This window comes from Streptomyces sp. NPDC086519, from assembly GCF_040686075.1.
GTDB lineage: Bacteria > Actinomycetota > Actinomycetes > Streptomycetales > Streptomycetaceae > Streptomyces > Streptomyces shenzhenensis.
Genome location: NZ_JBFBJL010000063.1, coordinates 1 through 53591, shown reverse-complemented (window position 1 = coordinate 53591; position 53591 = coordinate 1). Strand labels below are relative to the sequence as shown.

The window sequence follows — 53591 nt, the reverse complement described above, 5'->3', positions numbered from 1 at the left end:
CCATCTTCGCCGCGGCCGTCAGCTGCGCCTGTCACGGCCACCGCCCCCGGCTCAGACGGAGAGCGCGAACCCGCCCGTCACCCGCAGGGTCTCCCCGGTGACGAAGGACGCCTTCGACGAGACCAGGTACAGCAGCGCCTCGACGACGTCCTGCTCCCGCCCTTCCCTGCGCAGGATCTGCTCCCCGAGGACCCGCTCCGCCTCGGCGGGGGAGAGCTGGTCGCGTACCGCGTCGGTGAGGATCAGGCCCGGCGCGATCGCGTTGACCCGGATGCCGTCGGCCGCGAACTCCCGCGCGAAGGACACCGTCAGACCGCGTACGGCGAGCTTGGACACACCGTAGACGCTCCGGTTCGCATAGGCCGCCGACGACGAGATGTTGACGACGCAGGCGCCCGCGCGGCCCTTCATGGCCTCCCGGGCGGCCATGGTGCAGATGATGGTGCCCATGACGTTGACGTCCAGCACCCGGCGTACGGCCGCCAGACCCAGTTCGGTGAACGGCCTGTTGTAGGCGGCATGCAGACCGGCGTTGTTGACCAGGAGGTCGAGTCCGCCGTGGCGTTCGACGATCTCGCCCAGCACCGCCCCGACCCGGTCCTCGTCGGCCACGTCACAGGCGACTGCCGTGGCGCCCCGGCCCTTCGCGGTCAGTTCCGCCGCCGCCTCGGCCGCCGCGTCGCCGTCGATGTCGGCGAGGACGACATGCGCGCCGAGCGCCGACAGGGCCTCGCCGAAGGCCTTGCCGAAACCCCGGCCGCCGCCGGTGACGAGGGCGACCTTGCCCTGGTGCTCTGTGTTGTCCGGCATCAGAACCTCGCTTCGGTCGCTACGTCTGCGTTGTCTGCGTTGTCTGCTTGATCTGCTTGGTCCGCTTCGGTCACTTCGGCCCGAACCGCTGGCCCGCGTCGAGACGCAGGCACTGGCCGTTCAGCATCGGGTTGTCGACGACCGCCAGCGCGAGCTTCGCGTACTCCTCGGGCCGGCCCAGCCGCCGGGGGAACGCGGCGTCCCGCACCAGCGCGGCCCGCGTCTCGGCGGGGATCTTCTCGGTGGCGCCCGTCTCGAACAGACTGGGCGCGATGGCCACGACGCGGATGCCGAGGGAGCCGAGATCGCGGGCCATGGTCAGGCTCATGCCGGCGATCGCCGCCTTGGCGGCCGAGTAGGCGACCTGGCCGATCTGCCCCTCGAAGGCGGCGATGGACGAGGTGGTGACGATGACCCCCCGTTCGCCGTCGGGTTCCTCGGGCTGGTTGCGGCTCATGTGCGCGGCGGCTAGCCGGCTGATGTTGAAGGTGGCGACCGCGTTCAGGTCGAGGATCCGGCGGAAGGCGTCCAGGTCGTGCGGACCGTCCTTGCCGAGCGTGCGCCGCACACTGCCGCCGCCCGCCGTCGTGACCGAGACGTGCAGCCCGCCCAGGGTCCGCACGGCCGTCTCCAGGGCGCTCTCGGTCGCCGCGAAGTCGGTCACGTCGACGGGGTGGAAGCTGCCGCCGAGCGCGGCGGCGACCTCCCCGCCCGCCGACACCGGGCGGTCGAGCACGGCGACGTCGGCGCCGCGGGCCGCGAGGAGTTCGGCGGTGGCCCGGCCCATGCCGGAGGCGCCGCCGAACACCACCGCCTTCTTTCCCTTGATCTCCATGAGAACCTTTCGGATCGTGCGCTCACGCAGGGGCGGGGGCAGGCCGCAGCAGGGTGCACAGCCGGTCCCGGTGCACGGCGGCGTCGCCGTACAGCACGCTGTCCGCTCTGGCCCGGCGCAGGTAGAGGTGGAGGTCGTGCTCCCAGGTGAAGCCGATGCCGCCGTGCAGCTGGAGGGCCCGGGCCGCGACCTCGCCCGCGCCGGACGCGACGTACGAGGCGGCGGCGCAGGCCGCCCGGGCGGCGTCCTCGGCACCCGCGTCGGCGGTCATCGCCGCGTAGTACGTGGCGGCCCGGGCGCCGTGCACCAGCAGCGCCATGTCGGCGCACGCGTGCTTGACCGCCTGGAAGCTGCCGATGGGCCGCCCGAACTGGACGCGGGACGTGGTGTGATCGACCGTGAGTTCCAGCATCCGTTCCATCACGCCGAGCGCGTCGGCGCACCGCAGCACCGACGCGTCGTCGAGCAGCCGCTGGATGTCGGCCGGGCCGGCGGCGAGGCGGCGGTCTCGCGACACCCGCACGCCCTCGAACCGGATCTCGTAGAACGCGCGGGTCAGGTCCAGGACCTGTTGCCGGCGGACGGTGACGCCGGGGGCCGTACGGTCCACGAGGAAGGACGCCGGGGCACCGTCCTGGCAGGCGGTGACGAGCAGCCGGCGGGCGCCGCCCGCGTCCTGCACCGCCGTCTTCACCCCGTCGAGGACGAACCCGTCCGCCTCGCTGCGGGCGGTGGCGTGCACACCGTCGAGCGACCACGGGGCCCGCGGCTCGGCGAAGGCCCAGGTGGCCCACTCCTCACCGGTGGCCAACGCGGGCAGGACCTCGGCCCGCAACGCGGGAGAGCCCGCGGCGGCCACCGCCCGGCCGACGACCGCGGTGGGCGTGACCGGCCCCCGCCCGAGCGCACGCCCCGACTCCTCGGCGACGAGCGCCAGTTCCACCAGCCCCTGCCCGGCCCCGCCGAACTCCTCGGGCAGCCCCAGCCCCGGCCAGCCGAGGCCGGCCGTCAGCCGCCACATCGCCGGATCGACGTCCTCGGCCCCCTCGGCCCAGGCCCGCACCCGCTCGATCGGGGCCCGCTCCGAGAGCAGGTCGCGCGAGGCCTGGCGGAGCATGTCCTGCTCTTCGCTGAGCTCGAAGTTCACCAGGACAAGGTATCCTCTTTTCTGGAGAGGGTCGAGATGCTTGGCCGATCTGGCAGGCGATACGCCGACAGTGCGCACATTTAAGTGCCCTGAATTTCAGGATCGGCGCTGTTCTCCCCTCTGTCTGCCGCACCGCCGCCGAAACCGCCCGCCGGGCACCTCGGCCCGCCGGTCCGGCCCGTCCGCCGTGCCGCCGGTCCGGCCTGACGCCTCCGCGGGTCAGCGCGCGGCCCAGCTGACGGTCTTCGTCTGCAGGTACTCGTCGAGGCCGAACTCGCCCCACTCCCTGCCGAGTCCGCTCTGCTTGTACCCTCCGAACGCGGCCCGCGGGTTCACCCCGGCGCTGCCGCCGTTGATCGTGACGCCACCGGTGCGGAGGCGGGACGCGATGCCGTACGCGGCCGCGGTGTCGGCGCTCCAGACGGCGCCGGCGAGGCCGTACGGGCTGTCGTTCGCGATCCGCACCGCCTCCTCGTCGCTGCCGAACGGGATGACGACCCCGACCGGGCCGAAGAACTCGGTGCGGGCGACGGTCATGTGGTTGCCCACCCCGGTGAAGAGGGTGGGCTCGATGAAGTAACCCCGGTCGAGACCTGCCGGACGCCGGCCGCCGCAGACCAGCCGCGCGCCCTCCTCCTCGCCGGCCCGGATCAGCTTCTCCACCTTGTCCCGCTGTGCCGCGCTGATCAGCGGGCCCATGGTGGTGGCCGGATCGGCCGGGTCACCGACCCTGACCTCGGCGAGGGCCGCGGTCAGCCGGGCGACCAGTTCGTCGTGGACGGACTCGTGCACCAGCGTGCGGGTCAGCAGGGAACAGCCCTGTCCGGCATGGGTGACGATGCCGGACAGCGCGGACCGCACGGCGCCGGCGAGGTCGGCGTCGGCGCGGACGATCGTGGCCGACTTGCCGCCGAGTTCGAGGACGACCTTCTTCAGTGAGGCCGCGGCCTGGGCGTAGACCTGGCGGCCGACCGTGTCGGACCCGGTGAAGCTGACCAGGTCCACCATGGGATGGGTGGTGAGCGCCCGGCCGGCCTCCGTGTCACCGGTCACGATGTTGAGCACCCCCGGCGGCAGCCCGGCCGCGTCGGCGAAGTCGCCGATCAGCAGCGACTCCAGGGGAGTGGCGGGAGCCGGTTTCAGTACGGCGGTGCAGCCCGCGGCGAGAGCCGGGATCACCTTCATCATGCTCAGGAAGAACGGGAAGTTGTAGGCGGAGATCAGCGCGCACACCCCGAACGCCTCACGGCGCAGCACCCCCTGCGAGATGCCGGTGCCCGGAGCGACGGTGGGGTCCATCGGGCGCTCCCAGGCGAAGGCAGGGACCACGCGCTCGGCCATGTCGCGCAGATGCGCCACCGGGACACGGGTCTGCAGGGTCTCGGCCAGGGCCCGGACCGAGCCCGCCTCCGCCATGTTCAGGGAGGCGAGTTCGGGCAGTCGGCGCTCCATCTCCTCGGCCATGCGCAGCAGGACCGCGGCCCGCTCCCCGGGCCGCATCCCCGGCCAGGGGCCCTGGTCGAAGGCGCGCCGGGCCGCCGCGACGGCCTGGTGCACGTCCTTCGGCGAGGAGTCCGGTACCTCGGCGATGAGCTCCTCCGTCGCGGGGTTGCGGACGGATATCGGGGTGTCCGAACGGCCGTCGGTGCGGCGGCCGTCGATGTAGAGCCGCGAAGAGAACGAGTACGCCGTCGTCATGTCCGTCTCCTGCTCGCCGGTGGCCTGGTCGCCGACACGCCATTGAGTGTACTTAATTGATCTCCCAAGGGAAGGGTTGGCGATGTACCGAACCCGTATCGGCTGCCTGCCGATTCTCCGGAAACGGCGCCTGCCTGGTCATTCCGTATGCTGAATCGTTGACTAGACCGAGCGGTACAGGTAACTTCGGCGGCACCTGAGGCGTGAATTTCTGCCACGAACGACGAGGTTCGAAAGAGGTACCGCCCGTGTTCAAGGAATTTGTCGTGTCCGGCGACTCCCACATCATCGAGCCGGTCGATCTCTTCAAGACCCGGCTGCCCAGGCACCTGCGCGAACGGGCCCTGTGGGAAGAGGAGTTCACCCTCGACGAACCGATCGTCGCCGGCGGCCACACCGAGTTCAAGAAACTGCACACCATCGGATTCGACGGCTGGACCATCTCCAAGTACCGCCAGACCGGCGGGGAGACACCGGACGGCGACCCGGACCACATCCTCCGGGACATGGACTTCGACGGCGTCGACGCGTCGGTGATGTTCCCGAACCTCTCGCTGTTCGTCCTCTTCACGGACGACCACGAGCTCTCCATGGCACACGCCCGGGTGTGGAACGACTACCTGGCCGAGCGGTACCTGTCCTACAAGGACCGGCTGCGCCCGACGGCGGCGATCCCGCTCACCGACGTGCCCGAGGCCGTCGCGGAGATCGAGCGGGTCGCCCGGCTGGGGATCGGCGCGCTCCTCCTCCCGGAGATCCCGCCCCTGCCGTACTACTCGCGCGAGTACGACCCCGTCTGGGCGGCCGCGCAGGCGCACGGGCTGCCCGTCTTCATCCACGTGGCCACCGGCGGGGTCAGGGTCAAGGAGCAGGTGTCCGAGACCGCGCTGACCGTCCGGGGCCTGATGACGGCCATGAACATGGGCAAGGGCAACCTGACCGACGACATGGTGACCGGCCGCACCATGGGCAGCGCGGTCGGCTCGGCCGTGGCCGGCCCGCAGGGCATCATCGCCAGCCTGGTCGGCGGCGGGGTGTGCGAGCGCTTCCCGGACCTGCACTTCAACCTGATCGAGTACACGGCCGGCTGGCTGGTCTCCTTCATGGGCTACATGGACAAGGCATGGAAGACCGGCACCGGCCAGGACCCCGACTGGTGGCTCGGCTTCTGGGACGACAGCCGGGGCCCGAAGGAACAGCCCGCCATGGGACGGCTGTTCGCCGTCAACGACCGGTGGCCGTACCCGCTCAAGCCCACCGAGTACGTCCAGCGGCAGATCCACGTGCAGTTCGCGGACGACCCGACGGCCGTCAAGGCCCGCCACATCACCGGGCTGTCGACGGTGATGTGGGGCAACGACTACCCGCACGCCGAAGGGACCTTCCGCAGCAGCGAGGAGTGCGTCGCCGAGAACTTCGAGGGAGTGGGCGACGAGGACCGTGCCGCCATTCTCGGCGGCACCCTCGCCAAGGTGGTCGGCTTCGACACGAGCCGGAAGCTGGCCCCGGTGGCCGAGGAGGTCTGACGGCCCCGGCGGCACGGGGGCACGACCCGGCCGCCCTGCGTCCCGAGGCACGCGCCGTCCCGAAGCGCACACCGCCTCGGGGCGGCCGCGTCGCCGCGACAGGTTCAGGCCGCGTCGCCGCTCTCGGCACAGGGCCCGTCCGGCACGGCACCGACCAGTGCCAGGCTCGCCCGCGCGTAGGCGGCCCGGCGGCCGCGGCCCACCATGAAACTCGGCGGCGCGAAGTAGCCGACGTCCCGGGGGAGCGAGCCGGTCCGGCGGGCGAGGGCCTCCTTCGCGTCGGTGGTCGTGCCGCAGACGGCGATCTCGGTGAGCATCTCGTCGGTGACCGCCCGCTCCATGCCCTCGGTGTCACCCGTCCGGAAGGCGGCGCGCAGTCGTGCGACGGGCTCCTCCCAGCCGTGGTGGGCCACGAACGGGTCGTACGTCCTGACGGTGAGGTAGAAGGCGATCATGCGCCGGGCGTCGGCGAGCGCGCGCTCGGGTGCGAAGTCGTCGACCGCCGTGATGATCCAGCCGTGTTCGAGCGGGCGCGGCCCCTCCGGTCCGTGCCCGCCCCGGCCCCGCTCGACGGCGGGCCGCACCACCTCGTTCCACCACGAACCGGTGAACAGCCCGTGCCCGACGACACCGTCGGCGACCCGGCCGGCGGTGGCGGCCATCCGGCTGTTGAACGCGGCGAGCAGGACCGGGATGTCCAGCCGGCCGAGCACGGGGGCGCGGACGTCGGCGTCGAGCGCGTGGAACTCGCCGGCGTACCGGACCCTCTCGCCGTTCTCCGCGTGCAGCCAGGCCCGCACGGCACCGACGGTCTCGGCGATACGGTCCACCGGGCGGTCGGCCGGCACGCCCAGCCAGTCCCGGTTGATCCGGAACGCCCCGCTGCCCAGCCCCAGGAAGAGGCGGCCCGGCGCCCGGGCGTGCAGCTGGCGCAGGGCCGTGGCGTGCGCATAGGGGGTGCGGGCGAACGCGTAGGCGATGGCGGGGCCCGCCAGGGCGTGCTCGGTGTGCGCCACGATGTCGGCCACGGTGAGATACGCGTCGTGGTCGGCGAACTCGCCGGCACAGAAGGCGACGGCACCCGCCTGCTCGGCCTCCCGCCCGACGTCCCGGCCGGGCCAGGGCATACCGAACCGCATCAGAGCCTCCCGTTGAGGGTCGTATGCTGAACCCGCTAAAAAGTACACTCTTCTAAGGTGGTGCCGGAAGGGTCAGCGCAGGGTCCACTTCCCCCGCGGTACCGCGTCGCGGTCGATCCCGGCCTTCCCGACGGGGTTGCCGAGCTGGGTGTACGACAGGCCGGTGCGCAGCGCCTGGGTGCGGGTCGAGTCCAGGGACTCCCAGATCGCGCGGACCGTGCCCTGGATCGCGGCCGGCGGTTTGGCGGCGATGATCCGGGCGATCTCGTCCGCCCGCCCCCACAGTTCCTCGCGCGGGAGCACCTCGCTGACCAGGCCGATCTGCAGGGCGCGCGCCGCCGACACGCGCTCGTCCAGACCGAGCAGGGCGATCCGCAGCGCCTCGCCGAGGGGGACGCGCCGGGCCAGGCCGATGGGCTCCAGGGCCGCCGTGAGCCCGTAGCTGACATGCGGGTCGAAGAAGGTGGCGTCCTGTGAACAGATCAGGATGTCGGCCTCGTTGAGCCAGTAGAAGGCGCCCCCGGCGGCCATCCCGTGCACGGCGCAGACCAGGGGTTTCCACACCTGGTTCAGCTTCGGCGAGAGGTACTCGCCGGGGTCGGTCTGCGACCAGAGGTTGGGGTGGCGGTCGATGCCCTCCTTCACGTCCATGCCGGTGCAGAACGCCCGGTCACCGGCGCCGCGCAGCACCACCACGCGCACGTCGTCGTCGGCCTTGACGGTGCGCCAGAGGGCGGCGAACTCCTCCAGCATCCGCTGGTTGAAGCCGTTCATCACCTCGGGTCGGTTGAGGGTGATCGTGGCGACGTGGTCGGTCACCTCGAACAAGACGGTCTCGGGTTCCATCCGGCAGCTCCGTTCTCGACGTGATCGAGGAAAGTAGTATACTTTTCTCTGGTTACTCGGCGCCGCCCGATCGGCGCCCCGAGAGCCGCGGAGGACACAGCGATGAGGCCACGCGTGGGGCAGATGCTCGCCAGTACGGTCGACACGACGGCGGTGATCGTCGTGCGGTGCCCGGACCAGGAGCTGGAGATCACCTGCGGCGGCGCCGCCATGACCGAGGGGAACGGGCCGGGCTCCGCCCCCGCCGGCACCGCCGACCCCGGTCTGATGAGCGGTTCACTGCTCGGCAAGCGGTACGCGGACGACGACCTCGGCGTGGAACTCCTGTGCACCAGGCCGGGCCCCGGCACCCTGGCCGTCAACGGCGTTCCGCTGCCGGTCAAGACCGCCAAGCCGCTGCCGGCCTCGGACTGACGGACGGGGTGGCCCGTGAACATATCGATGCTGCTGGACATGGCCGCCGAAGGCTTCGGCGACCGGATCGTGATCGGTCGCGCGGACGACGGGCTCACCGCCGCACGGCTGAGTGAACTGGCCCACGGCGGGGCGCGTCTGAGCCTCGCGGCCGAGGCCGACGCGCTCGTGTACCTCGCGGTGAACGGCCCGGCCCTGCCGGTCGCCCTGTTCGCCGCGGCCCGCGCCGGTATCCCCCTGGTGCCGGTCAACTACCGCCTGGGCGAGGCGCAGCTCGACGCCCTGCTCGCCCACCACCCCCGCGCGCTGGCCATCGCCGACCCGGCCCACGGCGCGGCACTGCGGCGCGCCGGGCTGCCCGTGTGCAGCCCCGCCGAGTGGCTCGCCCAGGCCGCCGAGCGCGCCGGTCTCACCGCCGCCGGCCACGGGGACCAGGAGCCGGCCGACGCCCCGGCGGTCCTCATCTACACCAGCGGGACGACCGCGGCGCCCAAGGGCGTGGTCCTGCGCCACCACAACCTGGTGTCGTACGTGCTCGGCACGGTGGAGTTCGCCGGAGCCGGCCCCGAGGAGGCGGCTCTGGTGAGTGTCCCGCCGTACCACATCGCCGCCGTGTCGAACGTGCTGACGAACCTGTACGCGGGGCGCCGGGCCCTGACCCTGGAGCAGTTCACCCCGGACGGCTGGCTCGGCCTGGTACGGGAGCAGCGGATCACCCACGCCATGGTGGTGCCGACGATGCTCGCCCGCGTCATGGACACGGACGGGCTCGACCGGTCGGTGCCCTCGCTGCGCTCCCTCGCCTACGGCGGCGCCCGGATGCCGGTCCGGGTCGTCGAGACCGCGCTGCGCGCGTGGCCGCATGTGGACTTCGTGAACGCCTACGGCCTCACCGAGACCTCCTCCACCATCACGGTCCTCGGCCCGCAGGAGCACCGCACGGCTCTGGCGAGCGACGATCCCGCGGTGCGGGCCCGGCTCGGCTCCGCGGGGCTGCCGGTGCCGGGCGTGGAACTGGAGGTCCGCGACGCCTCGGGCGGCCCGGTGGCCGCCGGCGAGACCGGGCAGATCTGGGTGCGCGGTGAGCAGGTGTCGGGGGAGTACGCGGGACAGGGCTCCGCGGTCGACGAGCGGGGCTTCTTCCACACCCGGGACCGGGGCCGCCTCGACGCCGACGGCTACCTCCACATCGAGGGCAGGGCCGACGACACGATCATCCGCGGTGCCGAGAACATCGCGCCCGCCGAGATCGAGGACGTCCTGCTGAGCCACCCGGACGTGCTCGACGCGGTCGTCGTCGGCGTCCCCGACGAGGAGTGGGGCCAGCGGATCGAGGCGGTGGTGGTGCTGCGCGACGGCGCGGTGGCCGACCCGGACGCCCTGCGGGCGCGGGTGCGCGGCACGCTGCGCGGCCCGAAGACACCGGACCGCATCACCCGCTGGCGCGAACTGCCCCGCACCCCGACCGGAAAGCTGATCCGCCGCGACATCGTCGAGGCGCTGACCAACGAGGGCCGGACGGAGGCGAGGGCATGAGCGTCGTCGCCGACAGCGCCGGTCCGACGGCGGAGCTGACGCGGCGCACGGCCGTCGCGGTACGCGGCTGGAACCCCGGTGCCACGGTGCGGTCGGTCGCACCGCTCGCCGGCGGCACGTCGAGCCTCACCTACCTGGCGACGCTGGCCGGGGTTCCCGCCGTACACGAGCGCGTCGTCCTCAAGGTGGCCCCGCCCGGCCTGGCACCGGTGCGCAACCGGGACGTGCTGCGCCAGGCGCGGCTCATGCGGGTGCTGGCCGGTGTGCCCGGCGTACGGGTGCCCGAGGTGCTGTTCTGGGACGAGGGCGCGCCGACGGCCGTCCAGCCTTTCGTCGCCATGGAGTTCGTGCCCGGCGACTGCGCGGAGCCGGTGCTCCTGCCCCGCGGAACCGTCCCCGCCGGGCAGGTGCGGGCCCGTGCGCTCGACGCCGCCCGGATGCTGGCCCACCTGCACCGCGCGGACCCCAAGCGCACACCGCTGGCCGTCGAGCCGGTCGTCACGCCCGGCGCCGAGATCGACCGCTGGGCCAGGGCCTTCACGACCGTGCCCGAGGACCTGCGGGCCGGCTGCGAAGCGGTTGAGGAACGGCTGCGCGCCACCGTGCCCGCCGCGACGATGCCGGTGTTCACGCACGGCGACTACCGGCTCGGCAACACACTGTGCGACGCCGGCGCGGTCAACGCGGTCATCGACTGGGAGATCTGGTCGCTCGGCGACCCGCGGGTCGACATCACCTGGCTGACCTTCTTCACCGACGAGGCCCGCCACCCGGCGTCCCTGTCGGACGAACCGACGGGAATGCCGGGGAAGGCCGAGCTGATCGAGGCGTACGAGGAGACCCGGGGGCAACGCCTGCACGACATGGCGTGGTTCGAGGCGCTGACCAAGTACAAGGAGGCCGCGGCGACCGCGCTGCTGATCAAGCGGGGTCGCAAGGCGGGGCGGTTGACGGACATGCACCGGCGGATGCGGCCGGCGCTGCCGGTGCTCCTGTCGGAGGCGGCCGAGCTGCTTCGGTAGTTCGTCTGCCGGGGGCGTGCGGGGGCTGGTCGCGCCCACGCGGCGTAGCCGCACATCGATACAGCCCCGCGCCCCTGAAGGGGCGCGGGCAACCACGACGCGCCCGCACTGGTCAGTACAACCCGCCGTCCACCCGTATCAGCGACCCCGTCGTGTAACTGGACGCGTCGCTGGCCAGATACAGCGCCGTGCTGATGATCTCCTCCGGCCGCCCCGGCCTGCCCACCGCGCTCCGCGCGCTCTGCCGTTTCTCCTTTGGCCACGCCTTGGAGACGTCCGTCAGAAACGGCCCCGCCGAGATGGTGTTGACCCGCACCGTCGGGCCGTACTCCAGGGCGAACACGGTCGTCAGCGTGTTCAGCGCGGCCTTGGCTCCGGCGTAGGGACCGAACCGCGGCTGCGGGAACAGGGCACCCGAGGAGGACACGTTGATGATCGAGCCGCCCTCGCCTGCCGCCATCCTCCGCCCGACCAGCGAGGCAAGCCGGAACGGGCCCTTGAAGTTGACGCCGATCACCTTGTCGAACAATTCCTCGCTGGTCTCCGCCGAGGAGGGCGCGAGCGGGGACATCCCCGCGTTGTTGACGAGGACGTCGACGTGGCCGAACTCCGCGTAGGCGGCGTCCGTCAGACGCGAGAGGTCGTCCCAGTGGCCCACGTGCGCGGCGACCGGCAGCGCGCGCCGGCCCAGGCCGCGGACCTCCGCCGCGGCTGTCTCGCACGCGTCGGGCTTGCGGCCGGCGATCACCACGTCGGCGCCCGCGGTGGCGAAGGCCCGCACCATCTCCCGCCCCAGGCCCCGGCTGCCGCCGGTGACGAGAGCGACCTTGCCGGACAGGTCGAACAGGTCGGCCGGGGCGATGGACTTGGCGTCGCGCTCGCCGTTCACGCGTTCACCCGGCCGCTGAGGCTGTCGTCGCCGATGATGTGGGCGTACCGCTTGCGGGCCGCCTCCAGTTTCGGCGGGATGTGCTCGCTCGGGAACAGGCCCTCGGCGGGTGTGTAGTTCCTGAGCAGCTGCTTGGCGATCGTGGTGCGGTGCACCTCGGTCGGGCCGTCGGCGAGGGCGAGGTTCGGCGCGGCCATCCACCACTTGGCGAGCGGGAGTTCGCCCGTGGTGCCGAGCGAGCCGTGCAGATGCACCGCCCGCTGGACGATGTCGTGCAGTACCTTCGCCGTCTGCACCTTGCACATGGCGATCTGGGTGCGGGCGGCGCCGTGCGGCCGGGTGTCGATGAGCCAGGCGGTGTGCAGCACCAGCAGCCGGAACTGCTGCAACTCCACCCACGAGTCGGCGATGAACTGCTGCACCGCCTGCTTCTCGGCGAGCACGGTGCCCTGCGTACGACGGGACAGCGCGCGTTCGCACATCATGTCGAAGGCGCGCGCACACTTGCCCACCGTGCGCATCGCGTGGTGCACCCGGCCCCCGCCGAGCCTCGCCTGGGCGACCTCGAAGCCCTCGCCGGGACCGCCGAGCATGGCGTCGAGCGGGACGCGGACCCGGTGGTAGCGGATGTGGGCGTGGATGCCCTCGTCGAGGCTCTCGCGCTCGTCCATCGTGCCGATGTTGCGCATGATCTCGATGCCGGGTGTCTCGGCCGGCACGATGAACATCGACATGCGCCGGTGCGGCGGCGCGTCCGGGTCGGTGACGGCCATGACGATCAGGAAGGCCGCGTACCGGGCGTTGGAGGAGAACCACTTCTCGCCGTCGATCACCCACTCGTCGCCGTCGCGCCAGGCGCGGCAGGTGAACTCCTTGGGGTCGGCGCCCGCCTGCGGTTCGGTCATCGAGAACGTGGAGACGATCTCGCCGTCGAGCAGCGGCCGCAGATAGCGGTCCTTCTGCTCGTCGGTGCCGAACATCGCGAGGATCTCGGCGTTCCCGGTGTCCGGGGCGGCGGTGCCGAAGACCGTCGGGGCCCAGTAGGAGCGGCCGAGGATCTCGTTGAGCAGGGCGAGCCTGACCTGGCCGTAGCCCGGGCCGCCCAGTTCGGGGCCGAGGTGGCAGGCCCACAGGCCCTGCTCCCGGACCTGTTCCTGCAGCGGGCGCAGGATCGCGCGGGCCTTCTCGTTCCGGGTGTCGTAGGGGTCGCCGCCGTGCGGGAAGAGCAGGTCGAGCGGCTCGACCTCCTCGCGCACGAAGTCCGCCGCCCAGTCCAGCCGGGCCTGGAAGTCAGGTTCGATCGTGAAATCCAGCATGCCGAAAACAGTATACTTTTTAGCGCTCCCGGTCCATACTTGGGAGCGTCGAGGGCGCATTGGGTATGCGCAATAGCGATGAGCCGCGGAGGAGTTGGTCTGATGCAGAGGCCGATGGAGGGCGTGCGGGTCCTTGAGGTCGCGCAGTTCACCTTCGTCCCGGCGGCCGGCGCCGTGCTGGCCGACTGGGGCGCCGACGTGATCAAGATCGAGCACGCCGAACGCGGAGACGGCCAGCGGGGGCTGAGCCGCGTGCTCGGCTACGCGACCGCGAGCGAGGGGTCGTCCTTCTTCCCGATCATGGAAGGGCCCAACCGGGGGAAGCGCAGCGTCGGCCTGGCTCTGGAGAAGCCGTCCGCGCGTCCGGTGCTGGAGGAACTGATCCGCCGCAGCGACGTGTTCCTGACCAACTTCCTGCCCGACGCGCGGGCGAAGCTGCGGATCGACCTGGAGGACGTCCGGGCGGTCAACCCCGACATCATCTACGTCCGCGGCAGCGGCTTCGGCGTCCGGGGGGAGGAAGCCGGAAAAGGCGGCTACGACAGCACCGCCTTCTGGGCGCGCGGCGGCAGCGCCGCCGGCGTCACCCCGCCCGGCGCGGAGCGGATGACGAGGATGCCCGCCGGCGCCTACGGCGACTCGATGGGCGGCATGACCATCGCCGGAGGCATCGCCGCCGCCCTCTACTCCCGTGCCACGACCGGCGAGCCCTCCGTGGTGGACGTGTCACTGATCGGCGTCGGCGCCTGGGCGACCCAGTTCACCGTCAACCTGGCGCTGATGAACGGCGGTCCGCTCACGGCGGGCCCGCCGCCCCGGCACGGCTCGGCCACCAACCCGCTCATCGGTGCCTACCTCACCTCCGACCGCCGCTGGATCGAGCTGTCCATGCTGCAACCCGGCCGCTACTGGGGCGAGTTCTGCAAACTGGCCGGCCGCCCGGACCTGGCCGCCGACGAACGGTTCGACAGCACCGGGAAGCTGATGGCCAACGCGGCCGAGGCCGCCGAGCTGGTCGCCGAGATCATCGCGTCCCGGCCCTTCGACGAGTGGACCGGGATCCTCTCCCGCGGCGAGGGCCAGTGGGCCGCCGTGCAGAACGCCTGGGAGGTCGGCCAGGACCCCGCCCTGCGCGCCAACGGTCTCATCGCCCCCGTCGTGGACGCCGACGGCGTGGACCGCGAACTGGTCGCCAGCCCCGTCCAGTTCGACGAGACACCGGCCGGCCTGACCCGGGCACCCCAGTTCGCGGAACACACCGACGAGGTCCTGCGCTCGCTCGGCCTCGGCGACGACGAACTCCTCGCACTCAAGATCGACGGGGCGGCGACGTGACGGACGTACGGCGAGAGGAGCCGTGATGAGCAAGACCCCCGAACCGGCCGGCAGTCACGCCGGCGTGGCCGCCTACCGCTTCGACAACCGGCTCGACGGACCCGTCCTCAGCCATCATGAGCGGTGGGACGAGATGGCCGCGGCCCACACGGGCTTCCGCAGCACCGTCGCCGACGGCTACTGGGTGATCACGGACGGCCCGGCGGTGCAGGCGGCGCTCCAGGACTGGCGGACCTTCTCCAGCCGGTCGGTGACCGTCCTGAACGCCGACCCCTCCTTCCTGTGGATTCCGGAGATGCTGGACCCGCCCGCGCACACCACGTGGCGGCGCCTGCTCGGCCGCTACTTCTCGCCGAGCAGCGTGGCCGCCCGGGAGCCCGAGGCCCGGCAGGTCGCGGGCGAGCTGATCGACGCGCTGCGCGAACGCGGCGGCGCCGACGTCCTCGACGAGTTCGCCCGCCGCTTCCCGACCCTGATCTTCATGCGGCTGATGGGCCTGCCCGAGGACGACCTGGAGCTCTTCCTCGCCTGGACCCACGACCTGCTGCACCTCTCGTACGACGAGGACCCCGACGGCAGCAGGCAACTGAGCACCATGCGGGCGGTGTCGGCGTACTTCGACGAGCAGATCGCGCTGCGCCGCGGCAGCCCCCGCGACGACCTGCTCTCGCACGCGATGACCTGGACGATCGACGGCGAACCGATCGGCGACCGGGACCTGCACGCCTTCTGCCTGCTGATGTTCCAGGCCGGCTTCGACACCGTCCCGATCTCCGTCGGCTGGGCGCTCTACCACTTCGCCACCCACCCGGAGCAGCGCGCGGAGATCGTCGCCGATCCCTCGCTCATCGCCACCGGCATCGAGGAGATCCTGCGGGTCTACTCGTTCGTCGTCCCGGCGCGCAAGGCGACCCGGGACGTCGAGATCGGCGGCTGCCCGGTCCGGGCGGGCGAGATGGTGATGCTGCCGCTGACCGTCACCAACCGCGACCCCGAGCGGTACGACCACCCGCTCGACGTGGACCTGCACCGCAAGGCCACCAACCACGTCGCCTTCGGCTCGGGCCCGCACCGCTGCCTGGGCTCGCACCTGGCACGCCTGGAGCTCAACGTGGCGGTCGAGGAGTGGCACCGGCGCATACCCGACTACCGGGTGGCCCCCGGTCAGGAACTGCGGGCGCACGGCAACATGTACGGCCTCAAGTCGCTGCGGCTGGAATGGTGAGGGGCCGACGATGACACCTCCCCTCGCAGCGGCCGATCTCTACCACACCGGGATCGTCGTCGGCGACGTCGAGGCCTGGAAGACCCGGATGAGCGAGGTCGCCGGACACCGGTGGACCGAGACCATGTCCGCGCGGCTGCCGGTCCGGCTGGCGGACGGCGACCGCGAACTGCACCTGCGCTACGCCTACTCCCTGGACGCCCCGCACATCGAACTCGTCCAGGAGATCCCCGGCACACCGTGGACGGCGACCGGGCACATCGCGACACACCACCTCGGCTACTTCTGCGACGACCTGGCGACGACGTCGAAACGGCTGACGGAGTCCGGTTTCGCCCTGGAGGCCTGCGCGGTGATCGACGGCGCCCCGTCGGTCTTCGCCTACCACCTGGCACCGTCCGGCGTGCGGATCGAGATCGTGGACCGCGCCCGGATCCCCGACTTCCCCGCCTACCTGCGGTCGAGGACCCCCCGATGACCCCCGTCGACGCCGGGCACACGCCCGCGGCCCGCACGGAGGAGCACGAGGCACTCCGCTCGACGCTGCGCCGCTTCCTCACCCAGAGGGCGCCGAGCGAGGCGATACGCCGCTCGATGGAGTCCGACGAAGGCCACGACCCCCTGCTCTGGCGGGACATGGCGGCCCGACTCGGCCTACAGGCGGTCGCGTTGCCCGAGAAGTACGGCGGCCTCGGCGGCGGCCCCGTCGAGTTGGGCATCGTCCTGGAGGAACTGGGCAGGATCCTGCTGCCCTCGCCGTACTTCGCCACCGTCGCCCTCGCCGGCCAGGCCCTCGCGGCCTGCGGCGACGACACGGCGAAGGCCCGCTGGCTGCCGGCGATCGCCGACGGCTCGCTGACCGGCACGCTGGCGCTGGCCGAGGAGAGCGGGTCGTGGCACGTCGAGGACGTGACCGCCGAGGCGGTGCCGGGCGCCGAGGGCCCGCGCGTCTTCGGCACGAAGATGTTCGTCGTCGACGGACACAGCGCCGACCTGATCCTCGTCGCGGCCCGTACGGACACCGGCCCCGGTCTGTTCGCCGTGGAGGGCACCGCTCGCGGAGTGACCCGCACCCGCCTGGAGACCCTCGACCCGACGCGCCGGCTGGCGCGCGTCGACCTGGACGGCGCCCCGGCGCTCAGGGTCGGCCCGGAGGGCGACGCCACGGCGTATCTGCGGACGGTGACCGACCTCGCGGCCGTCGCACTGGCCGCCGAGCAGGTCGGCGGGGCGCAGGCCTGCCTGGACGCGGCGGTGGCGTACGCCAAGGTGCGGGTGCAGTTCGGCCGGCCCATCGGCTCCTTCCAGGCGGTCAAGCACAAGTGCGCCGACATGCTGGTCAAGGTCGAGGCCGCCCGGTCGGCGGCGTACCACGCGCTGTCCGCGGCGGCCGCGGGACCGGACGGGCTGCCGGTGCCCGCCGCGCTCGCCGCCGCCTGCTGCGCCGACGCCTTCACCCACGCGGCCAAGGAGAACATCCAGATCCACGGCGGCATCGGCTGCACGTGGGAGCACGACGCACACCTCTACCTCAGGCGCGCGAAGTCGTCCGAACAGCTCCTCGGCAGCCCGGCGGCCCACCGGAGGCGGCTGGCCGGCCTGGTCGGGATCTCGGCGCCCACGGCGACGAAAGGGCGTACGCGTGGGAATCCGTGACCGCCTGTCCCGGCTGCTCGCCGAAGCCGCCGACGACGCCGAGGCGATCGAGTACGACGGCCGGTGGTGGACCTGGGGACAGGTCCGGCGGACCGCGAACGGTGTCGTCGGCGCGCTGGACGCGGCGGGCCTGCCGGCCGGAGCCCGCGTCGGCGTCGTCCTGGAGAACAGGCCCGAGCACGTCGCCGCCGTGGCCGCGGTGATCGCCTCCGGGCGCTGCCTGGTCATGCTGAGCCCGTTGCAGCCCGGCGCCCGGCTCGCCGCGGACATCGACGGCTGCGCCCTGCCCGTGGTCCTCTCCGGCGGCGAACCCCTGGCCCGGGACGGCGTCCTGGACGCGGTCATCGCACACGGGGCCGCCCTGGAACTGGGCCCGGACGGCTCGCTGCGGCCCGTGGCCGGCACGGCCCCCGCCGACGCGCCGGCCAACCCCGGCGTCGCGGTGGAGATGCTCACCTCCGGCACCACCGGCCCCCCGAAACGCGTCCACCTGCGCATCGGCCAGCTCGACCAGGCCCTCGTCTCCGGCGGACAGACCCCGAGACCCGAGCGCCTGCTGTCCGCGTCCGCCGCCCTGGTCGCCAGCCCCCTGGTGCACATCGGCGGACTGTGGCGGGCGCTCGCCTGCCTGGCGACCGGGCGCCGCATGCTGCTGATGCCCAGGTTCGCCGTCGAACCCTGGGTGAGCGCGGTGGAACGGCACCGGCTGCGGGCGGCCGGCCTGGTGCCGGCGGCGATCCGCGCCGTGCTCGACGCGAAGGTGCCCGGGGAGCGGCTGGCGAGCCTCCAGGTCGTCACCTCCGGCACCGCGCCCTGCCCGGCCGAACTCGCCGACGCGTTCTTCCGCACGTACGGCGTCCCCGTGCTGATGACCTACGGCGCCACCGAGTTCGCCGGCGCGGTGGTCGGCTGGACCCTGCCCTTGCACCGGCGGTGGTGGCCGCGCAAGGCGGGCAGCGCCGGACGCGCCTTCGACGGCGTCGAGCTGCGGGTGACCGGCGAGGACGGCGCCGAGCTGCCCGCCGGCAGGACGGGCCGGCTGGAGGTCCGTACCGAACAGAGCACCCGCGGCGGCCGGGCCTGGGTGCGCACCAGCGACCTCGCCCGGATCGACGCCGACCGTTTCGTCTGGATCGAGGGGCGCGCCGACGACGCGATCATCCGTGGTGGCTTCAAGGTGCAGCCGGAGACGGTCCGACGCGTCCTGGAGACCCACCCGGCCGTACGTGAGGCGGCCGTGGCCGGACTGCCGGACGCGCGGCTGGGCGAAGTGCCGGTCGCGGCGGTCGAGGCCGCCCCGGACCGGCCCACCCCGGACCCCGCCGAACTCGTCGCCCTGTGCCGCGCCCGGCTCACCCCGTACGAGGTACCGGCGCACATCGTCGTCCTCGACGCACTGCCCCGGACGCCGTCGAGCAAGGTGAGCCGGGTGGAACTGCTGGGACTGGTCCGCGCCCGGCTCGGAATCGAGGAGGAACAGCGATGACCGGCACCGCGGAGCGGTTCGGTGTCCTGACCGACGAGGCCGTCGCGCGCTCCCGGCGCCGCGACGGCATCCCCCAGCCCCAGCGCAACCCCCCGCACAACTACGAGGTCACCTGGGACGCCGCCCGCCACTTCGCCTACGGCTACGGCGACGACAACCCCCTGTACTGCGACCCGGAGTACGCGGCCGGCACCCGCTGGGACGCACTGCTGGCACCGCCCACCTTCCTCTACACGATGGGCGAGGACGCCGCCCCGCCGCCCGACACCGAGACCAGAGCGCTTCTCAAGGGCGACCCGTTCGCCGGACTCGGCTCCTACCAGGCGGTGATGGAGTTCGAATGGTGGCGACCGCTGCGGCTCGGCGACCGCTGCCGGGTGCTGCAGACCCAGGTGGGCGTGCGGGTCAAACCCAGCAGGTTCGGCGGGCGCACCGCCCACGTCGTCCGCGACCACCTCTACACCGACGGGCACGGCGCGCTGCACGCCCTGCGCCGCGGCACCTGGATCAACGCCGAACGGCACACCTCGAGGAAGCGGGCCAAGGAGCAGCTCGTCCAACAGCCCTACACCGCCGGGGAGCTGGCCGAGATCGACGCGGCCTACGCGGCCGAGACCCGGCGCGGCGCCGAGCCCCGCCACTGGGAGGACGTCGAGATCGGCGAGGAGCTCCAGCCCCGGGTGAAGGGACCGCTGACCACCACCGACGTCGTCGTCTGGCACCTGGGCTGGGGCATGCAGCTCACCCCGCCCGGCGCGTTCGGGATCGCAGCGAAGGTCCGGCGCAAGGCGCCCGGCCTCTACCCGCCCAACCCGCTGAACGTCCCCGACACCGTGCAGCGGCTGCACTGGGAGCCGGAGCGGGCGCGGGAACTGGGCCTGCCCGGGCCCTACGACTACGGCGGCATGCGCGAGACCTGGCTGTGCCATCTGCTCACCGACTGGATCGGCGACGACGGCTGGCTGTGGAAACTGCGCTGCGAGCACCGGAAGTTCAACTACCTCGGCGACACCACCTGGGTGCGCGGCACGGTCGTCGGCAAACGACGGGCCGCCGACCGGGCCGAGGTGCACATCGACGTGCGGTGCGAGAACCAGCGGGGCGAGGTCACCACACCCGGTACGGCCGTGGTCCTGCTGCCCACCCGCGACCGCGCCGTCGAACTCCCCGCGCCGCCCGCGGCGGACCTCGACGGCTTGGTCGCCCAGGAACTGAACAGGTTCGCCGTTCCCGGCGGGCATTCGAGGAGGTAGGCGTGTCCGACGAGGTGCTGGTGGAACGCCGTGGCGCGGTCCAGGTCATCACGATCAACCGCCCTGCGGTGAAGAACGCGCTGGACGCGAGGGTGGCCGCCGGGGTCGCGGCCGCCGTGGACGAGCTCGACGAGTCGGACGAGCTGTGGGCCGGCGTGCTCACCGGTGCGGGCGGCACGTTCTCGGCGGGAATGGACCTCAAGGCCTGGCTGCGCGGGGAGACACCCGCCATCGAGGGCCGCGGCCTGTGCGGGATCAGCATGACCCCGCCGCGCAAGCCGCTGATCGCCGCCGTCGAGGGCTGGGCGCTGGCAGGCGGCTTCGAGCTGCTGCTGGCCTGCGATCTCGTCGTCGCCGCCCGCACGGCACGGTTCGGCGTGCCCGAGGTGACCCGGTCGCTGGTGGCCCGCGCGGGCGCCGCAGTGCATCTGCCGCGCCGCATCCCGTACGCCATCGCCCTGGAACTGCTGCTGACCGGCCGGCCGATCGACGCCGCACGAGCCGCCGCGTACGGTCTGGTCAACCGGCTCACCGACGAGGGCGGCGCGCTGGCCGGCGCCTTGGAACTCGCCGAGACCGTCGCCGCCAACGGGCCCCTGGCGGTCGCGGCGACCAAGCTGATCGCCCGCTCCACCGCCGACTGGAGCCTGGAGGAGGCGTGGGGCAGGCAGTTCGACATCGCCGAGCCGGTCTTCCGGTCCGAGGACGCCCGGGAAGGGGCGGCCGCGTTCGCGGAGAAACGGTCGCCGCAGTGGAAGGGCCGCTGACCATGGCGGCAGGACCGCTCGCCGGCGTGGCCGGGCCGCCCGCCGCTGCGGAAGGACGGCCGGCATGACGGCGGGACCGCTGGCCGGCTGCCGGGTCGTCGAGCTCGGCGGCATCGGGCCGGGGCCGTTCGCCGGGATGCTCCTGGCCGACCTCGGCGCCGAAGTGGTCCGCGTGGACCGGCCCGGCCGCGCGGACGAACCGGACGCGGGCGGACCGGCGGACGTCCTCGACCGGGGGAAGCGGTCGGCCGTCCTCGACCTGAAGGAACCGGCCGCCGTCGACGCCCTGCTCGGGCTCGTCGAACGCGCGGACGTCCTGATCGAGGGATTCCGCCCCGGCGTCACCGAACGCCTCGGCATCGGACCCCACCACTGCCTGGCGCGCAACCCTCGCCTCGTCTACGGCCGGATGACCGGCTGGGGCCAGGACGGGCCGCTCGCCGCGGCCGCGGGCCACGACATCACCTACATCGCGCTGACCGGGGCGCTCGGTGCCATCGGGGAGGCCGACGGCCCGCCCCGGATCCCGCTGAACCTCGTCGGCGACTTCGGGGGCGGCGGCTGCTACCTGGTGATCGGGGTGCTGGCCGCCCTGCACGCCGTCGGCCGCACCGGCGCCGGCCAGGTCGTCGACGCGGCCATCGTCGACGGCACCGCCCACCTGCTCGCCAGCACCTTCGCCAAGCTGGCCCGCGACGAGTGGCGTGACGAGCGGGGCGTCAACCGCTTCGACGGCGGCTGGCCCTTCTACGCCGTGTACGAGACGAAGGACGGCCGCCACGTGGCCGTCGGCGCGCTGGAGCGCAAGTTCTACCGCCGCCTGGTCGGCCTGCTCGGCCTGGACGTGGACCCGGACCGGCAGCACGACCGCTCGACCTGGCCCGAGCTGCGCCGCCTGCTGACCGCGCGGTTCGCCGAGCGGACCAGGGACGAGTGGGCGGAACTGTTCGAGGGCACCGACGCCTGCGTGGCGCCGGTCCTCAGCCTCACCGAGGCGGCGGCCCATCCTCATCTGGCCGCGCGCGCCAGCCTGTTCACCCGCGACGGTGTGGTGCAGCCCGCCGCCGCGCCCCGTTTCTCGGCGACCCCGTCGCGCCCCGGCCGCACCGCCGCGGCCGTCGGCGCCGACACCCGGGCGGTGTTCCGGGACTGGGGCGTCCGGTACCCGCAATGACCTTCCGGTATCCGCAATGACCAGAAGAAGGAGTTCCCATGCGAGACGCCGTCATCGTCGACGCCGTACGGACCCCGATCGGCAGGCGCAACGGCTCGCTGGCACCCGTGCACGCGGCGGATCTGTCGGCGAAGGTGCTGACCGCCCTGGTCGAGCGCACCGGGATCGACCCGGGCACCGTCGACGACGTGGTCTGGGGATGCGTCACCCAGATCGGCGACCAGTCCAGCAACGTCGGCCGGTCCGCGGTCCTGGCCGCCGGCTGGCCCGAACACGTCCCGGCCGTCACCGTCAACCGGGCCTGCGGCTCCAGCCAGCAGGCGGTCGACCAGGCCGCCCACGCCGTCATGTGCGGCCAGTACGACCTGGTGGTGGCGGGCGGTGTCGAGACGATGACCCGGGTGCCGCTGGGTTCGCACCGCACCACGGGCATGCCCTACGGTCCCGCGGTCCTCGCCCGCTACGGCGGAATCGAGTTCAGCCAGGGCATCGGCGCCGAACTCATCGCAAAGCGCTGGGGGTTCACCCGTACCACGCTGGACGAGTTCGCCTCCGAGTCCCATGCGAAGGCCGCCGCGGCGATCGACGCGGGCATCTTCGACGACCACCTCGTGCCGGTCGACGTCGACGGCACCAAGTTCACCACGGACGAGGGCCTGCGCCGCGGCACGTCGGTCGAGACGCTGGCCCGGCTCAAGCCGTCGTTCAAGGAGGACGGCGTGATCCACGCCGGGAACTCCTCACAGATCTCCGACGGCGCGGCCGCCCTGCTCGTCACCACCCCCGAACGGGCCCGCGCACTCGGCCTCACCCCGATCGCCCGCTACCACAGCGGAGCGGTCAGCGGAGCGGACCCGGTCACCATGCTGCTCGGCCCGATACCCGCCACCGAGAAGGTGCTGCGCCGCTCCGGACTGGCCCTCGCCGACATCGGCGTGTACGAGGTCAACGAGGCGTTCGCACCGGTTCCGCTGGCCTGGCTCGCCGAGACCGGCGCCGACCCGGGGCGGCTCAACCCGCTCGGCGGGGCGATCGGCGTCGGCCACCCGCTGGGCGGTTCCGGTGCCATCCTCATGACCCGGCTGCTGGCCCGGATGCGGCACGAGAACCTCCGCTACGGCCTCCAGACCATGTGCGAGGGCGGCGGCACCGCGAACGCCACGATCATCGAGCTGCTGTGACGCCCCGCCGGACAGCGGCCGGCGACTTTGCCGCCGGTCGTGGCCGGCGGCCCCGGCGGCGTCGATGTGGATGTCGGTGCCCGCGCGCAGTTGGCCGAGCGCGTCGGCGGCCTCGCCGTGCAGCTCGGTCAGCCGCGCGGTGACGTCCTCCTGCGCGGAGTCGATGACGGCGTCCGCGCCGACGGCCAGCGCGGTCTCCAGCCGCTCGGGGAGGACGTCAGTGCTTGAGCGGGCCCGGCGGGGATGCGAACCGCCTCCCCGCTTGTGCCGGGTCGCTGTCGGGCGAGCGGTCCGTTTCCCTGGGCCCCGGCCGGATCAGCGAGGTTCCCGGGGCATCCCCAGCCCGCGTTCGGCCACCTGCGTGCGCAGCACCTCGTTGGCCCCGCCCGCGATCGTGTACGCCCGGGAGTAGAGGTGGGCGTCCTGCCACCACCCCTGTGCGACCGTCGCCGGGTCACCTTCGGTGAGCAGGCCGTCCGTGCCCTGGAGCCGCAGACCGAAGTCGGCCAGGTCGTAGTTGAGTTCGCTGAAGAAGATCTTGCCCAGCGGGGCGTCGGCGGGCTGTTCCGTGCCGTGCAGCATGCGCGACTGCGCGAGAGCGATCAGCGCGGCGTTGACCTGGACCCGCGCGGCGAGTTCCCCGACGGCCTGCCGGGTGGCGGTGTCGTCGAGCGCGGGCCGCCCGTCGACCGGCACCTCCTGCGCGAGCCGCAGCAGGTCGTCGAGTACGGCGAACAACTCGACGCCCCGCGCGGCCACTGCGGACCGCTCCCGCGCGAGGCTGCTCATCGCCACCCGCCAGCCGTCGTTCACCCGGCCGATCACGTTCGCGGCGGGGATCCGCACGCCGTCCAGGAAGACCTCGTTGAAGTCGGCGCTCCCGGTGATCTCCCGCAGCGGCCGCACGTCGATCCCCGGGCTGCGCATGTCCAGCGCGAACGCCGTGATGCCCCGGTGCTTCGGGGCCCGCGGGTCGGTACGCGCGAGCAGGTAACCCATGTCGGCGTGCCGGCCGTTGGTCGTCCACACCTTCTGGCCGTCGACGACGAACACCGCGTCGGCGCCCTCTCCTTCGCGGCGGGCGCGGGTGCGCAGGGAGGCCAGGTCGCTGCCGGCCTCGGGCTCGCTGAACAGCTGGCACCAGACGTCGTCGCAGGCGCGGATGCGGGGCAGGAAGCGTGCCCGCTGCGTGTCGGTGCCGAAGTCGACGAGGGCCGCCGAGACCAGCGCGGCCGCGCCGACGGGCGCCCAGGTGCGGGCGCGGGCGATCTCCTCGGCGACGACGGACGGTTCGAGGGGATGGGCGTCGGGCCGGCCGCCGTACTCGGCGGGCCAGTCGATGCCGAGGTAGCCCGCCTCGTACAGCTTCGCCGTCCACGCGCGGATCGCCGGCAGCAGCGCGGGCTCGGGAGCGCGCACCCCGGCGTGCGTCTTGACGCCCGGCGCGTGCTCCGCCACGAAGGCGCGCACCTTCCTCCGGAACGCCGCCAGTTCGGGTGTGGGATCCTGTCGCATCGCCGCCGGCTCCTCGGTCCTCACGCAAGCGATCTCTAATTGAGGGTACTCTAACTAGGTCAAGGTCGCCCGTGCCAGAGGCAGCACCCGGAATAAGTAGCCCGATTCTCGGTCCTGGCGCCGAGGGGCGCGCACCTCGCGCACCGGTGGCGAATAGACTGGGGATCCGCAATGTCCCCTCAGAGGAGTTGGCCCATGGCGACTGCCGTCGACCGCGAGCCCGCCGACGGCGAGACCGACATCCCGGTCGGCAAGCTGGCCGCGCAGACCGCGCAGCGCATCGAGGCGACGGTGATCCGCCGGGGGTGGCCCGTCGGCGAGTCGCTGGGCTCCGAGGTGGACCTGCGGGAGCGGCTCGGGGTGAGCCGGGCGGTGCTGCGCGAGGCGGTGCGGCTGGTCGAGCACCACCAGGTCGCCCGCATGCGGCGCGGCCCCGGCGGCGGCCTGATCGTCTGCGCCCCCGACGCGGGACCGGCGACCCGGGCCATGGTGATCTACCTCGAATACGTGGGCACCAGCGTCACCGACCTGCTCCAGGCCCGCCGGCTCCTCGAACCCATCGCCGCGGGGCTCGCCGCCGACCGGATCACCGAGGAGGGCATCGCGACCCTCCGCGCCACCCTGGAGGCGGAACGCGACCACTGGGACGACCCGTCGGTCCATTCGCAGGACCCCCTCCACCCGGTGCTCGGCCAGTTGTCGGGCAACCCCGTCCTGCACCTGTTCATCGACGTGCTGACCCGCCTCACCGCCCGCTACGCCCACACCTCGCGCCGGATCTCCAGGGCGGAGATGCACGCGGCGAAGGAGACCTCGCACCGCGAGCACCGCGCGGTCGTCGACGCCGTCGTCGCCGACGACGGGGCCCGGGCGCAAACCGAGCTGACGGCGCACCTGGAGTCGGTGGCCGCCTGGATCGAGAAGCACCGGGTGCGCCGGGGCGCGCGCATCGCCGGGACCGTGGTCGAGCCCGAGCTGGCCGAAGGCCCACGGGCCAAGCTCGCCGAGGTGGTGGCCGCCCGGATCCACGACGACATCGCCGCCCGCGGCTGGCAGATCGGCCAGGTCCTCGGTTCGGAGGCGGACCTGCTGGCCCGCTACGAGATCAGCCGGGCGGTCCTGCGCGAGGCCGTACGGCTGCTGGAGTACCACTCGGTCGCCCGGATGCGCCGCGGCCCCGGCGGGGGACTGGTCGTCACCGAGCCCGAGCCGCAGGCCAGTATCGACACCATGGCGCTGTTCCTCGAATACCAGGGTGTCACCGCCGACGACCTGCGGATCGTCCGCAACGCCATCGAACTCGGCATCGTCGCCAGGGTGACCGCCCGGCACGCCGCAGGCGACAAGGAGGTGGCCCAGCGGCTCGGCAAGGCCGTCCGCTGGACCACCGAGGGGCCGGCCGACGACCCCCGCAAGGCCGACCTGTTCCACTCGGAACTGGCGGCGCTGGCCGACAATCCGGTGCTGTCGCTGTTCCTCGCCATCATCACCGAGCTGTTCCGCCGGCACGCCTCCGGCCACGACCGGCCGCTGCCCGGCGACACGGCGGCCGACGAGGTCCAGCACGTCCACCAGCGCGTCCTCGACGCGATCGTGCAGGGCGACGCCGGGGTGGCCCGCCACCGGATGCGCCGCCACCTCGACGCGCTCATCCCGTGGTGGCACTGATTTACTGATACTGATTGTCTGCGCCCCCTGCGGTTTTCTGTCACAGGGGGCGTTCCGCTGTGCCGGTGGCCGCTAATTACGTATACTGAATAGGGTCGCGAGTCGAAGGAGATCCGATGCGCCGGACCCTGTTCGAACAGGACCAGGAGGACTTCCGTCTGCTGGTCCGGGACTTCGTCGCCCGCGAGGTGCTCCCGGTGTACGAGGACTGGCGGCGCGCCGGTCTCGTCCCCCGCGAGCTGTTCACCTCGATGGGCAAGCTCGGCATCCTCGGCACGGCGATCCCTGAGGAGTACGGCGGAGGAGGCCAGGAGGACTACCGTTTCAACGTCGTGATCCAGGAGGAGTGCGCCCGTGCGGGCGTCACCCTGGGCGGCCTGCGCACCCATCTCGACGTCGTCGTCCCCTACTTCACCGGCCTCGCCGACGCCGGACAGCGGGCCCGCCGGCTTCCCGGACTGGCCCGCGGCGAGCTGTACAGCGCGATCGCGATGAGCGAACCGGGCACCGGATCCGACCTCGCCGGCATCACGACGAAGGCGGTCCGGGACGGCGACCACTGGGTGCTCGACGGCGCCAAGACCTTCATCACCGGCGGCCACCACGCCGACCTGGTGATCGTCGTCGCCCGCACCGCCACCGACCCGGACGACCGGCGCGCCGGACTGTCCCTGCTCGTGGTGGAGAAGGGCGCGCCCGGGTTCACCGTCGGGCGCAGGCTGGAGAAGATCGGCCTGGCCACCCAGGACACCGTGGAGCTGTCCTTCGGCGGTGTCCGGGTGCCCGCGGCGAACCTGCTGGGTGAGGAGGGCGCCGCCTTCACGCACCTCGGCCGCAACCTCGCCCAGGAACGGCTGGCCATCGCGGTGGGCGCGGTCGCCCAGACCCGCGCCGCGATCGACCTGACCGTCGCCTACGTCCGCGACCGCGAGATATTCGGCAGACCCCTGTCCGCCTTCCAGAACACGAAGTTCGAGCTGGCCGCGCTGGCCACGGAGCTGGCGGCGGCCCAGGCCCTGCTCGACGCGGCGGTCACCGCGCTCGTCGCCGGCGAACTGAGCCCGGCCGACGCCGCCAAGACCAAGCTCTTCTGCACCGAGACACAGGGCCGGGTGGTCGACCGCTGCCTGCAACTGCACGGCGGCTACGGCTACATCCTCGAATCCCCGATCGCCCGCCTGTACACCGACGCGCGTGTGACCCGCTCCCCCACTCTCGGCTTCGCTCGAGCGGGGGGACCCCCATCGTCGGCACCAGCGAAGTCCTGAAGACCATCATCAGCAAGTCCCTGGGCCTGTGAGGAGACCGAAGTGAACATCGACGGTTCGACAGTGCTGGTCACCGGCGGCGCCTCCGGCCTGGGCCTGGCCACCGCGCGCCGGGCCGTGGGCCGCGGCGCCCGGGTCGTGCTGGCCGACGTGTCAGAGGAGCAGGGCGTCAAGGCGGCCGCCGACCTCGGCGACGCGGCCCGCTTCGTCCGCGCCGACGTCACCGACGAGGCCTCCGTGACCGCCGCCCTCGACACCGCGCGGGAACTGGGCGCGCTGCGCTGCGTCGTGCACTGCGCCGGCCGCGGCGGCGACCGCACCCGCGTCATCGGCCGCGACCGCACCCCCGGCGACCTCGCCACCTTCGCCGAGGTGATACGGGTCAACCTCGTCGGCACCTACAACGTGCTGCGACTGGCCGCCGCCCGCCTCGCCGGCAACGAGGTCGTCGACGGCGACCGCGGCGCCGTCGTCCTGACCGCCTCCGTCGCCGCGTTCGACGGCCAGATCGGCCAGACCTCCTACGCCGCCGCCAAGGCGGGCGTGCACGGCATGACCCTCGTCGCCGCCCGGGACCTGGCGAGCTGGCAGATCCGGGTGAACACCATCGCCCCCGGCATCATGGACACGCCCATGCTCGGCCGGCTCCGCGAGGACATCCGGGACGGCCTCGCCGCCTCCGTGCCCCATCCCAAGCGCCTCGGCGAACCCGACGACTTCGCGCGCCTCGCCGTCGAGATGCTGGAGAACCCCTACCTCAACGGCCAGACCGTCCGCCTCGACGGCGCGATCCGCATGGCCCCGCGATGACCGCCGCCGAGACCGACGAGCAGTTCCGCGCCCGCCTGCGCGCCTTCCTCACCGAGCACCACCCCGGCCGCCGGCCCGAGGACCGCGCCGAACGCCTCGCCTGGCACAAGCGCTGGCTTGCCACCCTGTACGACGCCGGATACGCGGGCCCGAGCTGGCCGCGCGCCTACGGCGGAATGGACCTGCCCTTCACCCGCCAGGTCGTCTACCAGGAGGAGTACGCCAGGGCCCGGGTCCCCGGCCCCCTCGGCACCGGACTCGGCATCGCCGCGCCCACCCTCGTCACCTACGGCACCCCGGAGCAGAAGGAACGCTTCCTGCGCCCCATGCTGCGCGGCGACACGGTCTGGGCACAGGGCTACTCCGAACCGGAGGCCGGCTCGGACCTGCCCGCGCTGCGCACGACCGCGCGCCGCGAGGGCGGCGGCCCCGACGACCCCGCGGCCGAGTACGTCGTCAACGGGCAGAAGGTGTGGAACAGTTCGGCCGACATCGCCGACATCCTCTTCACCCTGGTCCGCACCGGTCCGCCCGGCTCCCGGCAGGACGGCATCAGCTACCTGCTGATCGACGCCCACGCCCCGGGCGTCACCGTCCGGCCCCTGCGGGACCTGACCGGGGACGCGCACTTCTGCGAGATCTTCCTCGACGACGTCCGGGTCCCCGTCGCGAACCGCGTCGGCGCGGAGAACGGCGGCTGGCCGCTGGTCCGCACCAGCCTCGGCCACGAGCGGGCCGCGGGCGCGCTGAACCAGGCCGCCCGGTACCGGCGTGTCCTGGACGAACTGATCGAGCTGGCGCACCGACGCGGGGCCACCGCCGACCCCCTGGTGTGCGACCGGCTCGCGGACTTCGAGATCCGGGTGCGCGTCATGCGGCTCACCGGGATGCGGACCATCGCCGACATCATGGCGAAGGGCGAACCGGGTCCCGCCTCCTCCACCGCACGGCTGTTCATCGTGGCCTTCGAGCAGGAACTGCACGAGTTCGCCCTGGAACTGCTCGGCCCGTACGGGATCCTCGGCCGCCGGGACCCGCACGCCGTCCAGCGCGGGCGCTGGGTGTGGGGCTTCCTGCGCACCCGGGCCGCCACCATCGGCGCGGGAACCGCCGAGATCCAGCGCAACACCATCGCCGAACAGGTCCTGGGCCTGCCCCGGGACCCCGCGATGCCCGCCACCGGAAGGGCACGATGAGAGCCGCACGCTGCACCCGCTACGGGCCCCCCGACGCTCTGGAGGTCGTCGAGATCGACGCCCCCGAACCCGGCCCGGGGGAGGTACTGGTCCGGGTGCACGCCGCCGCCGTCAACTTCCCGGACGTGCTGCTCGTGGCCGACCGCTACCAGGTGCCCGCGCCGCTGCCGTTCACCCCGGGCAGCGAGTTCGCCGGGGTCGTCGCCGCGCTGGGACCGGGCGTGAGCGGTCCCGCGGTGGGCTCGCCGGTGGCCGGGGCCGTGCTCACGGGTGCCTTCGCCGAACAGGTCGTGGTGCCGGCGGCCGGCCTGCGTCCCGTCCCCGAGGGGCTCGACATGGTCCATGCCGCCGCCTTCCACGTGACCTACGCGACCGCCTACCACGCCCTCACCACCGTCGGGCAGGGCACGGCGGGGGAGTGGGCCGCGGTGCTCGGGGCCGCGGGCGGGGTCGGCTCCGCGACCGTCGACGTCGCGACCCGGCTCGGCCTGCGCGTCGTCGCCGCGGCATCGAGCCCTCAACGGCTCACCGTCGCGCGCGAGCTGGGCGCCGCGGCCGGTGTCGACTACGCGCACGAGGACCTCAAGACGAGGATCCGTGAGCTGACCGGCGGCGAGGGCGCCCACCTGGTGGTCGACCCCGTCGGCGGCGACCACGCGGAGGCCGCCCTGCGCGCGCTGCGCCGGGGCGGCCGCTTCGTCACCGTGGGCTACGCCGACGGGAGGATCCCGCGGATCCCGCTCAACCTGGTGCTGCTGAAGGACACGACCGTACGGGGCTTCGAGATCCGCATGCTGCGCCGGTACGCCCCGGACGCGGTGGCCGCGGGCGACCGGGCGCTCGCCCGGATGGTCCGGGACGGGATGCGCCCGCTCGTCTCCCGCGTCCACCCCCTTGCGGAGGTGGCGGCCGTCCTCACCGACGTGGCCCGGCGGCGCACCACCGGCAAGGTGGTCCTCGACATGACCAGGTGAGCGTCAGAAGGCCGGCAGCTGCGGGCGCCGCTTGACGTAGCCGCCGGCGTCCACGCGCATCTGCATGCCGGTGACGTACGAGGACTCGTCCGAGACGAGGAACAGCACCATGTCGGCGATGTTCTCCGGCTCGACGTAGGGGACGCCGAACCCGGTCGTGGCGGGGAAGGAGGGCAGCGCGTCCTCGCGGGTCGGGTTCTCCAGGTCGGGCCGGAACGACCGGTACATGATCTCGCTGTTCAGCATGTCGGTGTTGACGTTCGTGGGATGCAGCGCGTTGACCCGGATCCGGCGGGACGCGAGCACCGTCGCCAGGTCGTGCACGAAGGCCGCCACCTGGCGCTTGGCGAACGAATACCCCAGCCCCCCGGGCCCGTTGGCCGGGTTGTCCACGGTGGCCGGTATCAGTCCGGCGATCGACCCGGTCGCGACGATCGAGGCCCCGTCGGGCAGATGCGGCAGCGCCGCGTCGACGGTGTGCACCACTCCGTTGAAGTCGACGGTGACCGCGTCCAGGAAGGCCTGCGCGCTCTGCCCGGGGCCGAGCGGGCAGATACCGGCCTGGGCGACCACGGCGTCGAGCCGCCCCAGCTCGGCCACCCCCTCGTCGACCGCGTCCCGGAGCGCGGCCGGATCCCGCACGTCGGCCTTGCGGGCGACGATCCGCCGGCCGAGCTTCTCCACCTCGCGGACGGTCTCCTCCAGGTCCGCCGCGGTGGCCAGCGGGTAGCCGTTGGTGGCGATGTCCTCGCACAGGTCCACGGCGATGATGTCGGCACCCTCCGCGGCGAGCCGGATCGCGTGGGCCCGGCCCTGGCCGCGCGCGGCCCCGGTGATGAGGACGGCCTTGTCCTGCACTCGACCCATGAGGTCTCCTTCCGTAGAACAAAAGAGTAGCCTGAATGCCGTCGGCGGGAACTCGACGTTGCCTGATGATCTCCCGATCAAGCGGGTGGTTGGCTGGCAGCTCCCGCCCAGTGGGACATGTTCAGTGCACACAATGTGCCGGGTGCTAGAGAGTCCCCGAGACCGAGGGAGCACACGATGCCGTTGCAGCCATGGATGAAGTTGCTGTCGACCGACGACCATCTGATCGAGCCACCGCGACTGTGGTCCGACCGGCTGCCGGCGAAGTACCGGGAGGCCGGACCGCGCATCGTGGAACAGCCGCGCGGCGAGGGACAGGCCCCCGCCGAGGTGTGGGTCTACGAGGACCGGATCTACCCCTACATCGGCCTCAACGCCGTGGCGGGCAAGAAGCCCGAGGAGTTCGGCCTCGAACCCACGCGCTACGACGAGATGATCCCGGGCTGCTACGACCCCGGGGCCCGCATCCGCGACATGGACCTGGACGGCGTCTGGGGCGCCCTGTGCTTCCCGTCCTTCCCCGGGTTCTCCGGCCATGTCTTCCTCGACGGCAGGGACCGCGAACTGGCCCTGCTGTGCGTGCGGGCGTGGAACGACTTCGTCCTCGACGAGTGGTGCGCCACCGCACCCGGCCGCCTCATCCCGCTGGTCATCATGCCGATGTGGGACGTCGAGGCCTGTGTCGCCGAGATCCACCGGACCGCGGCCAAGGGCGCGAAGGCGATCTCCTTCCCCGAGAACCCCGCACCCCGCGGCCTGCCGTCCTTCCACACCGACCACTGGGACCCCCTGTTCTCCGCGGCCGAGGAGACCGGCATGCCGCTGTGCCTGCACTTCGGCACCTCGGGCAAGCCGCCGAAGACGGCCGAGGAGGCCCCGTTCGCGGTGACGATCGCCCTGTTCGGCTGCAACGCCATGTTCGCCACCGCCGACCTGCTGTTCTCCCCGGTACTGCACAGGCACCCCAAGCTGAAGATCGGCCTCTCCGAGGGCGGCATCGGCTGGATCCCGTACCTCCTGGAACGCAGCGACGGCACCTGGGAGCGGCACCGCTTCTACCAGAACGTCAACCAGAGCGTGCGGCCCTCGGAGCTCTTCCACCGGCACTTCCACGGCTGCTTCATCGACGACCGCTTCGGCGTCGAGATCCGGCACCACGTCGGCGTCGACGAGATCACCTGGGAGTGCGACTACCCGCACTCCGACTCCTACTGGCCCAAGTCCCGCGCCTACGCGGCCGAGGTCCTCGCCGACGTGCCCGACGACGAGGTGCACAAGATCGTCGAGCTCAACACCCGCCGCCTCTACAACCTCCCCGCATGAGCCGGCGCCCCGAGTCCGAGCGGTCGGACTGGACCGACCTGGACCTGCTCACCCGCGAGGAGGCCCACGGCCGGCTCGTCGCGGAGATCGCCGAGACCGAGGCCCGCCTGGCCCAGCTCGGCGAGTCCGCGTCCGAGGCGGCCGAGCGGGAACTCCTCGGGACCCGGCTGCGCGCCCTGCGCGAGGCCGCCGACGACCTGATCGACCACGTGAAGGAGAGCTGATGCCCATGGGGCGCATGGCGGGCAAGGTCGCGCTCATCACCGGCGGAGCGCGCGGACAGGGCCGCTCCCACGCCGTACGGCTGGCCGAGGAGGGCGCGGACGTCGTCGTCACCGACGTCTGCCACGACATCAGCGCCGAGCTGCCGTACCCGCTGGCGACCAAGGAAGAGCTGGAGGAAACCGCCGAGCTGGTCGGACGGGCCGGCCGCCGGTGTGTCGCCGTACAGGCCGACGTCCGCTCCGTCGCGGAGATGCGCGCCGCCGTCGACGCGGCACGCGAGGAGTTCGGGCGGCTCGACACGGTCGTCGCCAACGCCGGCGTGATGAGCATCGGGGCCGCCTGGGAGCTGTCCGAGGAGGCCTGGGACGTCACCGTCGACGTCAACCTCAAGGGCGCCTGGAACACCGTACGGGCCGCGGTCCCCTGGATGATCGAGGCCGGACAGGGCGGCTCCATCGTCATCACCAGCTCCGCCGCCGGCATCCGCGGCCATGTGCCGTACGCCCACTACGTGGCCGCCAAGCACGGCGTGGTCGGTCTGATGAAGGCGCTCTCCAACGAACTCGCCCCGCACCGCATCCGGGTGAACACCGTGCACCCCACCGGCGTCAGCGACACGGGCATCACGGTCGGCGTCCCCGTGGAGGAACTCGCCGCCAGGGAACCGCTGTTCGCGCTCGCCGCGATGAACCCCCTGGCGCCGTACGTCGAGCCGCGGGACGTGTCCAACGCCGTCCTCTTCCTCGCCTCCGACGAGGCGCGGTACGTCACCGGCCTGCAGTTCACCGTCGACGCCGGATCGACCAACAAGCCGTAGAACGGAGTGCGTCGCATGAAGATCACCATCGACCGGGCGGTCTGCTCGGGGCACGCCCGGTGCGCGGCCGCGGCACCGGGGCTCTTCCGCCTCGACGACGACGGCTACGCGCTGCCGGTGGAGGGAGAGGTTCCCCAGGACCTCGAACAGGCCGCCCGGGACGGCGCCGCGGCCTGCCCGGAACGGGCGATCACCCTGCACTGACACGACCGAGCCCCACGGTCCGGGGACCGTGGGGCTCGGTCGTGTCCGTCCGCTCAGCCGGCCGGCTGCGGCGGCGGAGTGAAGTGGTGCCCCCAGAACGCGCCGTCCGTGATCTCGTACACGGGGACCGGCTCCGGGACCTTCAGGCCGTTCCAGCCGAACTCGACGGCGTAGTTCTCCGGCGACCAGACGTAGAACGACACCATGTGGTCGTTGGTGTGCCTGCCGAGCGAGTGCATCATCGGCACCTCGTACCTGGCGGCCCGGTCCAGGGCGCGCCCCACGTCGTCCAGGGTCGCGGCCTCCACCATGAAGTGCAGCAGCCGCCCCGGGCCCGGCATCGGTGTCACGCCGAGCGTGTGGTGGCGCGGGTTGCAGCCCATGAACCAGGTCGTGCCGCCCGGCGAGCGCATCGTGTTCCGCTCGATGAAGCCGAGGACGCCGACGTAGAAGTCGAAGGTGGTCCGGGCGTCCTCGGCGGAGACGATCGCGTGTCCGAAGCCCATGTCACCGGTGACGAACTTCGACACCAGCGGGGTGTGCACCGGCACGTGGTCGAGGACCCTGCCGTAGAACAGCTCGACCGGGTTGCCGCCCGGGTCGCTGAACCTGACGAAGCCCGTGACCTTCCGCTCCGCCGCCTCCGCCTCGGTGCCGGCCGTCACCTTGATCCCGGCCTTCTCGACGTCCGCGGCCAGCCGCGCCAGCTCCCGCTCGTCGAGGACCTCGAAGCCCAGGGCCGTCATCCCGGGCTGGGCGCCCGGCGAGACCACGATCCGGGCCGGATGGTCGTCCATCCGGAAGGACAGGGACTCCCCGTCGCCGTCCTCCACGGGCATCAGGCCGAGGAAGTCGGCGCCGAAGGCCCTCCACTTGCCGAGGTCGTTGGACTCCAGACGCAGGTACCCGAGTGAGCGCACACCCATCAGGCCCTCCCCTCACATCGGTCAGGTCCGGGGCGGCCCGTCGGGTCCCCGGTATCGGTACGTCCGCGACGGTAGAAGGACCGGCACCCGCGCCGCCGGGACCGTCCCACTGATCGGGAGACCTGCGACGGAGGGCTTCCTCCGGGTGCGACGGTGAGGGTCATGACACTCAGCCACCACGACACCCTGCGCGAACTGCCCACGGACGACGGCATCCTGCGCTACCACGAGGCCGGCGACGGGCCGCCCCTGCTCCTGCTGCACGGCTCGGGGCCAGGCGTGACCGGCTGGCGCAACTACCGGGGCAACCTTCCCGTGCTCGCGGAGCACTTCCGCTGCCTGGCGCTGGAGTTCCCCGGGTTCGGGGTGAGCGACGCCACCGCCGAGAACCCGATGGCGGCCGCCCCGAAGGCCGTCCTGCGCTTCCTCGACGGCCTCGGTCTCGACCGCGTCGACGTCATCGGCAACTCCATGGGCGGGTTCGTCGCGGTGGGGCTCGCGGTCGCCCACAAGGACCTGTTCCGCCGGATCGTCACCATCGGCGGCGTCGGCCGCAACATCCTGTCCCCGGGACCCAGCGAAGGACTCAACCTGCTGGTCGAGTTCGCCGAGAACCCCACCCGCGACAACCTCGTCCAATGGCTGCGGTCGATGGTCCACGACCCCGCCCTGCTCACCGACGAGCTGATCGAGGAGCGCTGGACCAGCGCCACCGACCCCGCGACGCTGGAGGCGTCCCGGCGGATCTACGGCCGCCAGGCGATGGCCGCGCTGCAGGCCGCCCAGTCCCAGTCCGACCAGCCGATCTGGGCCCTGCTGCACAAGGTCGCCGCTCCCACGCTGCTGACCTGGGGCCGCGACGACCGGGTCACACCGCTGGAGAGCGCGCTGCTGCCGATGCGCACCATCCCCAAGGCCGAACTGCACGTGCTGCCGGACTGCGGGCACTGGGCGATGATCGAGCAGAAGCAGGCCTGGGAAAGCGCGGTGCTGGCCTTCCTGACCCGCCCGGAGGCCGGCTGAGCCGCCGGGGCGCGGACCCACGGCGCGCGGCGCGGCTGACCGCCGTGGCGTGAACACACGAAGGGGCCCGGGACACACCGAGTCCCGGGCCCCTTCGCCACGTCAGTCCGGCGCTCCGGCCATGTCCAGGACCGCCAGGTACCCGAAGGCCAGACTCGACCCGATCGGAGTGCCCGCACCCGGGTACACGCGGCCCGACATCGCGGCCGCGGTGTTCCCCGTCGCGTACAGGCCGTCGACCGGCCGGCCGTCCGGCCGCAGCACCCGCGCCCGCGCGTCGATCCGCAGGCCGCCCTTGGTGCCGATGTCGGACGGGACGATGGTCGCCGCGTAGAACGGTGGTGTGTCGAGGGGCGGCAGCAGCGGGTTCGGCCACTCCGGCGCGGGCCGGGCGGGGAAGTTCTGCCGGGGATCGGCCGGGAAGGGCACGATGTGATGGAACATCCGGTCCCAGGGCGTCTCCCCCCGGTGGAACTTCTCGTCGACGCCGGTGTGCGCGTACCCGTTGAACTCCTTGACGGTGCGGTCCAGGGCGTCGAAGGGGACGTCGATCAACCGTGCCAGCTCTTCCAGGGTGCCGGCCTTCTTCAGCGCCCCGGACGCGAGCCACTCCTCGACGGGCGGCGCCGCGGGCGGGAAGCCGATGCCGTCCCGGTCCAGCTGGCGCTGGTCGAACACCCAGTGGCAGGGGATGTGCCGTACCCCGGTGGACTGGTGGAGCCGGACGATCCGGTGCCCCGCCTGGTCGTAGGGAGACGTCTCGTTGACGAAGCGCTCGCCCGCGCCGTTGACCCAGAACCCGCCCCTGGTGCCGGTGTGGAAGACCGGCAGCCCGTCCGGGTGGACGAGCCCCGGCACGAACCAGGCCTCGTCCAGCAGGTCGGTGTCCGCGCCCGCCGCGATGCCCGCCCGGAGCGCGTCGCCGGTGTTGGCCGGGGCGCCGTTGGACCACTGCCCGGTGAGCGGTGCCTGGTACCGCTCACGCAGCCCCGGGTCGCGCTCGAAGCCGCCGGCCGCCAGGAGCACACCCCGCCCGGCCCGGATCCGCACCCGCTCACCGTCGCTGACGACCTCGACCCCGGTGACCCTGCCGTCCTCGACGACCAGGCTCTCCAGCGCCGTGTCCAGCCGCACCTCGCCGTTGCCCGTCTCCAGGAACGCCGACAGCGCCCGGCCGATCAGCGCCCGGCCGCCGCTGAGGACGGGGCCCTCGTCGAAGCCGAACCGCTCGGTGGGCAGTGACTCGCGCATGAGCGCCCGGCGCTCTCCGAGCTGGGCCGCCTCCACCGGCGGCGGGAAGACGGTGTGCCCGGTGGGCGAGGCGCCGGAGGCGGAGGCGAAGTAGTCCGGCACCGGGCCGTGGACGAAGGACTGGAACCACGGGTTCCTCTCCAACTCGTCGATCAGCGCCACTCCGGCCGCCAGATAGGCGTCCTGCAGCGCCTCCCGGGACGGGTCGGCGACGACGGTGCGCAGATACCTCCGCGCGTCCTCGACGTCGTCCCCGAGACCGGCCCGGCCCAGCGGCGCGGACCCCGGGAACCAGAGTCCCGCGCCCGAGTAGGCCAGGGTGCCGCCGACCCGGTCGGTCTTCTCCACGACGAGCGTGCGCAGGCCGCGGGAGGCCGCCACGTACGCCCCGACCAGACCTCCGCCAGACCCTACGACGATCACGTCGTAGGCATCCTCGTTGATGCTCATCCGAACTCCTCATGAGTGCCGACGTTGTTGTGGTGTGGGGGGTGGGATCGGCGGGTTGGTGGGTGGGCCGGGCCGGGCGCCGGGGCACCGTCGTCCGGCGGAGCGGTCCGCCGGACGACGGTAATGAGACAGCGCGGGATCACCCTCCGGTCATCTCGCTCAGCGAGACCCGCCCGGCGCCGCCCGAAGTCCCGGTGAGCGGAACGTCCCCGGCCGCCCGCCGGCACATCGGCCCAGGGTGAAGGCCGGCACGAGGTGAGGACGGCGATGACAGACGTGTGGGAACCGGCGGCGGTCGCGAACCGGGAGAGCGCCGTGGCCGAGGCGGCGGCCCGACTGGCCCGGGCGGCCCGGGAGCACTGGCCCTGTCCGCCCGTACGGGATCTCCTCGGCCCGACCGACATCAGCCTCGCCTACGCCGTCCAGCGCCGCGTCGTGGGCGACCGGATCGCCGCGGGAGCACGGGTCGTCGGCCGCAAGATCGGGCTGACGTCGGCCTCCGTGCAGCATCAAGTGGGCGTGGACCGGCCCGACTTCGGCGTCCTGCTCGACGACATGGACGTCAGCGACCTGCCGGCCGTCCCCAGCGGCCGGTTGCTCCAGCCCAGGGCCGAGGCGGAGATCGCGTTCGTGCTCGCCGCCGATCTGGACGCCGACGACCTCGACCTGGCGCGGGTCCGGGCGGCGGTCGGGCACGCGGTGGCCGCGCTGGAGATCGTGGACAGCCGGGTCGCCGACTGGGACATCGCGATCACGGACACGGTCGCCGACAACGCCTCCAGCGGCCTGTTCGTCCTCGGCCGGCAGCCGGTCGCGCCGAGCGAGTTCGAGCCCCGGGAGGTCGGCATGCGGCTGTACGCCGACGGCCGGCTCGCCTCCGAGGGCGACGGCGCCGCCTGCCTGGGCGATCCGCTCGCCGCACTGCTGTGGCTGGCCCGCACCGCCCGGGACTTCGGTGACCCGCTGCGCGCCGGGCAGGTGGTGCTGTCCGGCGCTCTCGGCCCGCTCGTCCCCACTCCGCCAGGCAGCACCGTACGGGCCGAGATGACCGGCGGCCTCGGCTCGGTGACCGCGACCTTCTCACCCAAGGACCAAGAAGGATGACGAAGACCAAGGTGGCCGTTATCGGCTCCGGCAACATCGGCACCGACCTGATGATCAAGGTGCTGCGCCTGTCCGACACCCTGGAGATGGCCGCACTGGTGGGCATCGACCCGGAGTCGGACGGTCTGGCGCGCGCCGCCCGGCTGAAGGTGCCCGTCACGTACGAGGGCGTGGACGGCCTGATCCGCATGGCGGGCTTCGAGGACATCGGCATCGTCTTCGACGCCACGTCGGCCAAGGCCCACGTCGAGAACGCCAGGAAGCTCGCCCCCTACGGCAAGCACCTGGTGGACCTCACCCCGGCGGCGATCGGCCCGTACGTGGTGCCGCCGGTCAACCTGGACGAGCACCTCGCGGGCGGTGCCGGCAACCTCAACCTGGTCACCTGCGGCGGCCAGGCGACCATCCCGATCGTCCACGCGGTCAGCCGTGTCACCCCCGTGCCCTACGCCGAGATCGTCGCCTCGATCGCCTCCAGGTCGGCCGGACCCGGCACCCGGGCCAACATCGACGAGTTCACCGAGACCACCGCCGGCGCCATCGAGAAGGTGGGCGGCGCGGCCCGCGGCAAGGCGATCATCGTGCTGAACCCGGCCGAACCGCCGCTGATCATGCGGGACACGGTGTACTGCCTGACCGGCGACGCCGACCACGAGGCGGTCCGCGCCTCGGTCGAGGAGATGGTCGCCGCGGTCGCCGAGTACGTACCCGGCTACCGCCTCAAGCAGGAGGTCCAGTTCACCCCGGTCGAGGCCGGCGACCCGGTCCACACCCTTCTGCCCGAGGGCGTCGCCGAGCGGCCGACCACCAGGGTGTCCGTCTTCCTGGAGGTGGAGGGCGCCGCCCACTACCTGCCCGCCTACGCGGGCAACCTCGACATCATGACCTCGGCCGCGCTGCGCGTCGCCGAGCGCATCGCCCACCGGACGACTTCCGAGGTGACCAAGTGACCCGCAGGCTCTACGTGCAGGACGTCACCCTCCGGGACGGCATGCACGCCATCCGGCACCGCATCACCCCCGGGTTCGTGTCCAGGATCTCCGCGGCCCTCGACCGGGCCGGTGTGGACGCGATCGAGGTGGCGCACGGCGACGGCCTGGCCGGCGGCAGCCTCAACTACGGTCCCGGCAGCAACACCGACTGGGAGTGGATCGAAGCGGCGGCCGACGCCATCGAGAACGCCGTCCTGACCTCCCTGCTGCTGCCGGGCATCGGCACCATCGCCGAGCTCAGGCGCGCCTACGCCCTCGGGGTCCGCTCGGTGCGCATCGCCACGCACTGCACGGAGGCGGACGTGGCGGCCCAGCACATCGCCACCGCACGCGAGTTGGGCATGGACGTCGCCGGCTTCCTGATGATGGCCCACATGGCACCCCCGCGCGCGCTCGCCGAACAGGCCAGACTGATGGAGTCCTACGGCGCGCACTGCGTCTACGTCACCGACTCCGGCGGCCGGCTCACCATGGACGGCGTCCGCGACCGGATCCGCGCCTACCGGGACGTGCTCGACCCGCAGACCCAGATCGGCATCCACGCCCACGAGAACCTCTCCCTCTCGGTAGCCAACTCCGTGGTGGCGGTGGAGGAGGGAGTCACCCGGGTCGACGCGTCCCTGGCCGGACAGGGCGCGGGCGCGGGCAACTGCCCCATCGAGCCGTTCGTCGCCGTCGCCAACCTGTACGGCTGGAAGCACGGCTGCGACCTGCACACCCTCCAGGACGCCGCCGAGGACCTCGTACGGCCGCTGCAGGACCGCCCGGTCCGCGTCGACCGCGAGACCCTCACGCTCGGCTACGCCGGCGCCTACTCCAGCTTCCTGCGCCACGCCGAGGCCGCCGCCGAGCGGTACGGCCTCGACGCGCGCACCATCCTGGAGGAGGTCGGCCGGCGCGGGCTGGTCGGCGGGCAGGAGGACATGATCGTGGACATCGCGCTGGACCTCGTGCACCGCGCCTGACGCCGGCGGTACTGCACCGCTCTCCGGGAACCGCTTCCGGAGAGCGGTACTTTTTTTGTGCGCGTAGTAAAATAGACCAACCGCTCCAATCAATCGGTGCACGCCCCTTTCTTCGGGGCGAAGGGCATGGGTAACTTGACGTCGGCGCCGAACTAGAATTGATTTCAGTTTGAGCAGAGAGGCACCGACGATGACGTCTGCCCTTCGCCTGAGCTCGCGTTCCGCCGAGGCCGACGAGCCTGCGCTGCCCCCGTCGATGATGGAGCGGGTAACGCTGATCATGGACCTTTTCGAACGTCCCCAGACCCATCTGACGCTCGAAGCGGTTTCCCGTCGGACCCAGCTGCCCCGGTCGACCACGCACCGGATTCTCGACCAACTGGTCCGGCTGGACTGGCTGCGCCACACGGTGGCCGGATACACGCTGGGCGCTCGCGCGCTCGGCCTGGGCGGCCGCGACAGCGGTCACAGCGCGCTGCGCGCCGCCGCCGCGCCGCACCTGCTGGACCTGGCGGTCCGTACCAGGATGGTGGTCCACCTGGCCGTGCTCGACGGACCGGAGATCTACTACCTGGACAAGGTGGGCGGCCGGGCCGCGGTGGACATCCCGTCGAAGGTCGGCGGCCGGGCGGTCGCGCACTGCACCGGCCTCGGCAAGGCCATGCTCGCCTGGCTGCCCCCGGAGGAGATCGACGCGCGCTGCGCGCCGGTGATGGCGCGCCGCACCCCGCACAGCATCGGCCGTCTCGACCAGCTGCACCGCGAGCTCGGTCTGGTGCGGCGCCGCAACGGACTGGCGATCGACCGGGGCGAGTGTTTCCCCGACCTCGGATGCGTCGGCCTCGCGCTGCGTGGGCCCGAAGGCCCGGTCGGGGCGATATCCGTGGTCGGGGACGGCCGCTCTCCGCTGGAACTCGTGGCCCCGCTGGTGGTCGACGCGGTGCGGGCCGTGTCCGAGGAACTCTTCGAGACCTCGCGCGGGGCGGGATTCGGGGTTGACCTCAAGTCCGGTTGAGTTTCTAGGCTGGGGGCGCCGAGATCGACGTACGGAGAGGAAGACCCCATGAGGACACTGGTGCTCGGACGGACGCCCGCCAGGGTGACGGCGGTACTGGCCACGCTGCACACGGACGGCTTCGACGCGGAGGGAGTGAGCACCGACGAGGAGGCCCTGAAGCTCCTGGAGACCGAGGAGTTCGGCGTACTGATCATCGGCGGGGGAGTGGGGCCCGACTCGCGCGCGGCGATCAAGGCACACGCGGCGGAACACCGGGTGCGGCACGTGATCGACGGCGCGCTGACCGAGCCGTTCGACGTCTATGTGCGACGGGAGTTCGAGCCGCGGATCCGCAAGGCCGCCGCCGAGAGGTGACGGCCCCGGACCGCCCGGGCCGCGCTAGATCGCCCGGACCTGCTGCGCCTGCGGGCCCTTGGTGCCCTGCCCGATCTCGAACTCGACGCGCTGGCCCTCGTCCAGGCTCCGGTAGCCGCTGCCCTGCACCTCCGAGTAGTGCACGAACACGTCAGGGCCGCCGCCGTCCTGCTCGATGAACCCGAACCCCTTCTCGGCGTTGAACCACTTGACGCTGCCCTGAGTCATGCCCGTTTCCCTTGCCTCATCGCCGCGACCCGGATCGTCGCGGACCGCGACGATCCTCCCCGGATGCCGAGATCGGAAACCCCTCCGGGCCGCAACCACACGGATGGCGGACTCCGGTGACGAGTGGAACGCGCGCACCGGCCGGCGGCGAGGGCCGGGTCACCGGGCCGTCCAGCCGCCGTCCACGGTGACAGTGGTGCCGGTGACGAAGCGGGAGGCGTCCGAGGCGAGGAACACCGCGGCGCCGCCCAGTTCCGTGGCGTCGCCCACCCGGCCCAGCGGAGTCCCGCTGACGATCCGCTCGCCCCAGCGGCTGTCCAGCAGGCCGGAGCTGAGACCGGTGTGGAAGTAGCCGGGGGCCAGCGCGTTGACCCGGACCCCGCGCTCGGCCCACTCCACGGCCAGTGCCCGGGTCAGGGCCTCGACCCCGCCCTTGCTCGCGGCGTAGGCGGCGATGCGCTCGAAGCCGGTGCTCGCGTGCACGGACGAGACGTTGACGATCGACCCGGAGCGCTGCTCCAGCATCACTTTCCCGGCCTCGCGGCAGCAGTAGAAGGTGCCGGCCAGGTTCACGTCCACGACCTGGTGCCAGGCCGCGTCGGTGACCTTCTCGCTGCGGGTGAAGTGCGGACTGATTCCGGCGCAGTTGACCAGTGCGTCCAGCCGGCCCGTGGTCGCGGCGATGCGCTCGACCGTCTCCCGCACGGCGGCGGAGTCGGCGACCGATCCGGGCAGCACCAGCACCTTGCCGCCGTGGTCCGTGAGTTCGGACTCCAGCTCTTCGAGGTCGGCGGCGGTACGGGCGGTCACGGCGACGGTGGCGCCGGCCTGGGAGAGGGCGACCGCGATCGCGCGGCCCAGGCCCTTGCCGGCCCCCGTGACCCAGACGGTCCTGCCGTCCAGGCGCAGTTCGGCGGTCACGTCGGCCACGGCTCAGCCCTCCGCGGGAAGGTCGCGCAGCGTCCGCTTGAGCACCTTGCCCGAGGGGGTGCGGGGCAGTTCGCCGACGAAGTCGAAGCGGGCCGGCACCTTGAACCGGGCCAGCCGGGCACGGCAGAACTCCCGCAGGTCTCCGGCCCCCGCGCTCGTGTCCGGCCGCAGCACCACGAACGCGCGCGGGACCTCGCCCCAGCGGGGGTGCGGCAGGCCCACCACGGCCGCCTCCAGCACGGCGGGGTGTTCGTACAGCACCCGTTCCACCTCCGGCGTGGCGATGTTCTCGCCACCGGAGACGATCATGTCCTTCTTGCGGTCGTCGATGTAGAGGAAGCCGTCCTCGTCGAGGTGGCCGATGTCCCCGGTGTGGAACCAGCCGTTCCGCAGCGCGGCGGCGGTGGCCTTCTCGTCGCGCCAGTACCCGGCGAACACCTTGGGGCCGCGCAGGGTGATCTCGCCGAGTTCGCCCGCCGGCACCTCCTTGCCCTCGTCGTCGACGATCCTGACCCGGGTGTGCGGTACCGGACGTCCGACCGAGCCCAGCTTGGACAGGGCGTGCTCACGGTCCAGGAAGGTGTCGCCGGAGACGGTCTCGGTCAGGCCGTAGGCGTCGGCGAACCAGGCGTTGGGGAACGCGGTCATGACGCGCCGCAGCACCGGCTCCGGGGTCTTCTCGCCGCCGCCCAGGACGAAACGGACCGACGTGGTGTCGTAGGTGTCCCGGTCGGGGACCTCCAGGACCGCGTTGACCATGGCGGGTGCCAGCCACAGGTTGGTGACGCGGTGCCTCTGGATCGCGTGCAGGGTGCCGACCGGGTCGAACCTGCGCTGCAGCACCACGCCGCCGCCCGCGTAGAGGGTTGCCAGGCCGGGCATGTCGAGGCCGCCGACGTGGTAGAGCGGCCCGCACACCAGCGTGGTGTCGGCCGCGGTCAGGCCGAAGTGGACGATGTGCGCGAGGTTCTTGGCCTCCAGGTTCCCGTAGGTGATGCGCACGCCCTTGGGCCGCGAGGTGGTGCCGGAGGTGTACATCAGGCGGTGCAGGTCGTCCGCCCCGGCGTCCACCGGATCCACGTGGGCGCCCTGGTGCGCGGCGAGCAGGTCCTCGTAACCGAGCCACGGACCGGAGGCCGGGCCGCCGACCAGGATCCGGTGCTCCAGATCGGTCAGGCAGCCGGCGCCGCGCTCCAGCGCCGGGGCGAACTCCGGCTCGGTGACGACGGCCCTGGCCTGGGCGTGGCCCAGGATGTACTGCCACTCCTGCTCGGAGAGCCGGTAGTTGAGCGGCAGGAGGACGGCGCCGACACGGCTCGCCGCGTAGACCAGTTCCAGGAACTCCGGCCGGTTGTAGAGCAGCAGGGCGACGACGTCACCGCGCCGGACGCCCAGTTCGGTCAGCGCGGCTGCCAACCGATTGACGCGCTCATGAAGTTGACGAACCGTCAGGGTCTGGTCCCCCTGGGCGACGACCACGGCGTCGGGCCGCTGGGCCAGGTGGTAGTCGAGGATGCTCGCGAAATTGTGCACGGCTCACTCTCGCTCTGTGGTGTTCGACGGCGACCGCGGCCGCCCCGGCTCGTGAGCAGCCCGGATCCCGACTGGTCGGTTGCCCGCGCCGAAGATTTAGTGTACCCCTTGGTCTATAAAACTTGTGGCCGCACTTTACGACGGCACGAAGGCCTCGACAAGCGCTCGCGCGCCTGCCGGGGCCGGAACCGACGAGATTGCGCTGATGCCGACGAGACGAGCTGAAGCCGACGAGGAGGGCCCTGTGCCACGCATCCGCTTCGACCCCGGCGGACCGGTCGTCACGGTCCGTCTGGACAACCCGCCGATGAACGCCTTCGACTCCGCCCTGCGACAGGAGCTCTCCGCCTGCGTCCGCGAGCTCGCGGACGCCCCCGGGGTGCGGGCCGTGGTGCTCCACGGCGGCCGGCGGCTGTTCGCCGCCGGGGCGGACGTGAAGGCGCTGGCCGCGATGGGACCGGAACAGGTGCGGGGCTGGAACCGGGCCCTGCAGCGCACCTTCGACGAGGTGGCGCGGCTGCCGATGCCGGTCGTGGCGGCCGTCACCGGATACGCCCTCGGCGGCGGCCTGGAGCTGGCCCTCGCCGCCGACTACCGGGTGGCCGCCGACGACGCGCTCCTCGGGCAGCCGGAGGTGCAGCTCGGCATCATGCCGGGCTCGGGCGGCACCCAGCGGCTCACCCGGCTGGTCGGCCCGTCGCGGGCGAAGAACCTGCTGATGACCGGTCGCCGGGTGGACGCCGAGGAGGCGCTCCGGCTGGGGCTGGTGGACGAGGTGGTGCCGGCCGACCGGGTCCTGGACACCGCGCTCGGCTACGCCCGCAGGCTGGCCGAGGGGCCCGCCGCGGCGCTGGAGGCGATCAAGGAGGCGGTGGACCACGGCGCCGAGGCGGGCCTCGCCGCCGGGCTCAGTCTCGAACGCGCTCTGTTCACGGGCGTGTTCGGCACGGCCGACGCGGGCACCGGCCTGCGCTCCTTCCTCGACCACGGCCCCGGACGGGCCCGCTTCGGGGAGGCGGGACCGGACGACTGAGCCGGCCGGTCGCGTCCCGAAGAGGCGCGGGGCTGCATCCTTGTGCGGCTTTGCCGCGGGACGCGACCAGCCACCACGGCGCCGCGGCCGGACGACGGCACAGGGCGGCGCTCACGGCGAAGCGCTCACGCGCGGCGCCAAGGCCGTACGACACGAAAGGGGTGCCCACCATGAAGGCACTGCGCTGGCACGGTGCGCGGGACCTGCGGCTGGAGGAGGTTCCCGACCCTCCCGAGCCGGGGCCGCACGAGGCGGTCGTGGAGGTCGCCTGGTGCGGGGTGTGCGGCACTGACCTGCACGAGTTCCTCGAAGGCCCGCACATGATCCGCACCGGGCCGCACCCGCTCACCGGTGCCGCCCCGCCGCTCGCCCTCGGGCACGAACTGAGCGGCACCGTCGTCGCGCTGGGCGCCGACGTGCCCGGCGTCGCGGTCGGCGACCGGGTGACCGCCGACCCCGTGTGGCGCTGCGGGGTCTGCTTCTGGTGCGTGCGCGGTGAGTACCACATCTGCCCGAAGAGCGGTTCCGTCGGCCTCGCCTCACCCGGCGGATTCGCCGACCGCGTCACCGTGCCCCTCGCCGGACTGACCCGGCTGCCGGACAACGTCACCGACGAGATGGCGGCGGTGGCCGAACCGCTGGCCGTGGGCCTGCACGCGGTCACCCGCGCGGGCGTGCGACCCGGCGACAACGTCCTGGTCGTCGGCGGCGGACCGATCGGCGTCGCGGTCGTCCTCGCGGCCCGGACCGCCGGAGCGGCCGCCCTCTACGTGAGCGAACCCCTCAAGGCACGCCGGGAACTGCTCCTGGGCCTCGGCGTCACCGAGGCCTACGACCCGCGGGAGACCGACGTGCGCCGCGAGGTCTTCCTGCGCACCGGACGGATCGGCCCGGACGTCGTCATCGACGCCACCGGCGTGGCGCGGCTCGCTGCCCAGGCCGTCGCCACCGTCCGGCGCGGCGGCCGGGTCGTGCTCGCCGGTGTCGGCCACGGCAGCGTCGAGTTCGACATGGGGCAGCTCGTCTTCTACGAGCGTTCCGTGCTCGGCACGCTCGGCTACCAGCACGACATCCCCCGCGTGATCGATCTGCTGAGCACCGGGCGCCTGGACGCCTCGGCGCTGGTCACCGGGCGCTTTCTGCTGTCCGCGGGAGCCGGGGTCTTCGCGGACCTGGCCGCCGACCGGGCCCGGCACCTCAAGGTCCTGCTGACCCCGAAGGGATGAGTGACATGGATTTCGACCTGCCCGAGGAGACCCTCGCCCTCCAGGAGATGGTCCGTGAGTTCGCGGCCAAGGAGATCACGCCCCATGCCGCCCAGTGGTCGGAGAACGAGACCTTCCCGACCCAGGTCTTCACCAAGCTCGGCGAACTCGGCCTGATGGGCATGCTGGTGCCCGAGGAGTACGGCGGCGCCGGCTCCGACATGGTCACCTACGTGGCGGTGATGGAGGAACTCGGCGCCGCCGACCAGTCGGTCGCCTCCTCCTGGAACGCCCACTCGACCATCGCCACCCTGCCCCTGCTGGCCTACGGCACCGAGGAGCAGAAGCGCCGCTGGCTGACGCCGCTCGCCGCCGGTGAGGCCATCGGCGCCTTCGGCCTGACCGAGCCCGAGGCCGGCTCCGACGCGGCCGGGATCGCCACCAACGCCCGCCGCGCGGACGGCGGCTGGGTGATCAACGGCACCAAGATGTTCATCACCAACGCCGGCACCGACATCAGCCAGGGCGTCACCATCCTCGCGGTGACCGGCCGGGGCGAGGACGGCCGCAAGCGGTTCGCGACCTTCTACGTCCCGACCGGCACCCCCGGCTACACCGCCGGGCACAAGCTGAAGAAGCTCGGCTGGCACGCCATGGACACCCGTGAACTGGTCTTCGACGGCTGCTTCGTCCCCGACGACCATCTGATCGGCGAGGAGGGCGGCGGCCTGCGCCAGTTCCTGTCCGTCCTCGACAAGGGCCGGATCAGCGTCGCCGCGCTCGGCCTGTCCCTGGCCAAGGCCGCGCTCGGGCTCGCCGTCAAACACGCCACCGAACGCCACCAGTTCGGCCGCCCGCTGTCGGACTTCCAGGCGGTCGGCCACAAGATCGCCGACATGGGCACCGAACTGGAGGCCGCCCGCTGCCTGGTCTACCGGGCCGCCTGGCTCGCCGACCGGGGGCGCCCGCACAGCACCGCCTCCGCCATGGCCAAGCTGTACGCCTCCGAGGTCGCCAACCGGGCCGCCTCCCAGGCCGTACAGATCCACGGCGGGTACGGCTACGTGCGGGAGTCGGAGATCTCCCGGTTCTACGCCGACGCCAAGATCCTGGAGATCGGCGAGGGCACCAACGAGATCCAGCGCAATGTCATCGCCAGGGCGCTGGTCGGCGAGGCGTGAGCCGCGTCCCGCGGTGTGCGGTCGCGCACCGCGGGACCGCCCGTCAGCCGGTGGCGGGTACCGGCTCCCACTCCGCCTCCGGATCGAGCGCGAGGCCCGGCCGGTCGCGCTTGAACGCCTCGGCCAGCTCCTCGACCTTCGGCAGGGCGTGGTCCGGCGCGCCGAAGCCGCGGAACAGGGTCGCGCAGTACTCGCGGGACAGGAACGCCGCGTCCCACGGCCCCTCGGGCCGCACCCATTGGTAGGTGTGGTTGTGCAGGTTGAGGAACTGCAGGGTGGCCAGTCGCGGCGACATCGTGCGGAAGGTGCCCTGTTCCATGGCCTGCGAGAGCAGACCCGAGATCAGCTCCTCGAAGTCGGAACGCTGGCCCAGCAGGGTCTTGAGCTCGTCGCCGCTGAGACTGCGGTAGTCGTGCTCGTAGACCCAGATGTGGTCGAGCCTGCGGAAGATGATCGTCAGCAGCGACTCCGACAGCAGCCGCAGCCGCAGCAGCGGCTCGGTGTCCAGATCCGCGATCTGCCGGGTGCGGGCCAGCAGCGGCCCCATCACCCGGGACTGGATCTCGACCAGCAGGTTCTCCTTGGAACCGATGTAGTAGTACAGCGCTCCCTTGGCGAGCCCGACCGCGCGCCCCAGGTCGTTGATGGAGGTCGCCGCGTACCCCTGCTGCGCGAACAGCGAGGCCGCGATGTCGATGATCTTCTGGCGTCTGACCTCGAAACCCGGTCCATGGCCCGGCGGACGTGGCATGGATTCCTCTCCCCGCGTGATGTGGCGACGTGTCGATTGAAACAGGCTCCCCGAGCCCGCGTCGAACAGCCTTCGGCACATCCGGGGGAAGCGGACTCCAAGTGTCGTCTCAGTTTGCTAGACCAAACGGTACATTAAAACACGGATCACAGACGGCCCAAGAGCGTGCCGTCTGCGCGAGCATTGCGAGGACGCGCATGACCCAGGCACCGCAGCACACCGGATCCGCCCCCGCGGACGATCTCCTGGAAATGTACCGCCGGATGCGGCGTATCCGGCGCTTCGAGGAGCGGGCGTCCGAGCTGTACAAGGCGACGGAGATACCCGGCTTCCTGCATCTGTCCATCGGCCAGGAGGCCACCGCCGTCGGTGCCTGCCGGCCGCTCACCGAGCGGGACGGCATCACCTCCACCCACCGCGGCCACGGCCATGTCCTGGCCAAGGGACTGGACACCGCCTCGATGATGGCCGAGCTGATGGGCAGGGACGCCGGCACCTGCCGGGGCCGCGGCGGCTCGATGCACATCGCCGACCCGGGCCTTGGCATCTACGGCGCCAACGGCATCGTCGGTGCCGGACTGCCGATCGCCGCAGGCGTGGCGACGGCGGCGAAGCTGCGCGGCCGGGGCGATGTGGTGGTGGCCTTCTTCGGGGACGGCGCGGTCGCCCAGGGCATGTTCCACGAGGCCGTCAACCTGGCCGCCGTGTGGGACCTGCCGGTCGTCTTCCTCTGCGAGAACAACCACTACTCCGAGTTCTCGCCCGCCGCCGCGCAGCACCGCGCCCCGCTCTCCGCCCGCGCCGCCGGATACGGCATCGGCTACGAGCACGTCGACGGCAACGACGTCCTGGCCGTGTCGGAGCTGATGACGGACGTGGTGGCCCGGCTGCGGGCGGGCGGCGGACCCGTCCTGGTGGAGGCCGAGACCTACCGGTGGCACGGCCACTACGAGGGCGACCCCGAGCGCTACCGGGCGCCCGAGGAGGTCGCGGCCGCCAAGGAGCGCGACCCGCTGCTGATCGCCCGCCGCCACCTGGCGGCGGCGGGCGTGGCGGCGGCCCTGGCGGACGCGGTCGACGAGGAGATCGACAAGGAGATCGAGGCGGCCGTGGAATGGGCCCGCGGCCTGCCTGAGCCGGCCCCCGAGACGCTGTACGACTTCGTCACCGCCCCACGACCCGCCGTACCCGAGCCCGCCCCCGCCGAGGGGGAGGTCTTCCGGACCATGGACGCCGTACGCCTCGCCCTGGAACACGAACTCGCCGCCGATCCGGACGTGTTCGTCGCGGGCATCGACGTCGGCGCGGGCGGCAACGTCTTCGGCCTGACCCGTGGCCTCGCCCAGGCGTTCCCGGGCCGGGTCCGTGACACCCCGATCAGCGAGAGCGCGATCGTCGGTACGGCGGTGGGGGCCGCCATGGCCGGCATGAAGCCGGTCGTGGAGATCATGTACATGGACTTCATCGGCGTCTGCCTCGACATGCTCCTCAACCAGGCCGCCAAACTCCGCTTCATGACCGGCGGTCGGGCCGCCATGCCGCTCGTCGTCCGCACCCAGTTCGGCGCCGGCCGCTCCTCCGGCAGCCAGCACTCCCAGTCCCTGGAGGCGCTGCTCGCGCACATCCCCGGCCTGACCGTGGTGATGCCCGCCGACCCCGCCGACACCTACGGCCTGCTGCGCGCCGCCGTCCAGGACCCCAACCCGGTGGTCTTCGTGGAGAACCGCCTCCAGTACGGTCTCAAGGGACCCAGGCCGCCGGCCGGCCACCTCGTCCCGCTGGGGAAGGCCAAGGTGGTCCGGGAGGGCACCGACATCACCCTCGTCTCCTGGTCGCGCATGGTCCAGGACTGCCTGGCCGCCGCCGAACTGCTGGCGGCCGAGGGCGTGAGCGTCGAGGTGATCGACCTGCGGACCGTCGCCCCGCTGGACCGCGAGACCGTCCTCGCCTCCCTCGCCAAGACCAACCGGCTGGTCATCGCCCACGAGGCGGTTCGGGACTTCGGCGTCGGCGCCGAACTGTCCGCGCTCGCCGTCGACGAGGGCTTCTGGCACCTGGACGCGCCGGTCACCCGGGTCGCGCCACCGCCGGTACCCGCCCCCTACAGCCCCGCGCTGGAACGGCTGTGGCTGCCCTCGCGCGACACCGTCGCGGACACGCTGCGACGGATCGCGGCGGTGTGACCGCGGCGGTGTGACCGCGGCGGTGTGACCGCGGCGGTGTGATCGCAGGCGACACGGCGAAGGGATGCCCCCGAACAGTGATCCGGGGGCACCCCTTCGTCGTGTCCGCCGCCGGCCCGCCTCCTCGGCAGGACCGGTCGTGGGCCGGCGGCGGTCCGGTCGTGGCCGTGGGTCAGACGGTCGCGACCGGAGTGAGCGGGCTGCCCTGGGTGCCGGGCAGGTTGAGCGGGGGAGCGGTGAGCAGGAAGCGGCTGCGGCCGTGCTCGCGCAGCCAGGCCGCCAGGTCGTGCAGGTACCACAGCTCGCCCAGCGGCACGCCCAGCTTGAAGAGGCACAGGTGGTGGATCGGCAGCAGGGTGTGCGGGCCCTGGGCCTGGGTGACGCCCACGCCCTCGACCGCGTAGTTGTCCGCGACCAGCGCCGAGATCTGCGACTCGGCGATCCACTCCAGCAGCGCCGGGTCGTCCGCGTCGAGATAGGCGGCCGTCTGGTGGATGGCCACCGGGTCGGGGTTCTTGTTCCAGGCCAGCACCTGGGTGGCGAAGCCCGTGTGCAGCAGGAGCATGTCGCCCGGCTCCACGACCACGTTGTCCGCGGCCATGATCTCCTTGAGCTGTTCCAGGTTGACCGACTGGTAGCCCGTGCCCAGGTGGTGGGCGACGTCGATCAGCACCCCGCGTCCCTGGACGCCGTGCCGCGCCATGTGCTCCAGGCCGAGGTGGCGGGCGAAGCCGATGCTGCCGCTGCCGTCGCCCTTGGCGTCGTCCCGCGGCCCGATGATGTCCGTGTCGGCGCGGTAGCCGTTGTAGTAGACCGGCTCGGCCACGCCGTCGCCGTCGGCGTCGAACTCGGCGCCCTGGTGGGCGAGGGAGTCCCACTGGGTCGAGTACTGCAGCCAGAGGGTCACCACGTCGTCGGACCACACGTCGATCAGCGAGGGATCGATCTGCTCGCGCGCGACGACGTTGTAGAAGATGTCCTGCTTGTGCGCCAGGTCCTCGGTGGGCCGCAGGATCGGCGGGTAGCGGCGCTGGTTCAGTGCCGTACCGCCGGGGTAGTCCAGCGGCAGGCTCAGGCTGAAGGCGATGCCGTGCTCGACCTCGCGGACCCCCTGGAGCACCTTCTCCGCGGTGAGCAGGTTGATACGGCCCAGCTCGTCGTCGTCACCCCAGTCGCCCCATGTGGAACCCGGCGGACGCTGCTTCCAGCGTTTCGTCACGATACGCCTCCTTTGGCGACAGTCCCGGTGTCGGCCGTCGGCATGCTATGAGTGATTGGACCGATCGGTCAACAAGTCCAGTTACTTGCGAATAGCCTCTCCCTTTAAGCATCGAACATCAATAGACTGACCGGTCGAAATACCTGGTTGGGTGCTGTTGCGGGAGCGCAGGCCCATGTGACCTTGGAGAGGCAATGAGCGAATCCACACAGGCGTGGGTCGCGGCGGGCGTCCGAGCCGTGATCGGGGCCCACACGCAGGCGCAGGACGCCGGCCGCACCGACGACGTCGTCGCGCTGTACACGCCCGACGGCGTGCTTGAGATACCGGGCATGGACCCCGTCCAGGGCCACGAGGCGCTCCGTGCGGCCTTCAAGGGCTGGGCGCCGACGCTGCCGCAGCTGCACATGGTCTCCAACACCGTCGTCTCCCCCGCCGCCGGGGACGAGGCCACGGCGGTGAGCGACGTGGTCTTCTTCCAGCGCGGCGAGGCGGGCTGGGCACCGCAGGTCGCGGGGCGCTACGAGGACACTTTCCGGCGCGTCGACGGCGGCTGGCTGCTGCGGCGCCGCGTGACCACCTACCAGGCGTAGTCCGCACCACGTACCGGGCGCACCCCGGACCCGTCCACCCCTCGCACCCTTTCCTGGGAGAGAAGACAGATGACCATTTCCGCCGAAGCCGCCCTGGCCGGTGTGCAGACCGCCATCGCCGCCTACGCCCACGCCATCGACGCGGGCCGCACCGATGTCATCCCCGACCTGTTCACCGAGGACGGCGTCGCCGAGATCGTCGGCCAGGGCACCTTCGAGGGCCGGGAGGCCATCCGCAAGGCGTACGGCGCCTTCGTGCCGCAGGCCCCGCAGCTGCACCTCGTCGGCAACACCGTCCTCACCTCGCCGCCCGGGGAGGAGGTGACCGCCAGCAGCAACCTGGTGTTCTTCGCGCGCGGCGACAACGGCTGGGCCGTCCAGCTCGCCGGGAGCTACGAGGACACGCTGGTCCTCGTGGACGGGACATGGCTGTTCCGCAAGCGGGCCCCGGCGCCTCCATGGAGCAGATCGCCGAGCAGGCGGGCGTGGCCAGGACGACGGTGCACCGGCGGTTCGCCAACCGCCAGGCC

Annotated in this window: 50 protein-coding genes and 3 pseudogenes; 36 read left to right on the top strand and 17 right to left on the bottom strand. The window is 72.4% G+C overall.

The genetic code is table 11. The features are described 5' to 3' along the window. Nucleotides 1-51: 51 nt before the first annotated feature. The 4 genes from AB0P24_RS38630 to AB0P24_RS38615 form a co-directional block, all read right to left on the bottom strand. A complete protein-coding gene (locus tag AB0P24_RS38630) occupies nucleotides 52-810 on the bottom strand; it encodes an SDR family oxidoreductase (protein WP_365802447.1) in 759 nt (252 codons plus the stop codon). 70 nt (nucleotides 811-880) lie between these two features. Then, complete coding sequence (locus AB0P24_RS38625) at nucleotides 881-1645, bottom strand: SDR family NAD(P)-dependent oxidoreductase (protein ID WP_365802446.1); 765 nt, start codon at nucleotides 1643-1645, stop codon at nucleotides 881-883. A 22-nt stretch (nucleotides 1646-1667) separates the two neighbouring features. After that, entirely contained in the window at nucleotides 1668-2792 is a 1125-nt protein-coding gene (locus tag AB0P24_RS38620; protein ID WP_365802444.1) for an acyl-CoA dehydrogenase family protein, read from the bottom strand. Nucleotides 2793-3011: 219 nt separating this feature from the next. Further along, on the bottom strand, nucleotides 3012-4490 hold the full coding sequence (locus tag AB0P24_RS38615; RefSeq protein ID WP_365802442.1) for an aldehyde dehydrogenase family protein: 1479 nt from the start codon (nucleotides 4488-4490) through the stop codon (nucleotides 3012-3014). A gap of 266 nt (nucleotides 4491-4756) precedes the next feature. On the opposite strand from AB0P24_RS38615, the gene AB0P24_RS38610 reads away from it, so the two are divergent. Further along, complete coding sequence (locus AB0P24_RS38610; protein WP_365802440.1) at nucleotides 4757-6016, top strand: amidohydrolase family protein; 1260 nt, start codon at nucleotides 4757-4759, stop codon at nucleotides 6014-6016. Between the two features lie 104 nt (nucleotides 6017-6120). Here the strand turns inward: AB0P24_RS38610 and AB0P24_RS38605 are convergent, their stop codons facing one another. Beyond that, entirely contained in the window at nucleotides 6121-7155 is a 1035-nt protein-coding gene (locus tag AB0P24_RS38605; RefSeq protein ID WP_365802438.1) for an LLM class flavin-dependent oxidoreductase, read from the bottom strand. Between the two features lie 72 nt (nucleotides 7156-7227). Further along, complete coding sequence (locus tag AB0P24_RS38600) at nucleotides 7228-8001, bottom strand: enoyl-CoA hydratase/isomerase family protein (protein ID WP_365802436.1); 774 nt, start codon at nucleotides 7999-8001, stop codon at nucleotides 7228-7230. A gap of 102 nt (nucleotides 8002-8103) precedes the next feature. Here AB0P24_RS38600 and AB0P24_RS38595 point away from each other — a divergent pair, with 102 nt between their 5' ends. Genes AB0P24_RS38595 through AB0P24_RS38585 form a run of 3 tightly spaced genes read left to right on the top strand, consistent with a single transcriptional unit; the run spans nucleotide 8104 to nucleotide 10973 of the window. Then, nucleotides 8104-8415 carry a hypothetical protein gene (locus AB0P24_RS38595; RefSeq protein WP_365802434.1) on the top strand — a complete coding sequence of 104 codons (312 nt, stop codon included), beginning with the start codon at nucleotides 8104-8106 and terminating at the stop codon, nucleotides 8413-8415. A 15-nt stretch (nucleotides 8416-8430) separates the two neighbouring features. Next, complete coding sequence (locus AB0P24_RS38590) at nucleotides 8431-9951, top strand: fatty acid--CoA ligase family protein (protein WP_365802432.1); 1521 nt, start codon at nucleotides 8431-8433, stop codon at nucleotides 9949-9951. Beyond that, nucleotides 9948-10973 carry a phosphotransferase family protein gene (locus AB0P24_RS38585; protein ID WP_365802430.1) on the top strand — a complete coding sequence of 342 codons (1026 nt, stop codon included), beginning with the start codon at nucleotides 9948-9950 and terminating at the stop codon, nucleotides 10971-10973. Before AB0P24_RS38590 ends, AB0P24_RS38585 begins: the two co-directional genes overlap by 4 nt. Before the next feature lie 112 nt (nucleotides 10974-11085). Here the strand turns inward: AB0P24_RS38585 and AB0P24_RS38580 are convergent, their stop codons facing one another. Beyond that, nucleotides 11086-11862 carry a glucose 1-dehydrogenase gene (locus tag AB0P24_RS38580; protein WP_365802428.1) on the bottom strand — a complete coding sequence of 259 codons (777 nt, stop codon included), beginning with the start codon at nucleotides 11860-11862 and terminating at the stop codon, nucleotides 11086-11088. Further along, nucleotides 11859-13178 carry an acyl-CoA dehydrogenase family protein gene (locus tag AB0P24_RS38575; protein WP_365802426.1) on the bottom strand — a complete coding sequence of 440 codons (1320 nt, stop codon included), beginning with the start codon at nucleotides 13176-13178 and terminating at the stop codon, nucleotides 11859-11861. The genes AB0P24_RS38580 and AB0P24_RS38575 overlap by 4 nt, the downstream gene beginning before the upstream one ends. 102 nt (nucleotides 13179-13280) lie before the next feature. On the opposite strand from AB0P24_RS38575, the gene AB0P24_RS38570 reads away from it, so the two are divergent. The 10 genes from AB0P24_RS38570 (at nucleotide 13281) to AB0P24_RS38525 (ending at nucleotide 23483) form a co-directional block, all read left to right on the top strand. Further along, on the top strand, nucleotides 13281-14513 hold the full coding sequence (locus tag AB0P24_RS38570) for a CoA transferase (protein ID WP_365802424.1): 1233 nt from the start codon (nucleotides 13281-13283) through the stop codon (nucleotides 14511-14513). Nucleotides 14514-14538: 25 nt separating this feature from the next. Further along, nucleotides 14539-15738 (top strand): cytochrome P450, encoded by a 1200-nt coding sequence (locus tag AB0P24_RS38565; RefSeq protein ID WP_365802422.1) that lies wholly within the window; start codon nucleotides 14539-14541, stop codon nucleotides 15736-15738. Nucleotides 15739-15748: 10 nt separating this feature from the next. Beyond that, nucleotides 15749-16216 (top strand): VOC family protein, encoded by a 468-nt coding sequence (locus AB0P24_RS38560; protein WP_365802420.1) that lies wholly within the window; start codon nucleotides 15749-15751, stop codon nucleotides 16214-16216. Then, the gene (locus AB0P24_RS38555) at nucleotides 16213-17394 is read left to right on the top strand and encodes an acyl-CoA dehydrogenase family protein (RefSeq protein ID WP_365802418.1); all 1182 of its coding nucleotides are present in this window, start codon (nucleotides 16213-16215) and stop codon (nucleotides 17392-17394) included. Before AB0P24_RS38560 ends, AB0P24_RS38555 begins: the two co-directional genes overlap by 4 nt. Next, the gene (locus AB0P24_RS38550; RefSeq protein WP_365802416.1) at nucleotides 17381-18880 is read left to right on the top strand and encodes a fatty acid--CoA ligase family protein; all 1500 of its coding nucleotides are present in this window, start codon (nucleotides 17381-17383) and stop codon (nucleotides 18878-18880) included. The genes AB0P24_RS38555 and AB0P24_RS38550 overlap by 14 nt, the downstream gene beginning before the upstream one ends. Continuing rightward, nucleotides 18877-20133, top strand: a complete 1257-nt coding sequence (locus AB0P24_RS38545; protein WP_365802414.1) for a MaoC family dehydratase N-terminal domain-containing protein — start codon at nucleotides 18877-18879, stop codon at nucleotides 20131-20133. The genes AB0P24_RS38550 and AB0P24_RS38545 overlap by 4 nt, the downstream gene beginning before the upstream one ends. A 2-nt stretch (nucleotides 20134-20135) precedes the next feature. Next, complete coding sequence (locus AB0P24_RS38540; RefSeq protein WP_365802412.1) at nucleotides 20136-20900, top strand: crotonase/enoyl-CoA hydratase family protein; 765 nt, start codon at nucleotides 20136-20138, stop codon at nucleotides 20898-20900. A gap of 64 nt (nucleotides 20901-20964) precedes the next feature. Further along, a complete protein-coding gene (locus tag AB0P24_RS38535; protein WP_365802410.1) occupies nucleotides 20965-22074 on the top strand; it encodes a CaiB/BaiF CoA-transferase family protein in 1110 nt (369 codons plus the stop codon). A gap of 38 nt (nucleotides 22075-22112) precedes the next feature. Continuing rightward, nucleotides 22113-23255, top strand: a complete 1143-nt coding sequence (locus tag AB0P24_RS38530; RefSeq protein WP_365802408.1) for a thiolase family protein — start codon at nucleotides 22113-22115, stop codon at nucleotides 23253-23255. A 66-nt stretch (nucleotides 23256-23321) separates the two neighbouring features. Next, nucleotides 23322-23483 carry a hypothetical protein gene (locus AB0P24_RS38525; RefSeq protein ID WP_365802406.1) on the top strand — a complete coding sequence of 54 codons (162 nt, stop codon included), beginning with the start codon at nucleotides 23322-23324 and terminating at the stop codon, nucleotides 23481-23483. A gap of 87 nt (nucleotides 23484-23570) precedes the next feature. On the opposite strand, the gene AB0P24_RS38520 is transcribed toward AB0P24_RS38525, so the two are convergent. After that, entirely contained in the window at nucleotides 23571-24770 is a 1200-nt protein-coding gene (locus AB0P24_RS38520) for an acyl-CoA dehydrogenase family protein (RefSeq protein WP_365802404.1), read from the bottom strand. A gap of 195 nt (nucleotides 24771-24965) precedes the next feature. Between AB0P24_RS38520 and AB0P24_RS38515 the strand changes: the two genes are divergently transcribed. The 5 genes and pseudogenes from AB0P24_RS38515 to AB0P24_RS38495 all read left to right on the top strand — a co-directional run bounded on the left by AB0P24_RS38515 (nucleotide 24966) and on the right by AB0P24_RS38495 (nucleotide 30686). Further along, a complete protein-coding gene (locus tag AB0P24_RS38515; protein ID WP_365802402.1) occupies nucleotides 24966-26438 on the top strand; it encodes an FCD domain-containing protein in 1473 nt (490 codons plus the stop codon). 116 nt (nucleotides 26439-26554) lie between these two features. Next, nucleotides 26555-27738 (top strand): annotated as a pseudogene (locus tag AB0P24_RS38510) (acyl-CoA dehydrogenase family protein). A gap of 10 nt (nucleotides 27739-27748) precedes the next feature. Further along, entirely contained in the window at nucleotides 27749-28516 is a 768-nt protein-coding gene (locus AB0P24_RS38505) for an SDR family NAD(P)-dependent oxidoreductase (RefSeq protein ID WP_365802400.1), read from the top strand. Next, on the top strand, nucleotides 28513-29712 hold the full coding sequence (locus tag AB0P24_RS38500) for an acyl-CoA dehydrogenase family protein (protein ID WP_365802398.1): 1200 nt from the start codon (nucleotides 28513-28515) through the stop codon (nucleotides 29710-29712). Before AB0P24_RS38505 ends, AB0P24_RS38500 begins: the two co-directional genes overlap by 4 nt. Next, nucleotides 29709-30686, top strand: a complete 978-nt coding sequence (locus tag AB0P24_RS38495; protein WP_365802396.1) for an NADPH:quinone oxidoreductase family protein — start codon at nucleotides 29709-29711, stop codon at nucleotides 30684-30686. The genes AB0P24_RS38500 and AB0P24_RS38495 overlap by 4 nt, the downstream gene beginning before the upstream one ends. A gap of 3 nt (nucleotides 30687-30689) precedes the next feature. Here AB0P24_RS38495 and AB0P24_RS38490 read toward each other — a convergent pair whose 3' ends face one another. Next, on the bottom strand, nucleotides 30690-31553 hold the full coding sequence (locus AB0P24_RS38490) for a mycofactocin-coupled SDR family oxidoreductase (protein ID WP_365802394.1): 864 nt from the start codon (nucleotides 31551-31553) through the stop codon (nucleotides 30690-30692). 177 nt (nucleotides 31554-31730) lie between these two features. Between AB0P24_RS38490 and AB0P24_RS38485 the strand changes: the two genes are divergently transcribed. From AB0P24_RS38485 to AB0P24_RS38470, 4 genes are read left to right on the top strand one after another with little or no spacing between them, the layout of a single operon-like run. Further along, nucleotides 31731-32876 (top strand): amidohydrolase family protein, encoded by a 1146-nt coding sequence (locus AB0P24_RS38485; RefSeq protein WP_365802392.1) that lies wholly within the window; start codon nucleotides 31731-31733, stop codon nucleotides 32874-32876. Next, a complete protein-coding gene (locus tag AB0P24_RS38480) occupies nucleotides 32873-33100 on the top strand; it encodes a hypothetical protein (RefSeq protein ID WP_365802390.1) in 228 nt (75 codons plus the stop codon). The genes AB0P24_RS38485 and AB0P24_RS38480 overlap by 4 nt, the downstream gene beginning before the upstream one ends. Nucleotides 33101-33105: 5 nt before the next feature. Beyond that, nucleotides 33106-33918: a mycofactocin-coupled SDR family oxidoreductase gene (locus AB0P24_RS38475; RefSeq protein ID WP_365802450.1), complete on the top strand. Its 813-nt coding sequence runs from the start codon at nucleotides 33106-33108 to the stop codon at nucleotides 33916-33918. A gap of 15 nt (nucleotides 33919-33933) precedes the next feature. Beyond that, the gene (locus AB0P24_RS38470; RefSeq protein ID WP_365802388.1) at nucleotides 33934-34122 is read left to right on the top strand and encodes a ferredoxin; all 189 of its coding nucleotides are present in this window, start codon (nucleotides 33934-33936) and stop codon (nucleotides 34120-34122) included. Nucleotides 34123-34175: 53 nt separating this feature from the next. On the opposite strand, the gene AB0P24_RS38465 is transcribed toward AB0P24_RS38470, so the two are convergent. After that, entirely contained in the window at nucleotides 34176-35048 is an 873-nt protein-coding gene (locus AB0P24_RS38465) for a VOC family protein (protein WP_365802386.1), read from the bottom strand. Nucleotides 35049-35210: 162 nt separating this feature from the next. Between AB0P24_RS38465 and AB0P24_RS38460 the strand changes: the two genes are divergently transcribed. Next, nucleotides 35211-36071 (top strand): alpha/beta fold hydrolase, encoded by an 861-nt coding sequence (locus AB0P24_RS38460; protein ID WP_365802384.1) that lies wholly within the window; start codon nucleotides 35211-35213, stop codon nucleotides 36069-36071. 102 nt (nucleotides 36072-36173) lie between these two features. Here the strand turns inward: AB0P24_RS38460 and AB0P24_RS38455 are convergent, their stop codons facing one another. Further along, the gene (locus AB0P24_RS38455; RefSeq protein ID WP_365802382.1) at nucleotides 36174-37772 is read right to left on the bottom strand and encodes an FAD-binding protein; all 1599 of its coding nucleotides are present in this window, start codon (nucleotides 37770-37772) and stop codon (nucleotides 36174-36176) included. 267 nt (nucleotides 37773-38039) lie between these two features. Between AB0P24_RS38455 and AB0P24_RS38450 the strand changes: the two genes are divergently transcribed. The 5 genes from AB0P24_RS38450 to AB0P24_RS38430 all read left to right on the top strand — a co-directional run bounded on the left by AB0P24_RS38450 (nucleotide 38040) and on the right by AB0P24_RS38430 (nucleotide 42205). Further along, entirely contained in the window at nucleotides 38040-38876 is an 837-nt protein-coding gene (locus tag AB0P24_RS38450; RefSeq protein ID WP_365802380.1) for a fumarylacetoacetate hydrolase family protein, read from the top strand. Next, complete coding sequence (locus tag AB0P24_RS38445; RefSeq protein ID WP_365802378.1) at nucleotides 38873-39826, top strand: acetaldehyde dehydrogenase (acetylating); 954 nt, start codon at nucleotides 38873-38875, stop codon at nucleotides 39824-39826. The genes AB0P24_RS38450 and AB0P24_RS38445 overlap by 4 nt, the downstream gene beginning before the upstream one ends. Further along, nucleotides 39823-40833, top strand: coding sequence for a 4-hydroxy-2-oxovalerate aldolase (gene dmpG / locus AB0P24_RS38440; RefSeq protein ID WP_365802376.1), 1011 nt, complete (start codon nucleotides 39823-39825; stop codon nucleotides 40831-40833). The genes AB0P24_RS38445 and dmpG overlap by 4 nt, the downstream gene beginning before the upstream one ends. Nucleotides 40834-41089: 256 nt before the next feature. Beyond that, nucleotides 41090-41848, top strand: a complete 759-nt coding sequence (locus tag AB0P24_RS38435) for an IclR family transcriptional regulator (protein ID WP_365802448.1) — start codon at nucleotides 41090-41092, stop codon at nucleotides 41846-41848. 48 nt (nucleotides 41849-41896) lie between these two features. Further along, nucleotides 41897-42205: a hypothetical protein gene (locus AB0P24_RS38430; RefSeq protein ID WP_365802374.1), complete on the top strand. Its 309-nt coding sequence runs from the start codon at nucleotides 41897-41899 to the stop codon at nucleotides 42203-42205. A gap of 24 nt (nucleotides 42206-42229) precedes the next feature. On the opposite strand, the gene AB0P24_RS38425 is transcribed toward AB0P24_RS38430, so the two are convergent. From AB0P24_RS38425 to AB0P24_RS38415, 3 genes are all read right to left on the bottom strand, one after another. Beyond that, nucleotides 42230-42433, bottom strand: coding sequence for a cold-shock protein (locus AB0P24_RS38425; RefSeq protein ID WP_365802372.1), 204 nt, complete (start codon nucleotides 42431-42433; stop codon nucleotides 42230-42232). Nucleotides 42434-42592: 159 nt separating this feature from the next. Continuing rightward, nucleotides 42593-43363, bottom strand: coding sequence for an SDR family oxidoreductase (locus tag AB0P24_RS38420; protein WP_365802370.1), 771 nt, complete (start codon nucleotides 43361-43363; stop codon nucleotides 42593-42595). 3 nt (nucleotides 43364-43366) lie between these two features. Continuing rightward, a complete protein-coding gene (locus AB0P24_RS38415; RefSeq protein ID WP_365802368.1) occupies nucleotides 43367-44896 on the bottom strand; it encodes a long-chain fatty acid--CoA ligase in 1530 nt (509 codons plus the stop codon). Nucleotides 44897-45140: 244 nt separating this feature from the next. On the opposite strand from AB0P24_RS38415, the gene AB0P24_RS38410 reads away from it, so the two are divergent. The 3 genes from AB0P24_RS38410 to AB0P24_RS38400 all read left to right on the top strand — a co-directional run bounded on the left by AB0P24_RS38410 (nucleotide 45141) and on the right by AB0P24_RS38400 (nucleotide 48315). Beyond that, the gene (locus AB0P24_RS38410) at nucleotides 45141-45929 is read left to right on the top strand and encodes an enoyl-CoA hydratase/isomerase family protein (RefSeq protein ID WP_365802366.1); all 789 of its coding nucleotides are present in this window, start codon (nucleotides 45141-45143) and stop codon (nucleotides 45927-45929) included. Nucleotides 45930-46099: 170 nt separating this feature from the next. Next, on the top strand, nucleotides 46100-47155 hold the full coding sequence (locus tag AB0P24_RS38405) for an alcohol dehydrogenase catalytic domain-containing protein (protein ID WP_365802364.1): 1056 nt from the start codon (nucleotides 46100-46102) through the stop codon (nucleotides 47153-47155). Next, nucleotides 47152-48315 (top strand): acyl-CoA dehydrogenase family protein, encoded by a 1164-nt coding sequence (locus tag AB0P24_RS38400; RefSeq protein WP_365802362.1) that lies wholly within the window; start codon nucleotides 47152-47154, stop codon nucleotides 48313-48315. Before AB0P24_RS38405 ends, AB0P24_RS38400 begins: the two co-directional genes overlap by 4 nt. A 43-nt stretch (nucleotides 48316-48358) precedes the next feature. Here the strand turns inward: AB0P24_RS38400 and AB0P24_RS38395 are convergent, their stop codons facing one another. Next, nucleotides 48359-49066, bottom strand: a complete 708-nt coding sequence (locus AB0P24_RS38395) for a TetR/AcrR family transcriptional regulator (RefSeq protein ID WP_365802360.1) — start codon at nucleotides 49064-49066, stop codon at nucleotides 48359-48361. Nucleotides 49067-49263: 197 nt separating this feature from the next. On the opposite strand from AB0P24_RS38395, the gene AB0P24_RS38390 reads away from it, so the two are divergent. Next, nucleotides 49264-51249, top strand: coding sequence for a dehydrogenase E1 component subunit alpha/beta (locus AB0P24_RS38390; RefSeq protein ID WP_365802358.1), 1986 nt, complete (start codon nucleotides 49264-49266; stop codon nucleotides 51247-51249). Nucleotides 51250-51421: 172 nt separating this feature from the next. Here AB0P24_RS38390 and AB0P24_RS38385 read toward each other — a convergent pair whose 3' ends face one another. After that, nucleotides 51422-52468 carry a cyclase family protein gene (locus AB0P24_RS38385; RefSeq protein ID WP_365802356.1) on the bottom strand — a complete coding sequence of 349 codons (1047 nt, stop codon included), beginning with the start codon at nucleotides 52466-52468 and terminating at the stop codon, nucleotides 51422-51424. A gap of 194 nt (nucleotides 52469-52662) precedes the next feature. Here AB0P24_RS38385 and AB0P24_RS38380 point away from each other — a divergent pair, with 194 nt between their 5' ends. The 3 genes and pseudogenes from AB0P24_RS38380 to AB0P24_RS38370 form a co-directional block, all read left to right on the top strand. Continuing rightward, nucleotides 52663-53061, top strand: coding sequence for a nuclear transport factor 2 family protein (locus tag AB0P24_RS38380; protein ID WP_365802354.1), 399 nt, complete (start codon nucleotides 52663-52665; stop codon nucleotides 53059-53061). A gap of 69 nt (nucleotides 53062-53130) precedes the next feature. Beyond that, a pseudogene (locus tag AB0P24_RS38375) lies at nucleotides 53131-53445 on the top strand (nuclear transport factor 2 family protein); the annotation flags it as partial. Nucleotides 53446-53507: 62 nt separating this feature from the next. Then, nucleotides 53508-53591, top strand: a pseudogene (locus tag AB0P24_RS38370) (TetR family transcriptional regulator); the annotation flags it as partial.

Excerpts from the sequence above, each read along its gene's own strand:
- AB0P24_RS38625 (WP_365802446.1), bottom strand. The coding sequence starts at position 1,645 with ATGGAGATCAAGGGAAAGAAGGCGGTGGTGTTCGGCGGCGCCTCCGGC.
- AB0P24_RS38495 (WP_365802396.1), top strand. The coding sequence starts at position 29,709 with ATGAGAGCCGCACGCTGCACCCGCTACGGGCCCCCCGACGCTCTGGAG.
- AB0P24_RS38575 (WP_365802426.1), bottom strand. The coding sequence starts at position 13,178 with ATGCTGGATTTCACGATCGAACCTGACTTCCAGGCCCGGCTGGACTGG.
- AB0P24_RS38405 (WP_365802364.1), top strand. The coding sequence starts at position 46,100 with ATGAAGGCACTGCGCTGGCACGGTGCGCGGGACCTGCGGCTGGAGGAG.
- AB0P24_RS38460 (WP_365802384.1), top strand. The coding sequence starts at position 35,211 with ATGACACTCAGCCACCACGACACCCTGCGCGAACTGCCCACGGACGAC.
- AB0P24_RS38455 (WP_365802382.1), bottom strand. The coding sequence starts at position 37,772 with ATGAGCATCAACGAGGATGCCTACGACGTGATCGTCGTAGGGTCTGGC.
- AB0P24_RS38630 (WP_365802447.1), bottom strand. The coding sequence starts at position 810 with ATGCCGGACAACACAGAGCACCAGGGCAAGGTCGCCCTCGTCACCGGC.
- AB0P24_RS38450 (WP_365802380.1), top strand. The coding sequence starts at position 38,040 with ATGACAGACGTGTGGGAACCGGCGGCGGTCGCGAACCGGGAGAGCGCC.
- AB0P24_RS38395 (WP_365802360.1), bottom strand. The coding sequence starts at position 49,066 with ATGCCACGTCCGCCGGGCCATGGACCGGGTTTCGAGGTCAGACGCCAG.
- AB0P24_RS38425 (WP_365802372.1), bottom strand. The coding sequence starts at position 42,433 with ATGACTCAGGGCAGCGTCAAGTGGTTCAACGCCGAGAAGGGGTTCGGG.
- AB0P24_RS38475 (WP_365802450.1), top strand. The coding sequence starts at position 33,106 with ATGGGGCGCATGGCGGGCAAGGTCGCGCTCATCACCGGCGGAGCGCGC.
- AB0P24_RS38535 (WP_365802410.1), top strand. The coding sequence starts at position 20,965 with ATGACGGCGGGACCGCTGGCCGGCTGCCGGGTCGTCGAGCTCGGCGGC.
- AB0P24_RS38480 (WP_365802390.1), top strand. The coding sequence starts at position 32,873 with ATGAGCCGGCGCCCCGAGTCCGAGCGGTCGGACTGGACCGACCTGGAC.
- AB0P24_RS38380 (WP_365802354.1), top strand. The coding sequence starts at position 52,663 with ATGAGCGAATCCACACAGGCGTGGGTCGCGGCGGGCGTCCGAGCCGTG.
- AB0P24_RS38595 (WP_365802434.1), top strand. The coding sequence starts at position 8,104 with ATGAGGCCACGCGTGGGGCAGATGCTCGCCAGTACGGTCGACACGACG.
- AB0P24_RS38390 (WP_365802358.1), top strand. The coding sequence starts at position 49,264 with ATGACCCAGGCACCGCAGCACACCGGATCCGCCCCCGCGGACGATCTC.
- AB0P24_RS38530 (WP_365802408.1), top strand. The coding sequence starts at position 22,113 with ATGCGAGACGCCGTCATCGTCGACGCCGTACGGACCCCGATCGGCAGG.
- AB0P24_RS38545 (WP_365802414.1), top strand. The coding sequence starts at position 18,877 with ATGACCGGCACCGCGGAGCGGTTCGGTGTCCTGACCGACGAGGCCGTC.
- AB0P24_RS38600 (WP_365802436.1), bottom strand. The coding sequence starts at position 8,001 with ATGGAACCCGAGACCGTCTTGTTCGAGGTGACCGACCACGTCGCCACG.
- AB0P24_RS38615 (WP_365802442.1), bottom strand. The coding sequence starts at position 4,490 with ATGACGACGGCGTACTCGTTCTCTTCGCGGCTCTACATCGACGGCCGC.
- AB0P24_RS38520 (WP_365802404.1), bottom strand. The coding sequence starts at position 24,770 with ATGCGACAGGATCCCACACCCGAACTGGCGGCGTTCCGGAGGAAGGTG.
- AB0P24_RS38515 (WP_365802402.1), top strand. The coding sequence starts at position 24,966 with ATGGCGACTGCCGTCGACCGCGAGCCCGCCGACGGCGAGACCGACATC.
- AB0P24_RS38585 (WP_365802430.1), top strand. The coding sequence starts at position 9,948 with ATGAGCGTCGTCGCCGACAGCGCCGGTCCGACGGCGGAGCTGACGCGG.
- AB0P24_RS38470 (WP_365802388.1), top strand. The coding sequence starts at position 33,934 with ATGAAGATCACCATCGACCGGGCGGTCTGCTCGGGGCACGCCCGGTGC.
- AB0P24_RS38430 (WP_365802374.1), top strand. The coding sequence starts at position 41,897 with ATGAGGACACTGGTGCTCGGACGGACGCCCGCCAGGGTGACGGCGGTA.
- AB0P24_RS38400 (WP_365802362.1), top strand. The coding sequence starts at position 47,152 with ATGAGTGACATGGATTTCGACCTGCCCGAGGAGACCCTCGCCCTCCAG.
- AB0P24_RS38605 (WP_365802438.1), bottom strand. The coding sequence starts at position 7,155 with ATGCGGTTCGGTATGCCCTGGCCCGGCCGGGACGTCGGGCGGGAGGCC.
- AB0P24_RS38555 (WP_365802418.1), top strand. The coding sequence starts at position 16,213 with ATGACCCCCGTCGACGCCGGGCACACGCCCGCGGCCCGCACGGAGGAG.
- AB0P24_RS38500 (WP_365802398.1), top strand. The coding sequence starts at position 28,513 with ATGACCGCCGCCGAGACCGACGAGCAGTTCCGCGCCCGCCTGCGCGCC.
- AB0P24_RS38490 (WP_365802394.1), bottom strand. The coding sequence starts at position 31,553 with ATGGGTCGAGTGCAGGACAAGGCCGTCCTCATCACCGGGGCCGCGCGC.
- AB0P24_RS38485 (WP_365802392.1), top strand. The coding sequence starts at position 31,731 with ATGCCGTTGCAGCCATGGATGAAGTTGCTGTCGACCGACGACCATCTG.
- AB0P24_RS38570 (WP_365802424.1), top strand. The coding sequence starts at position 13,281 with ATGCAGAGGCCGATGGAGGGCGTGCGGGTCCTTGAGGTCGCGCAGTTC.
- AB0P24_RS38465 (WP_365802386.1), bottom strand. The coding sequence starts at position 35,048 with ATGGGTGTGCGCTCACTCGGGTACCTGCGTCTGGAGTCCAACGACCTC.
- AB0P24_RS38560 (WP_365802420.1), top strand. The coding sequence starts at position 15,749 with ATGACACCTCCCCTCGCAGCGGCCGATCTCTACCACACCGGGATCGTC.
- AB0P24_RS38435 (WP_365802448.1), top strand. The coding sequence starts at position 41,090 with ATGATGGAGCGGGTAACGCTGATCATGGACCTTTTCGAACGTCCCCAG.
- AB0P24_RS38565 (WP_365802422.1), top strand. The coding sequence starts at position 14,539 with ATGAGCAAGACCCCCGAACCGGCCGGCAGTCACGCCGGCGTGGCCGCC.
- AB0P24_RS38445 (WP_365802378.1), top strand. The coding sequence starts at position 38,873 with ATGACGAAGACCAAGGTGGCCGTTATCGGCTCCGGCAACATCGGCACC.